The organism is Paraburkholderia eburnea (assembly GCF_002917095.1).
In the GTDB taxonomy this organism is placed as follows: domain Bacteria; phylum Pseudomonadota; class Gammaproteobacteria; order Burkholderiales; family Burkholderiaceae; genus Paraburkholderia; species Paraburkholderia eburnea.
Window position 1 is genome coordinate 113,831 of sequence record NZ_PQGA01000009.1, and the last position, 56,942, is coordinate 170,772.

The following is a 56,942-nucleotide window of genomic DNA, read 5'->3' on the forward strand; positions in this document are numbered from 1 at the left end:
ACGCGCGACGTGATCGACCCGCGCGCGCCCGGTCAATTCGAACATTACTTCTTCTGCAATACGAACGAAATTCTCTGGTCGGGCGAGCCGTCCGAAATGGACGACCGGCTGGTGGCGCAATCGGGCACCTTCGTCGTGCCGGGCGTGATCGACAAGCCCTTGCAGGCGATCCTGGACGGCTACGATACCAACGAGGAACTACTGCACCAGATCGTGCTGCCCGCGAGTATCCGCATGGACGCGATGAAATGGCTGTACCGGATGAACATCACCAATGCGTCGCTGTTTCCGGGGCTGGACGGCCTCGCGCGCTCGATTGCCGTGGAACTGGAAATCGTCTGGTCAGGGATGATGCAGTCGCAGTGACGGGGCGCAATTGTGTGTCGCCGGACCTTGATCCGGCACGGCGTGCGCTCAGGCCTCGCAGGTCCGGTCTGTCAGCAGACACGGCACCGGCGCGATCAGCGTGCGTAAGGTCTGCAGCGAAACCGGCCTCGAAAACCAGAACCCTCGTGCCTCGTCGCAGCCCAGTTCGCGCAGGCGCTGGGCCTGCGCGGCAGTCTCGATGCCCTCGGCCGTCACCTTCAGTTCCAGCGCATGCGCCATCGAAATGATCGCGCCCACCAGCGCTTCGCTGCGCGGGTCCGTCGCCATCTTCGCCACGAAGGAACGGTCGATCTTGAGTCGGCTCAGCGGCAGGCTCGCGAGCCACGCCAGATTCGAATAACCCGTGCCGAAATCGTCCACCGCCACCTCGATACCGAGCGCGCGTAGCGCGTGCAGCGTATGCACGGTGCGGCCCGCATCGGCGAACAGCATGCTTTCGGTGATTTCGATTTCAAGCTGATCGGGCGCGAGCGCGGCGCGCTCCAGAGCCACCTCGACCTGCGCGGCGAACTGCGGGTTGACGAACTGCTGCGGCGAGACGTTCACGGCCACCTTCGGCAGCGTGCGCGCGAGGCGCTGCAATTGCCCGGTCTCCCGGCACGCGGTCGCCATGACCCATGCGCCGATGGTATCGATCAGCGCGGCTTCTTCCGCAATCGGGATGAATTCGCCGGGACTCACCAGCCCATGCACGGGATGACGCCAGCGCAGCAGGGCTTCGGACTGGTTGATCGCGCCGGTCTGCAAAGACACGCGCGGCTGATAAACCAGAAACAGCTCGCGCGCGTCGATCGCATGACGCAGCGCGTTTTCCAGCATCAGATGCCGGGTGGCGCGTTGCTCCTGCGCGCGCACGAAACGGCACACCTGGCCGCGTCCGGCGCGGCGCGCCTCGGATACGGCCACGCCCGCGCGGCGCACGAGTATGGCGGCGTCGTCGCCATCGTCGGGATAGCGCGCGGTGCCGATGTTCAGACCGACCTTCGCGCCGCGATTTCCATGCGCGCTCGCGTCGCGCGGTGCCGGAGTCTGCGCCAGCGCGCGTTCGTCGCCTTGGGCGAAGGTTTCGATTAGCGCCTCGGCCACTTCCGTGGCGTCGTCGCCGCGGCCCGGCAACGCCAGCACGAACTGGTCGCCGCCGATGAAACCCATCGGCACGTCGCCGCATTGCGCATGCGCCAGCCGGCGCAGCCGCGCGCCGGCATATTCGAGCGCGAGATCCGCGCCTTCGGGGCCGAGCGCTTCGCGCGTTTTCTGCAGATCGTCGAGTTCGATCACGAGCACGGTGAGCGGCTCGCCGCTGCGGCGGCTGCGCGCGAGCGAGAGGTCGAGCCGTTCGAGGAACAACTCGCGATTGGGCAGACGCGTCGCGCTGTCGTGATGGGAGACGTACCAGAGCCGCGCCTCGGCGTGCGCGTGGCGCGTGGTGTCGACGGCAATGCCGACATAGTGCCCCGCGTAGTGCGCCTCCAGCATGCCCGTGAGCGGCGCCATGGCGAGCGAGACCGGCACGCGCGTGCCGTTGCGCCGCACATAGGCCCACTCGCCGCGAAACTGCGCGAGAGCGCAGGCGCTGGTGGGCGGCAGCGGCCCGACGCGCCGTACCAGTTCGGCGGGATCGTGCAGCGCGAGGAATGTGCGCTGGCCGATCAGGTCCTGCTCGCAGTAGCCCGTCAACTGTTCATAGGCCGCATTGACGCGCGCGAAGACGCCGTCGGGACGGCACAGGAAGGCGCCAAACGGCGCGGCGAGAAAGGCCGATTCATAGACGCTGGGCGTGTTCATCGAAGTCCTGTGCGCGTGGCATGGCGAAGCCGCGCGCCGCCGGGCGTAACGGCGCGTCCCGCCTTGTCGTTATACGCAGCGACGAAGCAGGAGCCATGCCATATCCGATGCGCACGCAACGGACCTGCAAGCCGACGTAAGCCGGCGTGGGTTACGTAACGTGCGCCATGCTCGACGCACGCGCGTTACGTTACGCGCCGGAGCGCCTTTCCTGCTGGGCTTACCGTGCCTCGGGACGCGGCAGATTGAGATCTGGCGCGAGACGCGTGGCCTTGAATTCCGTGATGGTGTAGGCGGCGAGTCCCTGGCGTGCGAACGGGTCGCTCGCGAGGATCGCATCGAGGCGCGCGCGCTCCATGTTCGACGCGACGATGACGCCGCCATTGCGCGGGACCATCGGCCCCGCCGCGACGAAATGGCCGCAGGCGAACTGCGCATCGAGAAAGTCGCGATGCGCGGGCAAGGCGTCGTCGATATGTTCGAGCGAGGCGGTATAGGTCAGCGAAACGATATACATGCGAATTCCATCAGCAAAAGGTGGCGTCGAGGTGGCGTCGATTGTAGCGTCACGCGCTCAACGCGCGACGCCTGCGGCCATCGCCTGCAACGCCGCGTGCTGCAACAACATGATGGTCTTGCCATCGACGATCTCGCCGCGTTCGATCGCCGCCAGTGCTTCGCTCAGGGGCATTTCGATCACTTCGAGGTCCTCACCTTCCTCCGCGATGCCGCCGCCATGGCCGATGCGCGTGGAGGCGTCGTACTCGCCCAGATAAAAGTAGAGCTTTTCTGTCACCGAGCCGGGACTCATGAATGCCTCGAACACCTTGCGCAGATTGCGCACGCGGTAGCCGGTCTCTTCCTCGACTTCAGCGCGGATGCGCTTTTCGGGCGAGGCGTGGTCGAGCAGACCGGCTGCCGCTTCGATCAGCATGCCGTCGTGGCCATTAACGAAGGCGGGCATGCGGAACTGGCGCGTGAGCACGACGTTGCCAGTGGCCGGATTGTGCAAAAGGATGGTCGCGCCGTTGCCGCGATCGTAGGTTTCGCGGCTCTGCCGCTGCCAACTGCCGTCGCGGCGGAGGTAATCGAAGGTGACTTTGCGCAGGATGTACCAGTTGTCCGAAAGAACGGTGGTATCGACAATGCGGACGCGGTCCTGGGTGGCAATCACGGGCGGCTCCAGAGTGGAACGGTGAGGGTGACGAAGCGTTTTGTCGACACGCGTGGTCGACATCGCGACCGGCTCATGATAGCGTGCAGACTCGTGCAGTTTCAAGAAAATTCGTGTAATCGATTAGACCATGCTCACCAGCCAACGAAAAAGAGCGATTCTCGACGCCCTCGAACGCGACGGTCAGGTGCTGGCCGCCGATTTGAGCGCGGCCTTCGGTGTGTCCGAGGACACGGTCCGGCGCGATCTGCGCGAACTGGCGGCGCAAGGTCACCTGCAGCGCGTGCATGGCGGCGCGTTGCCCGCGTCGGCCGCCGTCGCGCCGCTCGCCGCGCGTGAGGACATGGATGTGGCCGCCAAGCAGCGCGTCGCGCGCAAGGCGGCGGCCATGATCGAGCCGGGGCAGGTCGTGATCGTCGATGGCGGGACGACCAGCGCGTTACTGGTGCAAAGCCTGCCGCCCGATCTGGCGGCCACGATCGTGACGCACAGCGCGAGCATTGCTGTGGCGCTGGCTGCGCATCCTCGGGTCGAAGTCGTGTTGATCGGCGGGCGTCTTTACAAGCACTCGGTCGTGAGTGTCGGCGCTGCCGCCGTTGAGGCGATGTCGCACATTCACGCTGATCTGTACTTCATGGGCGTGACCGGCGTGCACGCGAAGGCGGGCTTGAGCACGGGCGATTATGAGGAAGCCTATGTAAAGCGCGCACTCGCGGCGCGCGCGGCGGAAACCGTGGTGCTCGCGTGCGCGTCGAAGCTCAATACGGCTTCGCCGTTCTGCATCGGCGGCGTGGATCTCGCGCAGACGCTGATCGTCGATGCCGGTGCATCCGCGAAACTGACTCGGCCGCTCGAAGAAGCCGGGTTGACGGTCGTTAAAGCCTGATCGGTTGCGCGAATACGCGTTTTCTCTCCAGCCGCTTCATTCCTTGCTCAAAACTCCCTGGCGCTTGTGCGGCGCGGGCAGTCCTCACCCCACCAGGGTTTTTGACAGGATTGCAACACTTGATGCGAAGAAGTAGATTATCGCAACAATTGGTTTGCTATCGGAATGTAGGGCCGCATGAGTCCGCCCAGGAGAAAAGACGCTATGAAACGTTTGAAGCTGACGACCTGGATCGTCATTGGCATGGTGCTGGGCATCGCCACGGGCTACGCCTGCCATCGCGCGATCGGCGATGCGCAGACGCTGACTTCCGTGGCTGACGCCTTCGGTCTGGTCACCGATCTGTTCCTGCGGCTCATCAAGATGATCGTCGCGCCGCTCGTGTTCACGACGCTCGTGGTGGGCGTGGGCAAGATGGGCGACGCAAAGGCGGTGGGGCGCATCGGCGTGCGCACGATCGCGTGGTTCCTGGGCGCGACCTTCGTGTCGCTGCTGCTCGGCGCGCTGGTGGCGAACTGGCTCCAGCCGGGCGCGAGCCTGCATCTGCCCTTACCCGATGCACACGCGGCCACCGGCATTCAGGCTGGTTCGATCTCGCTCAAAGAGTTCATCACGCATCTTGTGCCTAAGAGCGTCGTGCAGGCGATGGCCGAAAACGAGATCCTGCAGATCGTTGTGTTCGCAGCGTTCTTCAGCCTCGGCATCATTGCGATCGGCGAGCCCGCCAAGGGCATCGTTACGCTGCTCGAACAGATTTCGGCGGTGATGTTCAAGGTCACGGGCTACGTGATGGCGTTCGCGCCGGTGGCCGTCTTCGCGGCGCTCTCGCACGTGGTCGCCGTTCAGGGGCTGGGCGTGCTGCTGAGCTACGGCACCTTCATGGGCGTGTTTATCGGCGCGCTGGTGCTGTTGTGGTGCGCAATCGTCGGCGCGGGCGGGCTGGTGCTGGGTTCACGCGTGTTTGGCCTCGTGCGCGCCGTGCGTTTGCCGATGCTGCTGGCGTTCAGCACGGCGAGCAGCGAATCGGCCTATCCGAAGCTGCTTGAACAACTCGAACGCAGCGGTGTGCCGCGCCGTATTTCGAGCTTCGTGCTGCCGCTGGGTTATTCGTTCAACCTCGATGGCTCGATGATCTACTGCACGTTTGCTACGTTGTTCATCGCGCAGGCCTACGGCATTCACCTGTCCTTCATGCAGCAGGCGACCATGCTGGCGATCCTGATGCTCACGAGCAAAGGCATGGCGGCGGTGCCGAAGGCTTCGCTCGTGGTGATCGCGGCGACGCTCGGCCAGTTCAACATTCCCGAAGCGGGCCTGCTGCTGATCATGGGCGTGGATACGTTTTTGGACATGGGGCGCACGGCGACCAATGTGCTCGGCAACAGCGTGGCCGCTGCGGTTGTGACGAAGTGGGAGGGCCAGCTTGGCGCGGTGATGAGCGACGATGAATACGAGGCGCTCGTCAGCGAACGCGAGCGGACCCGCGAGGCGAGCGGGCAGGGCGCGCTGGCTTGAGCGCAAGAAAACGTCGTGCACTCAGGGTTTGCGCCCGAAGGCCGCGCGCCGGCTGGCTTTGGCCTTCTCCAGCGTTTTCAGGCGCGCCTTCGGCAGGTTGTGGCCGGCGCGATTGAGGTAGAAGTCGAGCATCGACGTCGCGGATTGACAGGGCGTGCCCTTGCGCCGTCGGCTGCGCAGCGCGGAAGCCTTGAGCAGGCGATCTCGTCCGGGTCGCCACGGTTTCGTTCTCCCGATCAACACCAGACGACACGGTCGTACGCCACGGTACGCCGGTACACGTTCTTGCCGCGCCAGCTCGAAAACTCCATGTAGGCACATTCGAGCACCAGAATCCAGTTCGTTACGCGCATTGCCATCCCCATCATTGGTTTGAATGCAGAACCAGTCTAGGGCCGTGTCATTCGAGGCGAATCCTCGAGCAGGCGCGGATTGACCGCTCAGTTCAGGCATTCGTACCGGTGGCTCTACCGCCCCGGTGAAGTTCTTACCATGTTGCACCGCAAATCCGGTGCCTGGCTGCGCCTCTGCATTGAGCCCCTTTGTCACAATGGCGCGTCGTGGCGGTGAAACGCGGGCGCTTCGGATCGCTGCGCCCATCATCCGTCCGCGCGCGCGATGGCTTCGTGCGCTTGCGGACGTTGCTGCGCAACAAACCCGTTTTCTCGCTCCGTGCGCACCCGCTGTGACGTCCATGGCCGGCGCGCATGGCGTCCAGACGCGAATTCCGCAGCGTAAAAATGTGGGTCATCGTGCCCTTATCCGTCAAGATCGCCGCGTTTTCGGCCAGGCGCGTCGTGCGGAGAAAACCAGCCGCTATGCTTCCCTACGTTGCCTCACACGCTCCCCGCGCCGACGCTCTTTTGTGTCGCGTCACGTGATGTTTTTCGGCGCATTTTCCTTTCGTCTCCTTATCGGCAAACGCACAAGCAACGCTGTTTATTCCGCATTCAGCCGATGCGCGCGCCGCCCGCGCGCTCGCGCGTGGTCCCGAGATGGCCTCCCCCGCCGTCTCGCTCTTCGCCTGCCGTGTCCGAAAGGGACGGCAGGTTTTTTTCTGGTGCGCGACATTGGCGGACCGTGCGCCATGCTCGAACTTGCGCCCGGCAATAGAAGGTGATTGCCTGTCCGGCGCGCCGCGAGGTGGGGCCCTGGGCGCGGGATGCATGTCGATTCCCTGCTTCGCCATGGAAAGTTTTACCTGGGCGAAGGAAAAGAAAATCGTGATACACGATGGGGGCGCTTTTTGCCTGGCCAGGGGGCCGCAGGACTTGGCGAAAAGCGCTTGTGGTTTTACTCATCAATCACGCTTTTCACGGGATATACATGCTTATCAAGAACATCGCCGTTAGTCTGCCTTCGAAGCTTGTCACGAACGAAGAGGTCATTGAAATGATCCGCTCGCATTCGGTGGGATTCGATGGCGAGATCGATCGCAGTCTGCGGACCATAAAAACCTTGCTGGACCGCAGCGGCCTCGTCACCCGCCGCTGGTGCGGCAGCCATGAGTCGCCTATCGACCATGTGGCCATGGCAACGCGAAAGGCGCTTTCGGAAAGCTATCTCCGGCCCGAACATATCGAGCTGCTTATTTTCGTTGGCATCGGGCGCGGCTTTCTGGAACCGGGCAACAGCCACATGATGGCAAGCGCGCTGGGCTTCGTGAACGCCGAATGTTTCGACGTCGTGGACGCATGCATGAGCTGGACCCGCGCGATGTCGCTGGCCGACAGCCTCTTCAAGTCCGGCCAGTATCGCAATGCGCTGATCGTGAACGCCGAATTCAACATGCTCGCGGGCGGCCCGCTGTATCCGGCGAATTTCGCGTTGAAGAACCACGCGCAGATCGAATACACGCTACCATCCTTCACGATTGGGGAAGCGGCGACCGCCACGCTGGTTGTCCCGAACGAGCCCGACAATTTCGAGTTCGTGTTTCGCGGCAAGCCCGCAGCCGCCGATTTTTGCACCATTCCCATCCACGGCTACGAGGGCTATTGCCATCCGACCGAACGGGTCGGCCGCAATGGCGACATGCGCTTTACATCGTACGGCCACGAACTGCACAAGAACTCGGAAGAGATTACGGAAATATTCGGCAAGCTCTCGGTGCCGAAGTCGGAGATCGACGTGGTTTTCACGCACGCGTCATCGAAGGCCGCATGGCATGGCTATGGTGTGAAAGCCGGGGTCGAGGACAAGATGTTTCACATCTACCCGGAGACCGGTAATCTTGTATCCGCATCGATTCCCGCTGCGCTGGCGATGGCCAGGGACAGCGGCAGGCTCAAGCGCGGCGACCGGGCCGCGTGCTGGGTCGGTAGCGCCGGCATGTCGTTCAACGTGAGCAGCTTCCGGTTTTGAGGCCGTAAGCAAAAAGAGAGTGAGATGAAAGCCATCGCAGGGGGCGTCCGATTGGCCCGATTGATCAGGCAGCGCGTGCGCGATGCCTATCACGTCTCGGACTACAGCGTGCTTGCAGTCGGCGTGATTGGGACTTTCGGCCATCCGCTTTACTGGGTCTGGTGGACGTTCATCGATTCGCAGCCGAACGAGAGCGCCCTGATGCGCCTTATCGGCTCGCTTGCGTGCCTGCTGTTGCTGTTGCGGCGCTTCTGGCCCGCTTCCCTCAAGCGCTTTCTGCCGTGGTATTACTTTGGAACGGTGGCTTACACGCTGCCGTTCTTTTTCACCTATTACCTGCTTTCCGGTCATTATTCGATGCTCTGGTCGATGGCCGAACTGGGCATGGTTTTTTTCCTGATTGCGATATTCCCGTCGTATATCGCGTTGTCGGTCAATCTGGCCGTTGGGATCGGGCTTGCAATCGTTTGTGTTGCGCTGGTCGATCCTTCTGCATTGCAGGTCGATTCGCATCTGCTGCTATATGTGTATCTGCCGGTGTTTGCCTTTGGCATCTGCGCGGGCACCACGTTCAGCCATAGCAACATGAAGGGCATTACGGCCCAGGCGAAAAGCGAGGCATTGCGCGCGCTCGCGGGTACGATCGCGCACGAGATGCGCAACCCGCTGAGCCAGTTGCGCTACGTGCTCGATCGCATCGACGACGGGCTGGGCGGGATGGACGCGGCGCGCGACACGCCGGCGCAGATTTCCGGCCATATGGCGTCGCTTTCGCAACATCTTGCGCATGGGCAGATCGCCATCGACCGCGGGCTGCGCATCATCGCCATGACGCTCGATGAAGTCAGTGCCAAGCCGCTGCGCGCCGACAAGGTGAGCTATCTGAGCGCCGCCGCTACCACGCGCAAGGCGCTCGACGAGTACGGTTTCAACGACGCGAAGGAGCGCAACCGCGTCTCGCTGGTCGTGATCGAAGACTTTATTTTTGGCGTGGATGAAACGGTTTATCTGTTCACGCTGTTCAACCTGATTCGCAACGCGCTGCATCACATGGGCGCGCGCCCGTCGGCCAGGCTGACGATCACGGTCGATCTGCACGCCGTCACCGTGCACGACACGGGGCCGGGCATCGCGCCCGAGACCATGGCGCATCTTTTCGCGCCGTTTCGCAGCCACGGCAACGCGGCGGGCACGGGGCTGGGACTCGCGTATTGCCAGCGCGCGATGCGCTCGTTCGGCGGCGCCATTACGTGCCAGTCGGAAGTCGATAAATTCACGCAGTTCACGCTGTCGTTTCCGCCGGTCTCCGAAAGCAAGGTCGCGGATCAGCGTCGGCAGGTGCTCGCCCGCGCGGCGGAGTTCTTCGCGGGCAAACGCGTTCTGATCGTCGATGACGACGCGAGCCAGCGCGCCCGAGCCGCACTGGCGTTCACGGGCGTGCATGCGCTCGTGAGCGAAGCCGACAGCGGCGAGGCCGCGATCGCCATGTTGCAGGAAAGCCCGGCGATCGACCTCGTGCTCATGGATATCAATATGCCTGGCATCGATGGTTACACGGCCACGGAAGCGATCCGCGCGGGCGGCCACGAGACGAACGCGAACGTGCCCATCGTCGCCTGGTCCGTCGAGCCGCCCGGTGTCGCGGCCATGCTGGCGCGCAACGCGGGCATGGACGAGATGATCAGCAAGTCCAGCAGCGCGATTGAATTCCTCACGTCGCTGCAGACGATCATGGAGAGCGGCGCGCGCAATAGCAAACGCGCGCGTTTCGACGGTTTCGCGGGGCGCCTGATCGTGCTCGCCGACGACGACACCTATAGCCGCCTGATCGCCAAGAGCTATCTGGAGCGCTGCGGCGCGGAAGTCCTCGAAGCCGAAAACGGTCAACAGGTGCTCGATCTGTTGAAGGACGGCAGACGAGTGGATGCGGTCGTGGTCGACCTGAACATGCCGGGCATGGGCGGCCTTGAGACAGCGCGTCTGATCCGCGCGATGGACGGCCCCCATGCGAAGCTGCCCATTGTCGCCTTGACGGGGCAGTCCGACGTCGATGCGCTGCGCGCCAGTCTCGCCGCGGGCATGAACGAAGTGATGGTCAAGCCGGTGCGAGTCGGTGCGCTTTATGCAAGCCTGTCGCGTCAATTCGCGCACGTTCGCGGGCCCGGCGAGCGCACGAGCGCCAATCCGGCGCCGCAGGCCCGGATGCAGCCTCAGGCGTCGAATGTGGCGGACACGCCGGTTGTGCCAGCCGCCAAAGTCGCCGACGAAGATCTGCTCGACGCGATGCAACTCGACGAACTGGCCTCGCTTGGTTTGCTCGATCCGAGCTTCCTGAAGGGCATTGCGCAGATCCGCGCGCTGATCGACGAAATTGGCGTGCACGCGCGGGCGCAGGATGGCCGGGCGCTGCATCATGCGATGCATATCCTGCTGGGCGTGAGCGGGAATATCGGCGCGAAGGCCTTGCATGCCTTCGCGCGCCGCCTCTATCCCGAGTTGCAGGGTGGCGGCTTGCCCACCGGGACAGGCTGGCTGGAGGCGCTAACCGAGCTGGGAATCCGCTCGGCGGATGCGCTGCAAAGCTACTTTGTCGTGGTGACGGGATTCGGCGACTCGCGGCGCACGTTCGTGGACGATTGAAGCGGTTCGGGCTGGGCCGCATCGACAGCAGGCACAGCAGACACAGCAGGATTGGCGACGCGTACTTCGTGCTCGCCAAAACACATCGACACCGTGGTGCCCTGGCCCCATGTGGACTCGATCTTCAGACTGCCTCGCAAAGAGCGCATGACCCGGTTGCAGAAAATCATCCCCATGCCATGCCCGCCGTCCTGTGCATGGGTGGTCACGGGGTCGCGCAGCAGGCGCGCCTGAATCTCGGGCGGGATGCCCGTGCCGTTGTCGTGCACACGGATCTGGGGCGCGGCGCCGCCGGCGATCTCAATGCGCAATACCGGTTCGTCGGTCTTCGCGAGCGCGCGTAATGCATTGGCCAGCAGCGAGGACAGCACCAGCACCACGCAGTTGGGCATCGAGCGCACGACGAAGTCCGACTGAAGATCCACGCTGACCCAATCGCGTTGCGGTCCCGAAAACGGCCAGCTGTCGAGCACGGCGGCGACCAGTTTCGCGGCGCTCGTGTCGCGCCCGGCGTCCGGTGCGAGCGCCGACGTGGCCGCGCTCTTGTTCAGTGTGTCCCAGAACGAGGAGATGAGCGCCATGCAATATTGGGCGTTGTTCAGCATCAACGTGGCTGCTTGCGCGATATCGCTCTGGCTGGACGGCGCGCTCAAATCGGCGGCGTTGTTCTGGACGTTGCCCGCGAACAGCGCAATGGTGGCGAGCGGCGTATTCAGTTCGTGGGCAAGAAACGCCAGTGTCTCGTTCATCGCGAGCAAGCGCTGCTGATGCGCCTCGCGTTCGCCGTGTCGCGACAGCGCTTCGCGCACGACGCCGCGAATCGCGCTCACGCGCAGCGGCTTTTCCAGCACACGGAACACATTCCCGGAATTCACGGTTTGCAGCAGCATGTCCTTGTCCGCATAGGCGGTGACAAGAATGCCGACAATATGCGGATAACGCCGCGCCGCTTCACCGAGCAGGCTCGCACCATCGTCGGTGGGCATACGGAAGTCGGTGACCAGCACGGCGATTTCAGCGTGATGGCGCGCGAGGATCGACAACGCCTCGTCTGCGTTGCGCGCGAGGTGGACGGGCCACGTGCCATCGATGGCACGTTCGAAATGCACGCGCGACAGCTCGTCGTCGTCGACGAAAAGAATGGAAAGCGGCGCCGCGGAAGGCTGGGTCATCGTGGTCCCGTCGATGAGCGTGTGTCAGTGGCGGCTCGCCGAATGCCTGCATAGGGCAGTCTCGACGGTATTTCTATGCGTGCCGAATCGCAAGGGCGGACGAGCCAGAGAGCGTCTGGAATGATAGCCTGGCGAGCGCCAGACACCGCGAGTCACGATCGTGCCGCCCTATTTGGGGGCGGCACGACAGACCACGAACACGTCGGGGCTCATCGGGACTTAATGGCGGCCCGGATCGTCATGCGGCGGAACCACGGGATCGACGCTTTCCCAATACGGCTCTCTGCCGTAATACGCGTGGACCGTGCTGCCCCAACCGGTGTCGGCCATCGACGGCCATTGATCCTTGTCGAAACCCGGGGCGCTGCGCACGCGTTCCGACGATACATTGAGCAGGAAGCACTTGCGGCTCGTGTCGAGCGTGAGCGCGTTCCAGGGAATCGCCAGCAACTTGTCGCCGATACCGAGAAAGCCGCCGCTCGACATCACCGCATAGGCGATACGGCCGCTTTGCACGTCCAGCATGATGTCCTTGATCTTGCCGACTTCTTCGCCATCCGAACTAAGGATCTTGTCGCCGTCGAGCGTGCTGGCGGCCATGACATCGGGGCCGGGACCGGCGGCGGTGGATGCGCCCTTGCCGACGATGCGCGCGCCATTGCTGGTGGGCATGGGGTTGGGGGTAAAGGTAGGCATGTCCGTCTCCTTGCGTAAGGCACTGCGTTGAGTTCGGCCGAACCGTCGTGGTCTGGCCGCGGTGACTTCTCTAGCGCAATGTGCGTGCCGCAAGGAATCGGTCATGGGTACCGGTCAGCCCACCGGCGTTTCGCCTTCGCCGGACTGCTTGCCCGGACGGTCGGCGGGCGACTGCTTGCGTCCCTCGTCGTGGCGCTCCGGCATTTTGCTGCGCTCGTCGTCGTTGTGTTGCGCAGGTTTGGGATGACGCAGCGCTTCTTCGTGCGCTTCGTTCTGTTCGCCTTCCGGCTTTTTCTGCTCCGCGTTTGCGTTCATGGCATCGCTCCTTTGAAGTCCACCGGATCTGTCCGGTCGATGCCATCACGCCCGCAAGGACTGCGCCCGGTCTGTGACGCTGCTTTGCTCTTCGCGTTGGGCCTTGTGCGCCCGCTGAAGCCGTTCATATAGCAGGGTGATTTTTTTGCGGGGATCGATCAGGAATTTTTTGCCTATTAATTCGATATGCGAATTAATAACCGTGGGTGCTGCCAGCGTGAAAGAGCCTGCTATCAAGGTTCCAGACGCTTACGTTTCGAGCGGATGAATTCGCGCATCTCAGCTAGCAAGCGCACGCTCGTGCGCTTATTAAAACGTTTGCGCGTGCTCCGGTAGTTTTCCGCTAAGTGCGATGCCTGGGGTAAAAAATGCCGGATTGCTGCCGTAAACAAGAGCAAGGCGAGGAGCACGACACACAGCGCCTCATGACTAAAGAGCGCATTGCATCGTGCGCCGAATACACCGACGCTGGACCACTGCATGATTACCGCACCGCTTCCGCTCGACGAAGACCTGCGCCTGCAGGCGCTCAGACGTCTGGATATTCTCGACTCCGAACCGGAAGAAGCGTTCGACCGCATCTCGCGGCTGGCCGCACGGGCGTTCGGCGTGCCGATCGTGCTGGTGTCGCTGGTCGACGAGGACCGGCAGTGGTTCAAGTCGCATCACGGTCTCGCGGCCTGCGAGACGCCGCGCAGCATGTCGTTCTGCGCGCACGCCGTCCTCAGCAAACGCATGCTCGTGGTGGAGGACACCTTCGACGACGAGCGCTTTCTCGACAATCCGCTCGTGCTGGGCGCGCCGTATATCCGCTTCTACGCGGGCGCGCCACTGCGCCTCGCGGACGGCCAGGTGATCGGCACGCTTTGTTTGATCGACACGCGCGCGCGCAGTTTCGAGTCGGACGACGCCCAGGCGCTCGCCGAATACGCACAACTGATCGAGCGCGAAATCGAGGTGCGCCACCAGTTGATCCGCTCGCGCACGGCGCACGAGCGCGACCGCCGCTCGCTGGCGATCAGCGAGGCGCGCTTCACGACCGTATTCAAGGAATCGCCGATCGGCAACGCGCTGGTCGCGCTCGACGGGCGTTTTCTGGAAGTCAACCCCACGTTCACCGAAATCACCGGCTACGACGAGGCGACGCTGCGCAAGCTGACCTTCGCCGAAGTCACGCATCCCGCCGATGTCGCTTCCGATGTCGCGCTCGCGGCGGAACTGGTGGCCGGCAAACAGACCACCTACGCGACCGAAAAGCGCTACGTGCGCCCTGACGGCACGGCGATCTGGGTCAATCTTGCCGTGACGTTGCTGCGTGACGCCGCGGGCATGCCGCTGCATTTCATCGCCGCCGTGCAGGACATCGACGGCCGCAAGAAAAGCGAAGACGCGCTGCGCAACTATCACGCGGAACTGGAGGACCGTGTGCGCGAGCGTACCGCCGAGCTGCGCCGCAGCCGCGACGCCCGGCAGACCATTACGGACAATTTGCCCGTGCTGATCGCCGCCGTGGATCGCGATCTGCGCTACCAGTTCAACAACGAGACCTTCAAGCGCGTGCTGGCCAAACCTTCGGCCGCGCTGCGCGGGGTGAGCATTCGCGACATGCTGCGCCCCGAACTGTTCGAGCAGTTGCAGCCGTTCTTCACGCGCGCGCTGGCGGGCGAGCGCGTGACCTGCGACGAAGTGCGCTATCGCGCGGACGAGGAGCGCGTCTGGTGCACGACCTATATTCCCGCCGAGCGCGAGGGCAAGGTGACGGGGTTCTACGTCGTATCGCACGACGTCACTCAGCAGCGCCGCACCGAGCGCGAATTGCGCGAGCGCGCGCTGATCGACCCGCTCACGGGGCTGGCGAACCGGCGCGCGCTCGAAGAAGAACTGCGCACGACCCTGGGCGAGGCGAGCGCTTTTGCGTTGTCCTTTATCGATCTCGACGGCTTCAAGGGCATCAACGATCGCCACGGCCACGATACCGGCGATGCGCTGCTGCGCGAAGTGGCGCAGCGGCTCACGGCGACGGTGCGCACGGGCGACTTCGTGAGCCGGCTGGGCGGCGACGAATTCGTGGTAGTGAGCCGTGGCGTCACCGAGGCGGCGAGCGCCGGGCGCATCGCCCAGGCGGTCTGCCAGTCGCTTGCGAGGCCCCTGCTGGCGGGCGGCCAGGCAATCGAATGCAGCGCGAGCGTGGGCGTGGCGCTGCACCGCGCTCAGGACGGCGGAGCGCCGCCCGACGAGCCGCTCTGTCTCGCCGACGCCGCGATGTACGAGGCCAAGCGGGCGGGCCGCAATACGTGGCGGCTGGCGCGGCCAGCGTCGCGCGCGGCCCGCGCGCCGTCGGCGGCGCAATAGGGAACTGCAAGGGACACGCAAGGTTTTGAGAATCACGCCCGGATGCAAGGTCCGGGAACGGAATCTGCTGATACTCGCCAGCAATGGGCTGGTAGCCGCTTTGCAGCGTTTCGTAGCGGATCGATCTGACGTGCCGGCGCGGACTTCTCGCTCCGCCGTGCGCAAATCCGACCGAGACACGATCAAGCCCTGATTCCGCGAGCGGACGCTCCGTCAGGGCGCGCGCCGTGCGGATCGATCTGCATCGACGACTACCGGGACCAGACAAGCGCGTTGCACGGTTTGACGCGCGCCGCCCGTTTTTTCGTACGTTTGCACAATTGCTTACCCGCACCCATCCCGTGACCGCCCTTCGATCCACAGCCGAATCGTCGTTCGTCGACGTCCTCGGCGCTCTGCGCCTTGCTACCGCGTCGCGCCAGGAAAGCGCCGAGCGCGCCATGCCGCTCGCCGTCCCCACGCCCACGCTGGCCGATTACCAGCAACATCTGCGGATCTTGCACGCCTGGCTCGCGCCGCTCGAAGCCTGGTTGCGGCGCTTCGCCGATGGCCCGCAAGATCCCGGCTTGCTGCCGCCGCGTGCGCGCCTCGCGCTGATCGAGCGCGATCTCGCGCATCCGGTCTTGCGGGGCATGGAAGACGCGCCGCCGCCGCCGGATGCCTCCTCATCGCTCGCGCCGCTCGAAGCGAACGCGGCCTGGCGCTGGGGCGCCTGTTATGTCATCGAGGGCTTGCAACTGGGCAGCGCCGTGCTGGTGCGTCGTCATGCGGGCACGTTCGCGCCTCATGCACTCGACTATCCGGGCGGCGACGGCAACGCTTCCGGCCCGCGCTGGCATGCCTTCGTCGCGGCCATGCGCCGCGCCGTGCATACGCCGCGCGATGTCGATCTCGCTTGTGCCGGGGCGCGCGCCGCGTTCGACCGCCTCATCGCGCTGCTTCCTGTGACGGCTTGAGCGTTCGCCATGGCGACATCACTGTCGGCTTCCGACGCTGCTGCTTTTGGTGCGACGTTTCGCGTGAGTTTGCCGCGCTATCGCTGTCGCCAGTGCCGGTGCCGGTGAGAGGCATGCCCAGGCGGGCGGTACAATCCGGGCTTTGCGTCCCAACGTCCGTTGCCATGACCGATTCCCCGCAAACCACGCCGCTCGACGCGCTGATGCAGCAGGTGCTCGCGTTTCGCGAAGCGCGCGACTGGCAGCAGTTTCACACGCTGCGCAACCTGATCGTCTCGACCAGCATCGAGGCGGGCGAGCTGCTCGAAACGATTCAATGGAAGGACGATGCGCAGATAGCCGCGATGCTCGCCGATCAGCAGGGCCGCGCGCACCTCGAACAGGAATGCGCCGACGTGTTCATCTATCTGCTGCTGGTGGCGCATACGGCGGGTTTCGATCTCGTGAAGGCGGCGGCCGACAAGGTACGCGTAAACGAGACGCGCTATCCGGTCGACAAGGCCCGCGGCAACGCGAAGAAACATAGCGAGCTTTGACGCGCATGGGCGCGGGCCGGTGCTATGGCGCCTGCAATTCGCGGCCGGAGAATCCTTCACGACGAGGGCGCCCGATCGCCTCGCGCTGCGCGCACTGCTTGCGCGACCCCATGTCGAGTCGAACGTGCGCGTGGATGGCGCGGGGCTTTATTTGACGAAGTGAGCCGCGAAGTTTGCGGTTTTATCGGCTCGCGGTTATCGACGGCGGCTCGTGCCGGTAGCGCACCGATGGTGCGTGGGAGGGCAAATTGCGTGCCGCCATTTCAGAATGGCGCGCACGGCCTCAACCCGTGAGGTTCCCCTCCAGACGCTCGAACACACGCTGCGTCGCGCCGCGCGCATGCAGCGCGAACAGCAGCAGCGAGCGTCCCGTTGCCTGATAAACGTCGCCCGCTTCGAACTCCGGCAGTTCGTCGCGCACCGGCCTGTTCGTGTCGATCAGACAGCTCCATTGATCGTTGCCCGGCACGGAGGGCAGCGTGAAATCCACCACGTCGTGATATGCGTTGAGCACGATCAGCAGCGTCGCGTCGGAGGCCAGGCGCATGATGCCGCTGGTCTGCGACCGACCATCGATCAGCATACCGAAACATCGCATCTGTGCATCGCCCCATTGATCGCCGTGCAGCGGCACGCCCGCAGGCGAGAACCATTCGACATCCGTGACGTCGAGCGTCGCGTTGTGTTCGCCAGTGAGAAAACGGTTGCGGCGCAGCACCGGCAGCGCATGGCGCAGCGCCGTGAGCTTGCGCACGAAATCGGCGAGCGCACGGCCATCGTCGTTGATACCGTCCCAATCCACCCAACTGATGTCGTTGTCCTGGCAATAGGCGTTGTTGTTGCCGCGCTGCGTGCGCCCGAATTCGTCGCCCGCGAGCAGCATCGGCGTGCCCTGCGAAAGCAGCAGCGTGGCAAGAAAGTTGCGCTTCTGGCGCTCGCGCAATGCGCGGATATCGGCGTCGTCGGTCGGGCCTTCGGCGCCGCAGTTCCACGAGAGATTGTCCGCGTGGCCGTCGCGGTTCTCCTCGCCATTGGCTTCGTTGTGGCGCTCGTTGTACGAGACGAGGTCGTGCAGCGTGAAGCCGTCGTGCGCGGTGACGAAGTTCACGCTCGACCACGGACGGCGCCCGCGCCGGTTGAACTGCTCGCCCGAAGCGGCCAGCCGCGTGGCGAGATCGGCCGCCTTGCCTTCGTCGCCTTTCCACCAGCTACGCACGGTGTCGCGAAAGCGGTCGTTCCATTCGGCCCAGCCCGGTGGAAAGCCGCCGACCTGATAGCCGCCGGGGCCGCAGTCCCACGGCTCGGCGATCAGCTTCACGCTGGAGAGAATCGGGTCCTGGCGGCAACTGTCGAGAAAGCCGCCGCCTTCGTCGAAGCCATAAGGCTCGCGCCCGAGAATCGTCGCCAGATCGAAGCGGAACCCGTCGACGCCCATTTCGAGCACCCAGTAGCGCAGGCTGTCCGTCACCATCTGCAGCACGCGCGGATGCGAGAGATTGAGCGTATTGCCCGTGCCCGTGTCGTTGATGTGATAGCGCGGATTATCGGCGACGAGCCGGTAATACGAAGCGTTGTCGATGCCGCGAAACGACAGCGTCGGCCCCAGTTCGCTGCCTTCTGCGGTGTGGTTGTAGACCACGTCGAGGATCACTTCGAGACTCGCCTGATGCAGGCGGTCCACCATGTTCTTGAATTCGTCGATCGAGCCGTGCTCGCCGACCGAATAGCGCGGATCGGGCGCAAAGAAGCCGATGGTGTTGTAGCCCCAGTAGTTCGTGAGGCCACGCTCCAGCAGATACGAATCGTTCACGAAGGTATGGATCGGCATCAACTCGAGCGAGGTCACGCCAAGGCCGCGTATGTAGTCGAGCACCTTCGAATTCGCCATGCCCGCGAAGGTGCCACGCTCTTCTTCGGGCACGTCGGGGTGGCGGATCGTGTAGCCGCGCACATGCGTCTCGTAGACGATCGCGCGTTCGCGCGGCACGCGCTCACGCAATGGGTGGTGCCAGCTAAAGGTCTGGTCGACCACGCGACAGCGCGGCACGTAGCGCGCGCTGTCGCGGGTGTCGAAGGAGAGATCGGCGTCGGGGCTGTCGAGCGTGTAGCCGAACACCGCGGGGTGCCACTTGAGCGTGCCGACGTGCGCTTTCGCATAAGGGTCGAGCAGCAGCTTGTTGGGATTGAAGCGATGGCCGGCGTCCGGCTCGTAAGGGCCGTGCACGCGGTAGCCGTAGATCGCGCCCGGTTCGAGATCGGGCAGGAAGACATGAAAAATCTCGTCGGTGTATTCGGGCAGCTCGATGCGCTCGAGTTCGCGCTGGCCGGTCTTGTCGAACAGGCACAGCTCGACTTTTTGCGCATTCGCCGAGAACAGCGCGAAATTCACGCCGCGCCCGGTCCAGGTGGCGCCATGCGGGAACGGCTGGCCTTCGGCGATGCGGGTAGCGGTCTTTTTGCTCATGGGGTCTCGCAGTGGCTGGATCGGGGGACGCGTCGCGCGATCGAGGCGCTGCGTCAGGCACTACGCCGCACTTCGGCGAGTGCGCGACGGCGACCATCAAAACGTTGGGAGCGTTGACGACAAGGTGACTCCCCCGATGAGTGCAAGTGAACAGTGCTCGATGCGGGTGCGAGACGGCGCGCACAAGGCGAAGCGGCCGGTTGCGGCACGCTTCGACCTCTTTAGCTGGTTAGCAAGGTCCGGGCCAATGCGAGGGAATTCCCGCGCGGCAATGTTGCGGCACGGCGAGATGCCGGTGGCGCAAGGCGTTAGCGCAGAATCCGAGGGCGGGGGGAAGGACGCGCGCGGCAGTGGAACAGGGCCGCGCGGTGTGTAGTTTTGGCGTGACGCGCGTGCAGTTTTCACTATTGCGGTGAGGGCGGCGCGCGCCTGAATGCTTACTTGACGGTCTGCACGACCTCGAAGCCTTCGAATTCCGGATGGCTCAGATAGAGCGGGCGGCTTTGCCCGGCGTTGCCGGCGTTTCGATGAGCGCCGCGGAAGGCGTCGGAGCGCGTCCAGGCCTCGAAGGCGGCGTGGTTCGCCCAGATCGTGTGGCTCGCGTAGAGCACGTGATCCTCGCGTTGCGGACCTTTGAGCAGATGAAATTCGATGAAGCCGGGCACTTCCTTGAGGTGCGTGTCGCGGCTCGCCCAGACTTCCTCGAATGCGGCTTCCGAACCGAGGGCGACCTTGAAGCGATTCATGGCGATGTACATGCGTGATCCTGTGCGGTGATCCTGTTGAGGGCTATCCGATGGCGGGAGGCCGCGCGTCTGGACGTTACCGCTGAAAGCGGCCGGCGCGCGACGCTTCCCGATTATAGGATCGCGACGGCTCACTCCACCGGCAACGCGGCAGGCATGCGCATGCGATAGAACGAGAGCGCCTGGATCAAGAGCGTACAGAAAATCGCGCTGCTATAAGCGACCACCCCATGCGTGCGCGTGAGCAGGAGACTCAGCACGAAGAAGAACGCCGCGAAGCCTAGCAGGCCCGTTGCCATACCACGCATTATCTGCTGCGCGGCGGCCGCGCCGCTCGAACGATGCGCGAACACCGCCAGGATGATGGCCATGAACGGAAACGACGCGATCACACCGGCCGCGCTTGCGCCCACATACGGCGCGATCAGCGTCACGCTTACGATCAGGCCGGCGATCAACACCATGCGCAACGGCAGATCCCACCAGGGCGCGTCGATCTTCGCGCTCGCCGCCGCTGTGATCGGCATGAAGTTCAATGCGAGGGTGATGACGATTATCGCAAGCAGGAACAGCAGGATTTCGGGCAGCGCGTTCCATTGCAGCAGCGCGGCCACGACCACGAACGCACCCGCCGCGCCCGTCAACGCGAGACGCCATCCCGACGCGGCCAGCCGGCAATAGACGAAGCAGAAGGCGGCTTGCGCAACGGTCGCGACGAGCGAACCGGCGGTAGCCTGCGTAGCGAATACGGGGCCGTGCTCCAGCGCGAGAAACACGGAAACAGGCCCCGAAGTGAGCGGCATCCCAACGAGCAATCCGCCGAGCGCTTCACCCCAGCGGCGAACGGCAAGCGAAGCGAGCAGCAGCAACACGGGCGTGACGAAGAGCTTGAAAAGCAGGAGATCCATGATGGGCAAATGGTGTTCGATTGAGACCGTACGGCTCATATTGAGCGCCGCCACCCAGGCTGACAAATCATTTATCGTCATATAATGCGTGAGCTAAACTCACACATGATCCGACCGTGTTCGACCGGCTTCCCCCTCTGCAAACGCTGCGCGCCTTCGAGGCCACCGGACGGCATCTGAGCATGACGCTGGCGGCACAGGAACTGCACGTCACCCACGGCGCGGTGAGCCGGCACATCAAGACGCTCGAAGAACATCTGGGCGTCGCGCTGTTTCAACGGTTCACGCGCCGCATCGTGCTAACCGAAGCGGGCGCGGAATTTCTGCTGGCGGTCACGCGTCTGCTCGGCGAACTCACGAAAGAAGCCGATCGCGTGCGCGGCCATGACGGCGTCGAGCGCTTCAAGATCAACGCGAGCGTGTCGTTCGCGAACAAATGGCTCGCGCCGCGTCTGCATCGCTTCAAGACGCGTTATCCGGATCTCGACGTTCACCTGGACGTCACCGATAAATTCATCGACCTGAACGAAGGCGAAGCCGATGTCGCGATCCGTTACGGCAGCGGCCGCTACTCGCGCCTGCTGGCCGAGCGCATCCTGGAGGAGACGGTGACGCCGGTGTGCAGCCCGGCTTATCGGGAGAAGATGCGTGGGTTGTGCGCGGTGGCGAATCTCGCAGGCTGCACGCTGTTGCACGAAGGCGGCATGCTGGCCAACTGGGAGCAGTGGTTCGCGCTGGCGGGTGTGGAGCGCGTGCGCAGCGATCGCGGACCGGCCTATAGCCATGGGAGCCTGGCGATCGAAGCGGCGATTCGCGGTGAAGGCGTGGCGCTCGGGCGTAGCGTGATTGTCGCGGACGATATTGCGGCGGGCAGGCTGGTGGCGCCGTTTCCGCAGATCCGGCTGGAGTCCGAGCGCGGACACGATCTGGTGTATCGCATCGGCAGTCGGGACGACCCCAAGGTGCGTGCGCTGCGGACGTGGCTGGGGGATGAGATCAAGTCGTTTCTTGCTGGGGAAGGGTGATTTGGGATGCGAAATAAAATATCGGATCGCGTAAAAAATACGGTTAATTGCATACGTGCCTGATACATTATTTTAAATAAAGGTTGCCCGACTGGATCATATTTATTGCAACTCTTATCTCGATCGTCCGTGCCTCCGTGGTAGTAAGGAGAAACTTTACGATCAGGAGCGTAGCCGTATGAGCGCACAAGAGTTGTCAATCTATACGCCGAACAACGGGGAATGGCGCAAGCAGTCGGGAAATGTCGCGCCCGTCAGCAGTGAGGCTGGAAACCATCCCGGGGTCGAGCGCGACGCGCGATATCTTGCGACCGCTGAGAAATTCGAGATCACTGAGATTCCCGCAGCAATGTCGAAAATGGGCTGGCACAAGTCGGCGGCGCTGCTCAGGAAGTGGTTTGCCTACGCGCTTTCGTCGCTGGCAGGACACGCACAACGCGGGTGGAGATTTGATTTTGTTCTCTGATTGCCGGGTCGTAAATATCAACCCGATCAGACTTAGGGTGAAGCGGTGACGGTGCGCGTTCGGCTACGTCTCGTGGTTTTTGCCGTTGTCGCAGTCGCCGCATTCAGCATTTTTCAGCATATTCTGGATGCACGAGCGCGAGCTAACGCAAAAGAGTGTTTAACCGTGGCTTCACAGAGCGGTCTGTATCGCGCCGAATCTTGCGTGACAGGCATGAACGGCAACGTTGTCTACTATGTCGGGCGGCTCTACGATGCTCATCGCGGCGTGCTACTCGCGCGAACGGACTTTGATTCCATGGACGGTGGCTTGCCTGAGTTTATGCCCGACGAAAGCGCCGTTATTTTCAGACGAGGGGAGGGCAACGGGTCGGGCACTGGATTTATCGACATCCCACCCAATTGGCTCGAACGTCTGCACGCGAAAATTCCCTGATGAGTTTGCACGACGAAGTAGGAATGGCTGATGCCACCACCTCGACACTCAATGCTTACCGCTTCACCTTTGAGATTGTCGCGTTGTGAAGCATTCACCCTCCGTCAAATTTCGGATAAAGAAATGAAGGCTCGTTCTCCAAGACGCGCCGTATTCGTCGTCGCTGTTATCGTTGCCGGATTCAGCGTCTTTCAATACATTCAGGGCGCGCGGGCGCGCGCCAAGGCACATGAGTGCGTCGCCGTGACGTCGCAAAGCGGCCGCTACCGTGCGCAATCGTGCGTGACCGGCATGGACGGCAATGTTTTCTTCTACGTTGGAAGACTTTACGACGCTTATAGCGGCGAAATGCTCGCGCGCACCGACTTCGATTCGATGGACGGTGGCGACCCGGAATTCATGCCCGACGAAAGCGCGATACTGTTTCGAGGTTCAGGCGATTCTGGCGAAATCCACATCCCACCCAATTGGCTCGAACGTCTGCACGCGAAAATTCCCTGACGAGTTTGCACGACGAGGAGGGAACGGCTGACGCCAACCGTTCCCTCCATCCAACGCCTACCGCTTCGCCTCAATCCCCAACTGTGCGCGCACGCGCTTCACATCGGCGGCGGACACAGCGCCCGCATCATTGCCCCACGCCGAACGCACGAAGGTCGCCAGTTGCGCGATCTCGTCATCGTCGTAGCGCCACGCGAACGGCGGCATCGCCAGCGGCGCGGGCGCCGAAGCCGTCGAAGGCAAGCGCGAGCCCGCCAGAATCACCGCAATCAGCGAATCCGGATGCGCCGCGAGCACCGACGGGTTGTTCGCCAGCGACGGAAACACGCGCGCAGCCCCTTCGCCGTTCTGTCGATGGCAGGCCGCGCAGCTATCGATATAGATGCGCGCGCCGATATCGTTGGCGTGGCCCGTCATGATCGACGTGAGCGTGCCGTCGTCGGCCTTGTAGGCGGGCGCGGCGGCGTCGTCCGAGAGCGGTGTCAGGCTCTTGAGGTAGACGGCGATCGCGTGCAGGTCGGCATCGCCCAGATACTGCGTGCTGTGCTCGACCACTTCGCCCATCGGCCCGGTGACCGCCGAATGCGCCGTGCGGCCCGTCTTGAGCAGCGCGATGATATCGGCCTCGTTCCATTCGCCCAGCCCCGTGCCCTTGTCGCCGCGCAGATTAACCGGCGAGCTGCCGTCGATGCGAGCGCCCGAAAGATAACGCGCGCTCGTGCCGTCCAGATCGACTTCCTGGAAGCCCACGCCGCGCGGCGTGTGGCATGTGCCGCAGTGCGCGAGACCTTGCACCAGATACGCGCCGCGATTCCATTCCACGCTATGTGCGTCGTCGGGCTTAAAGCGCGAGTCGTCGTGGAACAGGCGGTTCCAGTACGCAAGCGGCCAGCGCGCGTTGAGCGGCCACGGGATGTCCGCCGGCTCGTTCGCCACGGGCGCGGCGTTCACGCGCGTCGTGAAGTACGCGTAGAGATCGCGCAGGTCGCCGTCGCTGACCTTGGCATAGGCCGTGTAGGGCATCGCCGGATAGAGGCGGCGCCCGTCGGGCGTGACGCCTTCGCGCATGGCCAGCGCGAAGTCCTCGAAGCTCCAGTTGCCGATGCCGTGCGATTTGTCCGGCGTGATATTGGTCGAATAGACTGCGCCCAATGGCGTGGCAAGCGGCACGCCGCCCGCGAACGGCGCGCCGCCCTTCGCGGTGTGGCAGGCCATGCAGTCACCCGCGCGCGCGAGATATTCGCCGTGCGCGGCGTTACCCGGCGCAGTCATCGCCTGGGCGTCGATCGTCAGGGCGGGCTTCGTCATGCTGCCGGCCCACAGGCCGCCCACGACTACGACAGCTGCGGCGATTGCTACGGAAAGTTTGCGCATGTCGTGTGGCTCCTCAAACCTGGACCATCGGGCCGGGGTTCTTCAAGTAATGCTCGCGGATATTCGCGGCGGCCCAATAGGCGAGACCGCCGACAAGACCGGTCGGGTTGTAGCCGATGCCGTGCGCGAACACGCTTGCGCCCAGCACGAACACGTTCGGCACATCCCAGCTTTGCAGGTACTTGTTGACCACGGAGGTCTTCGGATCGGCGCCCATCGACGTGCCGCCGTTCACGTGCGTGCTCTGGTACGCGCGCGTGTCCCAGTGCGTGCCACGCTTGAGAATGCGGCCGGAAATACTCTTGGGGTTCATCTGCTTGCCGATCTCCATCATCTTCCCGGCGATGTATTCCGACGCGCGCAGATCGTTGTCCTGCCAGTCGAGCGTGATGCGCAAGAGCGGCTCGCCGTAGGCATCCTTGTAGGTCGGATCAAGATCGGCGAAGCAGCCCCGATACGCCATGTTGCTGATCTGCGATTCGATACGGCCCGTGTGCAGGAAGTTATCGGCCACGGCCTGCTTCCATTCGCTGCCCCACTTGGGCGTGCCTTTCGGTAGCGGAATGCCGCGCACCGGACCGTTGCCGGTCTGACGGCCCCAGATGATGCCGCCGCCGATGAAGCCGAGCGGGCCGTGATCGAAGTTGTCCGCGTTGAACTCTTCGATCGCCTGGCCGCCGCCGCCCGCGCCCATGAACTGGTTGATATAGACGTCCTTGTCCCAGAACATGTTGACGCTGTTGAGCACCTGGTAGCAGAAGTTGCGGCCCACGGTGCCTTCGCCGGTATCGGCGTTGTACGGCTTGCCGATCTTCGACGACAGCATCAGGCGAATGTTGTGCAACTGGAATGCGCCGAGCACGACCATGTTCGCGGGCTGGAATACTTCGTTACCCTGAGCATCGATATAGGTCACGCCGGTGGCCTGCTTGCCGTCCTTGTCCAGTTCGACGCGCAGCACGTGCGAATTCACGCGCAGTTCGAAATTGGGCTTGCGCAGCAGCGCCGGAATGATGGCCGTTTGCGGGGACGCCTTCGAGTAGTTCAGGCAGCCATAGTCGCTGCAGAAGCCGCAGAAGTTGCACGGGCCCAACTGGCAGCCGTACTCGTTCTGATACGGGCCGGACGCATTGCCCGCGGGCAGCGCGAACGGCTTGTAACCGAGTTCGCGCGCGGCCTTGGCGAAAAGGCGTCCGGTCGGGTGATCGGGCAGTGCCGGCAGCGGGAATTCGCGCGAGCGATAGGCTTCGAACGGATTGCCGCCTTCCTGCGGCTTGCCCTTGATGTTGCCCGCACGACCCGAGGTGCCGCACACATATTCCCAGCGGTCGAAGTGCGGTTCGAGTTCGTCATAGCTCACGCCCCAGTCCTGCAGTTGCATTCCCGCAGGGATGAACTTCTCGCCATAGCGCTCTTTCACGCGGCTAAAGAGGCGCAGTTCGTCGGGCATCACGCGCGACTGCACGCCCGACCAATGCGTGCCCGCGCCGCCCACGCCTTCGCCCGGTTTGAACGAGCCGATCTGGCGATAAGGCAGGGCTGTATCGTCCTTCGTGTGACGCGTGGTGACGGTGGTTTTCGATAGATTCTGCAGTAGCGCGTTGCGCGCCGAATATTTCACTTCGTCAACGATCTGCGGATAGGCGAAATCCGGAATCGTGTCGCGGCCGTCGCCGCGTTCAAGCGCAACCACGTCGAGGCCTGCGCTGCACAGTTCCATTGCCATGATCGAACCGGTCCAGCCGAAGCCGACGATCACCGCATCGACAGGTTTCTTCTTGATTGTTGCCATGCTGCTTAACCCCGCTTGCCGTACTGGCTGACCGGACCGTACGGATACGGCTTCGATTCGCTCACCCACTCGACGTAGTCCGCGCGTGCGCCCGGATAGCCGATCATCTTCCACGAACCCATGTCCTTGTTGCCGCCGTACATCGGATCGGCGAAATAGCCTTCCATGGTGTTTTTCAGCAGGAAGCCGCTGAAGAACGATTTCATGTTGAAGTCGTCCTGGATCTTGCCGCCTTCGACATCCTTAAGGAATGCGATCTGTTTCGCCTTCTCCAGTTGCGCGAAGGTCTTGCCGCCGAGATGCGCCTTGCAGTAAGCGTCGATGGCGCGAATGCCCAGGCGGTATTGTTCCTTCGGCGTGAGTTTCGATTGATAGCCGAACTCGGGCGCGCCCTTCTGGAATGGGCCGTGCATGTACCAGCGCGAAGCGTCACCGTAGCCGGTCTGCAATTGACGGTCGATGTACTGCGGCACGCCCAGTTCGACGGCACCGGGGCCGACGTGGTCTTTCGGGATCAGGCAGTCGCACGCGGCGTTCACGAAAGCCCATTCGTCGGGTGTGAAATAGCCCGGCTGATAGTGCTCCTGGGCGGGCGTGTCGGGCGGCGGCGCGGAACGGCGGATTTCGTCCACGGTGGGGCGCAGCACGGCGGACGCCGTGCCGACGGCTGCAACAGGCACGATCGCGATCGTTCCTTTGAGGAACGAGCGACGGCCCGCCTTGTCTGGCGATGTCATGAGAAAGGGGACTCCAGCGAGTGGCGCTGATGCGCTCGTGATACGTTGGGCGCGCCGCCACCTTCGCCATGAGACGAGGGCGTGCGCGCCTGGCAAATGGGGACGCTGAAACGCTTTGGAGGCGTCAGGCCACCCGGAAAACCTGCACGGTGCTGCTGAGCTTGCTCGACTGCGTGTCGAGCGCTTGCGCGGCGGCCGTGACCTGCTCGACGAGCGCGGCGTTCTGCTGCGTGACCTCGTCCATCTGCGTGACGGCGGTGTCGACCTGCTCGATGCCGCTTTGCTGTTGTTCGGATGCCGAAGCAATTTCATTCATGATCGCCGTGACCCGCTCGACTGCGGTGTGCAGTTCGGCCATTGTCGCGCCCGCCGACGACACGAGTTCCGTGCCGTGCGAAACGGTCTCGACCGAGTTCGCGATCAGATCCTTGATTTCCTTGGCCGCCGATGCCGAGCGCTGCGCAAGCGAGCGCACTTCGCTCGCCACCACGGCAAACCCGCGCCCCTGTTCGCCCGCCCGTGCGGCTTCCACCGCCGCGTTGAGCGCGAGGATATTGGTCTGGAAGGCAATGCCTTCTATTAGCGCGGTTATGTCGGAAATCTTGCGCGAGCTGCCTTCGATCTCGCTCATCGTATCGACGACGCGCTGGACCATTTCGGTGCCGCGCGTGGCAACGTTTGCGGCGGTGTACGCAAGATCGCTGCCGGTGCGTGCATTGTCCGTGTTCTGCTTCACGGCGGACGTCAGCTCGTTCATGCTGGCGGCCGTTTCCTGCAACGACGCGGCCTGTTCCTCGGTGCGTGCCGACAGGTCGATCATGCCCGCCGCGATCTCGCGCGTGGCGACCGACACCGATTCGCTGCCCGAGCGCACGGAACCCGTGACGTTGCCGAGTTCCTTGCGGGTCTTTTCGATGCTTTCCAGCAGCAGACCCATTTCATCGTTTCGTTGCGCGCGCACCGCTTTGCTCAAGTTGCCCGAGGAGATTTCCTGGAGGCTTTCGAGTGCGTAGTTGAGCGGGCTCATGATCGCGCGGCGCAGCATGACCCAGCCGAGACCGGCGGCCACGAGACCGAGCACGACCATCACGCCGCTCACAGTCGAGAACAGATAGAAGTTCGATTCGGCTTCGTCGTAGCGCGTCCTGGCGTTTTCGTAGAGGTGCTTTTTGACCTCGTTGTTGGCGTCGCTCATCTTGCTGTAGAGATCGGAGAGCTGCGTCATCGCGATGTTGTCGGCGGTCTCCTTGTCGCCGGCCTGCAGTGCCTTGGTAAAGGCCGACACGGCGTCGCGCATGGCGGTGCGGCGCTCGGTGGTCCTGGCGATCAGCGGTAATTCGTCCGGCTCGTGCGGCATTTGCTGGAACTTCGTCCACCACTCGTCGGAGTTCTTGAAGAAGCCGGAGGCGCGGTCGAGCTGATCGGGCACGGTGGAGGCTTCCGGATGCAGCGCCACGCGGTCGAGCACGAGGCGCGTGCGCGCGATGTAGATCTCCGCATTGTCGATCGCCGTCGATTCGGCGAGCTTGTTGCGATAGGTGTCGCGGTTGGCGCTATTGGCCTTTTCCGTGCTAATGAAGCCCAGCACGCCGGACACGGTGAGCAGGGCGGCGAGAAGAGCGAAGGTGAGTGCGATACGCGCTCGAATAGTGAGTGTCATGCGTCTGTACCGATTTGACCAAGGGTGACGCAGCGCAGTTAGCGGCCGCTTGCGGCGCTGGTTGGCTGCCACGTGGCTGCGGGCGTTCCCCCTTCATAACGTCATTCGTCTGACTATATTTAGGGTGCATGGCAAAATTTTTAAGAAACTACTGAAAATGTTCTTTACAATCAATCCCATAGGGATGCAGAAAAATTTTGAGGTGGGAAAACGTTTGCGTATGCAGAAGGCGATCTTCCTGTGTGAATTGAAGATCCTTCAATCTTGAGACCGATGCTCAAGCGCGACGGCAGGTCGCGGAATGCGCCCACCTGTCCGCAATCCAACCCATAGCCCTGAAGGAATCTCCGTCAACGGACTGATCGTGGACAAGAACTTGCCTGCGCAACAGGTTCAACAGCAGATTCGCGCAGCGTGTCTTCACGACACGGCATCTGGAAGAAAATCTGTTTTTTTATGGTAACTCGGTGTGGTTTCTAAATGATCTTTAAATCGTTGCGAAGCGTTATTTAAATCGTATTTAAAGTAGCGAATTGCCTTGGTGGGCGTTATTCAGCCGCTTGTAACGGGCAAATATCTCTTTCAGGTGCCTGCAGGCAAATTATGCGATCTCCGCAAATCCACTGGCCTTCGGGACCAACGGCCTGCCGGGCGCCACCATCAATCAGCGGACCACCTTCAGCGTTACCTGCACGAACCACGCCCGCTGGCTTCCAGCTCGATTCCTGAATGGGGGCGTTAGCCGTTTGGCGTTAAAAATGGAAACTCACCATTGCGAAGAATGCGCTTAATTATTGGCGACTGATTTTCTAAACTTGATATGAAATGGCGTGGATTCGATCGTCATCGAGAAATATGAAAGGATCATTGAGGTCCAGATTCCATTCGAACCAAGGAGGAGCACATGATGATGAAGAAGACAACCAGCACGCTCATCGCGGCGGTTGCTGCACTAACGTTGTCGGGCGTGGCTTATGCGCAGAACAACACGCTGGCAACGCCGTCCGTCAAGTCGCCGGTTAGTGATACGAGCACGAATAGCGGTTATGGCACGACAGGCGCCGCGAATTCGGAAAGTGGCATGAGCGCGGGAGCGATGAACTCGAGCATGTCCAATGGCGCGAACACGGGGGCAACGGCCGATACAACCGCATACGGCGCGAACAACACCTTGGCCAGGCCATCCGTGAAGTCGCCGGCTGGGCAGTAAGCAACGCGATCAAGCGTTTGAATCGGGTGCGACAGAGTTCAAATCCCGACGTGTTCCCTGTATAAAGACCGCTGTTACTCACGTACAGCGGTCTTTTTTGTCGTGCTCTTTCTTCGCGATGCCAGGCCGGAAGTCTGGACGTTGACCGCACAATTTCACCTCAACGCCCGAGTGCGAATGAAAACCCATCGTCTACTTTGTTTCGGCCGCAACGACGAAAGCGGCAACGCAGCGATCGTTGTTGAGGGATCGGCTTCAAATGAAGCGCAACGGCTGGCGTTCGCCCAAACGCAGGACGCCAATGCGACGGTATTCGTGGACGAGGATGCCGCGGGTGACAAGCAACTCGACTTCTACTACCCGCATAGGCGCAGCCCGCTTTGTCTGCACGCGACGCTCGCCGCAAGCGCGGTGTTTTTCAACCGCAACCCGGATAGCGAACGAATTCGCTTCGTTACCAGCATGCATCGCCAGGTGCTGGAAATCGAGCGGATCGACGAGGCGATCTTCATCAGTCTGCAGGCGCAGCGTTGTCCGGATTGGGTCAGCAACGTCGAGGAAGTGGCGCGTTTGCTTCGAGTGAACTCCGCCGAACTGGTCGGCACACCACGACTGGCTTCGGTTGGCAGCCCGAAGCTGCTGGTGGAAGTGGCGGATCAATCCGCGCTGGCTGCACTGCAACCCGATCTTGAAGGCATCGCCAACTGGAGCCGCCAACACGGTGTTTCAGGCCTGTACGTGTATTGCCAACCTGGCGACGGTGTCTACGCAGGTCGGAATTTCAACCATCTCGATGCGCGTTTCGAAGATCCCGCGACGGGAGTGGCGGCGGGTGCGCTGGCCTTGTCGCTGGAGCGAAACATTACGCTGTTGCAGGGCGACGCGCTCGATCGGCCTTGCACGCTTCGGGCTCGATATAGGGACGGCGTGGTGCAAGTTGGCGGACGGGCGTTTGACTCGGAACGTCACCGTCCATAGCGCATTGCCGGCACGTTGCGCGCCAAACTGCGTGGCAGGGCGAATCCGCATCGGTGAAGCATCGGCGTGCGAGACGAGATAGGGCTCGCCGTGCAGGCAACTGACGGCGGGTGCAATTCGGTCGTCGACTGCGTTCACGAAACAACTTTGCTGGACGACAAGACCCGCGGCCATGGAGGTCGGGGTGGACGACGAAAGTCGCGATTGCGCCAATGTCTGGGTGGCGTCAACATGCGCGCCCGCGCCCCTTGTTGCAAGACTCCCGAAAGTACCCCGCCTCCGCCTGCAACCCTTGCCAGGCGCGTCATCCAGCGTTTTTCACCCATGCCTGCGCGGCAAGCCAACTGAAATTTATCTTCACAATTGGTAATGTTATAACGTAACATTTGTGTCGGCTGTTGCGGCAGCAACGTAAAGCTCATCCCGCGCAGCGCGCATGGGCCAGGGGAATCGCCCGTGCGCCGCGCCTTATTCCAACGACGCAAATCAAGACTCAAATAACGACCATCGTGGCGACTTCAACCCAGCCTGAACTTTCATCGATGCGGCGCGCCGGACGTCCGCGACGCGCCTTTTCATCCCGCTCGACGCTGCTGCGTCTCACGCCGGTTTCGCTTGCGCTCGTGAGCGTGCTCGTCCATGCGCAATCCGTGAATGGTGGCACCAGCAGCGGCGCAAGCCGCACCGGCAGCACCACGCCCGAAGCCACGCTCGCGCCCGTCTTTGTCACCGCGAATCCGCTCGGCGACGCCGATCTCATTGCGCCCGCAACGGCGCTCGACGGCAATGCGCTGACGCTGCGCGCGGCCAATTCGATCGGCGAAACCCTCAACGGCCTGCCCGGCGTGTCGACGACGACCTACGGCCCGATGGTCGGCCGCCCGATCATCCGCGGCATGGACGGCGACCGCATCCGCATGTTGCAGAACGGCGTCGCGGCCTGGGACGCTTCGTCGCTTTCGTACGACCATGCCGTGCCGCAGGACCCGCTCACGGTCGAGCGCGTCGAAATCGTGCGCGGTCCGGCGGCGCTGCTTTACGGCGGCAATGCGATTGGCGGTGTCGTCAACACGATCGACAACCGTATCCCGCGCGAGCCGATCCAGGGCGTGACGGGCGCCGTCGACGCCAGCTACGGCGGCGCCAACGACGCGCGCGCGGGCGCCGCGCAGGTGGAGGGCGGCAACGGCCAGTTCGCCTTCCACGTAGATGCCTTCGACCGCGACACCAGCAACGAGCGCATCCCCGGTTTCGCGCACTCGGCGGCCCAGCGCGCCCTCGACGGCGCCGATGCGAGCGAGCCCTACGGCAGCATTCCGAACAGCGATGGCCGCTGGCACGGCGGCGCGGTCGGCACGTCGTACACCTGGGCTGACGGCTACGCGGGCGTCTCGTACAACGGTTTCCAGAGCGACTATGGATCGGTGGCAGAGGACGACGTGCGTTTGCGCATGCATCAGGATCACGTGGCCGTGGCCTCGGAAGTGCGTAATCTGAGCGGCCCGTTCAGCCAGCTCAAGTTCGACTTCGGCTACACCGACTATGAGCACCGCGAGATCGACGACGGCACCGTGGGCACGACGTTCCGCAATCACGGCTACGAAGCGCGGCTGGAAGCGCGTCACCAGAAAATCGGCCCCTTCGAGGGCGCGATTGGCGTACAGGTGAGCCAGAATACGTTCTCCGCGCTCGGCGACGAAGCGCTCGTGCCCACCACGCAGACCACCAACGTGGCGCTGTTCGGGCTCGAAGAATGGAACGTCACGCCCGCGCTCAAGCTGAGCGTTGGCGCACGCTACGAGCACGTGAAGCTCGATCCGACGCCGAACGGCAACGACAAATTCGCCTCGGCGCAAGGTCGCGATTTCAATGCGGGCAGCGTCTCTGCGGGTGCGCTCTACAAGTTGGCGCCGGCCTGGTCGGTGGTGGGCAATGTGGCGTATACGGAACGCGCGCCCACGTTTTACGAGCTATACGCAAACGGCCCGCACGACGCGACGGGGCAGTATTTGATCGGCAATCCGGATGCGCAGAAAGAGAAGGCGGTTTCGACCGATCTTTCGCTGCGCTTCGAGCGCGGCCCGAACAAGGCGAGCGCGGGCGTGTTCTACAGCCGTTTCAGCAACTATCTGACCGAGTACAACACGGGCCGCCTCGTGAACGACGATGACGAGGTCGTGCCCCCCGGCACCGACGACGCGCTCAACGAAGCGGTCTATCGCGGCGTACGCGCGGAATTCTACGGCGTGGAAATCGACGGCAAATGGCGCGTGTTCGAGAAGGGCGCGCATCGTGTCGATGTGTCGCTGACCGCCGACTACACGCACGCGCGCGACGTCGATACGGGCGCACCGCTGCCGCGCATCGCGCCGCTGCGCGCGACGCTGGCGGGCGATTACGGTTATGGGCCGTTCGGCGCGCGCGCGGAACTCGTGCACGCGTGGGCGCAGCATCGCGTGCCCGAGGACGATCTGCCGACCGATGGCTATACCACGGTCGCGCTGATCTTGACCTACAAGTTCCATGTGGGATCGACGAACTGGCTCGCCTATGTGCGCGGCGACAATCTCACGAATCAGGACGTGCGTTACGCGAGTTCCGTGGTGCGCGACATCGCGCCCGAGGGAGGACGCAGTGTGATGGTCGGCTTGAGGACGACGTTCTAAAGACGAGGCGCATTTCAGCTCAGTCGATGACGACAGCTTGAATAGCATTCCTTAGTGAATGAACGAGGGCAGCAGAACAGCGCCGCCCTCGTTCACACCTGCGCCTTCGCCTCCGTTTCTTCCTGCGCCACCAGCCCGCTTACCGAAGCGGTCAGCCCCTTGCCGCCAGGATTATTGCGCAGGACCAGCTTCAGACCGTGCCGCTGCGCGATACGCATCGCGATCGACAGCCCCAGGCCGCTGCCGGTGCCCGGCACATGATTGGCCCTGTAAAAGCGATCCAGCACGCGTTCCAGATGCTCTTCGGGAATGCCCGGTCCATTGTCCACCACGTCGAAGCCCACGCGATTGTTCGCGCGCGTGAGCACGAGATCGATCTTGCCGCCGGGCGGCGTATAGCGGATCGCGTTGTCGAGCAGATTGCTGAGGAGCGTGGCGAGACCGTGTGGGTCGGCGGCCACGTTGCAGGCGTCGTCGCCGCGCACGGGCGGGCGCAGTTCCAGCCCGAGATCGATGGATTTGTCCTCGGCGAGCAGCGAGAGATCACCGATTGCCTGTTCGCCGAGACGGCGCAGGCTCACGTCGGCCACGGGCAGTTCCGCCTGGGCGTCTTCGCGCGCGAGCGTGAGCAATTGCTGCACCAGCCGGATCAAGCGGTTCAGACGCGTTTCGATGCGCTCGGTCGTTTGCGGTTCGCCGCTGAGCGTCCCGTCGCGGAAGGCGGCCTGCAATTGCAGCTTGAGCGCGGCAAGCGGCGAGCGAAGTTCGTGCGCGGCATCGGCGATGAAGGTGCGCTGCGCCTGCGAAGCCGTGTTCAGGCGCGCGAGCAGATCGTTGAGCGCGACGACGAGCGGGCGCAGTTCGATCGGCACGGAACCGTCGAGCCTGAGCGGCCCGAGCGTGTTGTGCGAGCGCGCGGACAGCAGCGCCGAGAGCGCCCCCACGGGCGCCAGCCCGCGCGCCACTACCAGCAGCACGAGCACGATGGCCACCGGCACGAACAGCGCGAGCGGCCAGACCGTGTGCAGCGCGAGCCGCAGCGCCAGCGCCTCGCGCACGGAGATTGGCTGCGCGACCTGCACGAAGCGATTGGCCTGCTGCACGCCAAAAGTGCGCCAATTCGATTCCTCATACTCGAAGGTATGGAAGCCCGAGGGATTGCGCGGCAGCGGCGCGTCCTGCGTCGAGTGATAGATCGCCGTGCCGTCGCGGTCCCAGATTTCGATGAGGATGCGATCGTCGGCGATGCCCTGCATGTCGGGCTCGTGCTGCTCGCCGCCGTGGCCCGCATGCAGATTCAAGGGCAGCGAGAGCGCTACCGCGCGCAGTTCGTAGTCGAACAGTTCGCTCGCCTCGTTGCGCGCCGTGTGGAAGATGCCGAAGCCCGCCATCGCCGATCCGATCGCGAAGCCGCAGATCAGCCAGCCCAGCAGGCGCCGCTTGATCGATCTCATTGCGCCCTCTTGAGCCGATAGCCCACGCCGCGCACCGTCACGATCTGTTCCGCGCCGATCTTGCGGCGCAGACTGTGCACATGCACTTCGATGGTGTTGCTGCCCACTTCCTCGCCCCAGCCGTAGAGCCGCTCTTCGAGCTCCGCCTTGGTGAGGACGCGCGCCGGTTCCTCGATCAGCACGTGCAGCAGCGCGAATTCGCGCGGCACGAGCGCGACGGGCGCGCCGTCCATCGTGACTTCGTGCGCGGCCGGGTCGAGCGTGAGATTGCCATGCGCGTAGACCGGCTGTTTGCGGCCCGTGCGCCGGCGCAGCAGCGCGCGGGCGCGCGCGGCCAGTTCGTCGAGATCGAAAGGTTTGACGAGATAGTCGTCGGCGCCCGCGTCGAGTCCGCTCACGCGGTCGGTCACGCTGTCACGCGCGGTGAGGATGAGGATCGGCGCTTCGCCGCCGCGCCGCCGGTAGGCGGACAGCACTGTCACGCCGTCCTTCTTCGGCAGGCCCAGATCGAGCAGGACGAGGTCATACACGTCGTTGGCGAGCGAGAGTTCGGCCTCGCGTCCGTCCTTCGCCCAGTCGACGGCGTAGCCTTCGCGGCGCATGCCGTCGAGCACCGGCTCGGCGATCATCTCGTCGTCTTCCACCAGCAGGAGGCGCATTGTGGTGCTCCAGTTCGCTTCGTTGGGGGATTGTCGCTCATTCGCGGCCATGGCCAGGCCTTTGCATCCCGGCATTCGTTCCCCAAGGCAGGCGCAGCAAGGCAGGCAGGACAACGGATGTTCCTCGATGAATGCGGGCGCTGCGAGGGTTGGACGGCAGCATGGCGAAGCATTCTGCGGGGTATACGCTTAGGTGCCCCTTAAGAGATCGAACGGCAAGCGCCCAGAAATTGTATGGATAGTGTAAGAATCGTGGATTGCCGATTTTCGATAACACGTCGATTAATGACTCTCTAGCATGGTTCCATTCATCGAGGAGAAAACACCATGCACGCAGAGTCGAAAGGCCATAAGGGGGGCAGCGGCCCCAGCGCCGCGCCCGCGCTTCAGCAGACGCTCGGCACGTGGCAACTGTGGGGCATTGCCGTCGGGCTCGTGATTTCCGGCGAATATTTCGGCTGGAGCTACGGCTGGGCGAGCGCGGGCACGCTGGGCTTCGTCGTCACGGCGCTGTTCGTGGCGGCCATGTACACCACCTTCATTTTCAGCTTCACCGAACTCACCACGTCGATTCCCCATGCGGGCGGCCCGTTCGCCTACGCGCGCCGCGCGTTTGGTCCCGCAGGCGGCTATCTCGCGGGCGCGGCCACGCTGGTCGAATTCGTGTTCGCGCCGCCGGCGATTGCACTCGCCATCGGCGCGTATCTGCACGTGCAGTTCCCGGGCCTCGAACCGAAACATGCCGCGATGGGCGCTTACCTCGTATTCATGGCGCTCAACATCGTGGGCGTGCAGATTGCCGCCACGTTCGAGCTGGTGGTCACGGTGCTGGCGATCTTCGAACTTCTCGTATTCATGGGCGTGGTGTCGCCGGGCTTCACGTGGGACCACTTCATGAAGGGAGGCTGGTCGGGTAGCGATCACTTCTCGCTGGGCGCGTTCCACGGCATGTTCGCGGCCATCCCGTTCGCGATCTGGTTCTTCCTCGCCATCGAAGGCGTGGCCATGGCCGCCGAAGAAGCGAAGAACCCCAGGCGCTCCATTCCGATTGCCTACGTCGCCGGCATCCTGACGCTGGTGGCGCTTGCCGTGGGCGTGATGGTGTTTGCGGGCGGCGCGGGCGACTGGACCCAACTCGCCAACATCAACGACCCGCTGCCGCAAGCGATGAAATACATCGTCGGCGAGCACAGCGGCTGGATGCATATGCTCGTGTGGCTCGGCCTGTTCGGTCTGGTCGCGTCGTTCCACGGCATCATTCTTGGTTATTCGCGGCAGATTTTCGCGCTCGCTCGCGAAGGCTATCTGCCCGCGTGGCTCGCCAAGGTGCACCCGCGCTTCAAGACGCCTTATCGCGCGATCATCGCGGGTGGCGTGATCGGCATCGCGGCCATCTATAGCGACGAGCTGATCCAGTTCGGCGGCCAGACGCTTACCGCGAATATCGTCACGATGTCGGTGTTCGGCGCGATCGTCATGTATATCGTCAGCATGGCCGCGCTCTTCAAGCTGCGCCGCGCGCAACCGCGCCTGGCCCGGCCGTTCCGCGCGCCGCTCTATCCGTTCTTTCCGGCCTTCGCGCTGCTCGCCGCACTGGTTTGCCTCGGCACGATGGTGTATTTCAATGCGCTCGTCGCCGTGATATTCGTGGGCTTCCTGGCGCTGGGCTATGCTTATTTTCTGGCGACCCGCGCGCAACGCGAGGCCGCCACGCAAGCGGCGCAATCGGCACAATCGGCACAATCGGCACAATCGGCACAATCGGCACAATCGGCACAATCGGCACAATCGGCACAATCGGCACAATCGGCACAATCGGCGCAAGCGCTGGAAACGTCCGGCGCGCTGCTGGAGGAATGAGCGCACAATGAATGTCTGCACGATGCCAGAGCGCAGGAGTTGAACCGAATGGCCTATACGGAGACGATCGGTCCGCGTACCTACCGTTTCGCGGACCTCAAGACCCTGCTGGCGAAGGCGAGTCCGCTGCGCAGCGGCGACCAGCTCGCGGGCGTGGCGGCGGCGAGTGAGGAAGAGCGCGTCGCCGCGAAGATGGCTCTGGCCGACGTGCCGCTCAAGACCTTCCTGAACGAGGCGCTGATTCCCTACGAGAGCGACGAAGTCACGCGCCTGATCGTCGATAGTCACGACGCACAGGCGTTCGCGATGGTTTCGCATCTCACCGTAGGCGACTTCCGCAACTGGCTGCTGTCGCCCGAAGCGGATAGCGCGGCGCTCGAACGCGTCGGGCCGGGCCTCACGCCCGAGATGGTGGCGGCGGTCTCGAAGATCATGCGCAACCAGGACCTGATCGCGGTGGCGCGCAAGCGCCCCGTGATTACGCGCTTTCGCAATACGGTGGGGCTGCCGGGGCGCATGTCGGTGCGCCTGCAGCCCAACCATCCCACCGACGACGTGAAGGGCATTGCCGCGTCCATGCTCGACGGCCTCATGTACGGCTGTGGCGACGCGATGATCGGCATCAATCCGGCGACGGACAGCCTTGCGGCCATCGTCAAGCTGCTCACGATGATCGATGGCTTTCGCGAGCGCTATCGCGTGCCCACGCAATCGTGCGTGCTCACGCACGTCACCAATACGATCGCGGCCATCGAAAAAGGCGCGCCCGTCGATCTGGTGTTCCAGTCGATCGCTGGCACCGAAAAAGCCAACGCCAGTTTTGGCATCTCGCTCGCGCTGCTGGGCGAGGCGCGCGAAGCGGCGCTCTCGCTCAAGCGCGGCACGGTCGGCGATAACCTCATGTACTTCGAGACGGGACAGGGCAGCGCGCTGTCCGCGAACGCGCATTTCGGCGTCGATCAGCAGACCTGCGAAGTGCGCGCCTATGCGGTCGCGCGCCACTACGATCCGTTCCTCGTCAATACGGTGGTGGGATTCATCGGTCCGGAATATCTCTACGACGGCAAGCAGATCATCCGCGCCGGACTGGAAGACCATTTCTGCGGCAAGTTGTTAGGGGTGCCGATGGGTTGCGATATCTGCTACACCAATCATGCCGAAGCCGATTCGGACGATATGGATACGCTGCTCACGCTGCTGGGCACGGCGGGCATCAACTTCATCATGGGCATTCCCGGCGCCGACGACGTGATGCTCAATTACCAGAGCACCTCGTTTCATGACGCGCTGTATGTGCGCGAGGTGCTCGGCCTGCGCCGCGCGCCCGAGTTCGAGGAATGGCTGGAGACGATGGAGATCGCCGATGCGAAGGGCGAGCTGCTGCCGGCTTCGGCGCGCGTGCCGCTGCTGGCGGGCGCGACCGAATGGATGGGCCTATGAGCGATGCCGTCGAAAAGAACCCCTGGGCGGGGCTCAAGGCGTTCACGAACGCGCGCATCGCGCTGGGCCGCGCGGGCAACGGCCTGCCGACCGCGCCGCTGCTCGCGTTCAATCTCTCGCACGCGCAGGCGCGCGACGCGGTGCATCAGCCGCTCGACGCGGACACGTTGCGCGCGCAACTGGAAGCGCAGGGCTTTTCGACACTTGGCGCGCAGAGCGCGGCTGCTGACCGGCAGCACTATCTGCGTCGGCCCGATCTGGGCAGACGGCTGGGCGACGAGAGCCGCGAGGCGCTCGCGAACGCTTCGCAGGAAGCCCCCGACGTGGTGTTTGTGGTCGGCGACGGGCTGTCGGCCTTCGCGGCCGCGAAGCAGGCCGTGCCGCTGTTGCAGGCGGTGCGCAGGCGTCTCGAAGACGATGCCGACACGGCGCCATGGCGTATCGGCCCGGTGGTGGTGGCGCGTCAGGCGCGCGTCGCGCTGGGCGACGAGATCGGCGAATTGCTCGGTGCGAAACTGGTCGCCGTGCTGATCGGCGAGCGGCCGGGTTTGAGTTCGCCCGATAGCCTGGGCGTGTATCTCACGTGGGCGCCGAAGGTGGGTTGCCACGACGCGTTGCGCAACTGCATTTCGAACGTGCGGCCCGAGGGGCTGCCTTACGAGGCGGCGGCGCACAAGCTGCACTATCTGCTTACGCACGCGCGGCGGCTCCAGTTGACCGGCGTGGGCCTGAAGGACGATAGCGATGCGACGTTGCCGCAGCAGCAGGCTGCGGGACGGGTCGAGGCCGCCTGGTTGAATCCCGCCTGACATGCACGCTTTTAGGGCGAGGGGCGCGGCGTATCTCGCGCGGATGCGCCGATATTGAACATCGATAAATCGCGCCACGCGCGCCTGGGTGTGCCGCAACGGCACATGACCGACACAAAAGTGACATGCGCACGCACTTCGTTCCCGCCGCACAAGCCCCGCACAGCCCTGGCGCGGATTTTGCGTCGAAAGCAGATCGTTTTCGACCCAACCCATGCGCAAGGAGTCACCCATGAATCAAGCGGCCACGCGCATCGAACAGACTGCGGCGGACACCCGCCTGAATGCCCAGGGCGCGCAGGTGCCTGCCGGCCGCGCGGTCGTGAGCGTCGCGCATGACGCCGACGAACAGGCGCGCAATCTGGTCGGCTGGCGGCAGACCTACGATCAGCTCGCGGCGGGCCGCTTCGTCGGCACGCTCACGGAAATCCCGCTCGACACCATGAAGATTTTCTGCGAAACCACGAGCCAAACGCTGCGTCAGGCGTGCGAGGTGCGGGGCGACGCGTACTGGTTCGGCATTCCCGCGGCGCTCGACGGCCAGGCGCGCATCGATTCGCAGCCGTTCGGCGAACACGCGATTGCCGTGCGGCCCGGCAACGTCGAATTCGAGTTGCTCACGCCCGCGCAGTTTTCGATCTACGGCGTGGTCGTGCGCGGCGACGTGCTGCGCCATTACGCCGAAACCGTCGAACGCGTGCCGCTCGACGCGCGCCTGCCGTCCGCGCCGACGGTGCGAGCGGGCGCGGCGCGTCTCGCGCAGCTTTGCGCCCTGCTCGCGCAACGGCTGGGAGACACGGATGCGGACGACGACATGCTCTCCGACGTGGAGCGCGACGACGCGCAGGCGGAATTGCTGGCGGCGCTCTTCGACGCCTGCACGGCGCGCGATGACGAGGCAGGCAATACGGATGGGCTGGCCGATCCGCCTTCGCGTCGCCGCTGGATCGTCGCGCAGGCGCGCGATTACGTGCTCGCGCATCGCTCGCGTCCGGTCGGCGTGCCCGAACTCTGCGAGCAACTGCATGTGAGCCGGCGCACCTTGCAATACTGCTTCCAGGACGTGCTGGGCATGGCCCCAGCGACTTATCTGCGCGCGCTGCGCCTGAACGGCGCGCGGCGCGATCTATGCGGCCGCGCGGCCGGTTCCGTGCAGGACGTGGCGGCGGCGTGGGGCTTCTGGCATCTGAGCCAGTTCGCAACCGACTATCGCCGTATGTTCGGCATGCGTCCTTCCGAAGCGTTGCGCGCGGCCTGACACGCTGGCCGCTTCAAAGATTATCCGGACACCTGATGATTGGCGGGCCGCGCGATGAACTTGCCGGGACTCGTGCCCGTGAGACGCCGAAACATCGCGATGAACGCCGACGAAGTCGCATAGCCCAGATCGAGCGCCACCGATTCGACGCTGCGCCCCGCCTGCAGCAGCGGCAGCGCGCGCACCAGGCGCAGGCGTGCGCGCCATTCGGTCAGTGACATCCCCAGTTCGCGCTGCGCGTGGCGCATGAGCGTGCGCTCGCTCATATGGAACGCGGCGGCGAGATCGGCGAGCGGCCGGTTATCGGCGGGATTGTCGTGAAAGACCTTGAGCACGGCGTCCAGTTCCGGGTCGTCCGGATGTGGCAGATAACTGCCGGTCGTCGCGCAAGTGCCGAGTTGATCGACGAGCACGCGCAGCAAGCGCGCACGCGTGGGCGATTCGACACCGTCGTGGCCCTGCGGCGGCAGCGCGCGCAGATGTTCGAGCATCGCGCGCACGAGCGGCGACACCATCACCGCGCAGGTCTGCGCGGGCAGCGCGGCGCACAACTCGCGCTTGATATAGACCGAGCAATGGACCGTCTCGGCGTGATTGAAGCCGACGTGCTCGGTGCCGGGGGCGATCCACAAGGCCATATGAGGCGGGGCGAGAAAGTAGTCCTCGCGCGTCGTGACTTCGGTGATGCCGCTGAACGAATAGACGAACTCGCCCCACGGATGGCACATCGACGGATAGGTGGCGTGCGACGGCATGTGCTCGGTGCGGAAGTACACGGGGACCGGCAGCGTATCGATGAAGGGCGGCTGGCGCAGGTGCTGCGAGTGGGGCTTCGAATGGGATTTCGGCATGGCGCGGCTTTACGTGGATGGCGCTCGTTGGGCAATTTCATGCGCGAATTCGACGAAGCGCAGCGCACAACGCGATGCGTCGTTCGCACGCCAGAGCAGCGTCTGTGCGAGCGGCGCTTCGCCCGCAAGCGGCACGTAGCGCACGCCCGGCATCTGCAACGCCGCCACGGAAGCGGGCACGATCGCCACGCCGCGTTCGGCGGCGACGAGAGCCACGAGCGTCGCGACCTGCGTGGCGGTCGGCCCCAGGCGCGGCGCGAGACCGGCTTTCGCGCATAGGCGGTTGAGTGCCGCATTGAGCGCGGAACCTTGTCCCGGCGGATAGGTGATGAAGGCCTCGGCAGCGAGCGCGGCGAAGTCGATCACGTCGCACGCGGCATGCGCGCTGCCGGACGGCACCGCGGCAACCAGCGGCTCGCTTGCCACGATTCGCTGCGCGATCTCCGGCGGCGCGGGTTCCGTCGCGGCCCAGCCGAACACGATGTCGAGCACGCCCGCCGCGATCTGCCGATGGTGATCGACGCTCGCCACTTCGCGAAAGCTCAATTCCACTTCAGGTGCCGCGCGGCCGAAGGCGCGCACGATCTCGCTGAACACGCGCGACATCGGAATGGAACTGGTGTAGCCGATTGCGAGGCGTCCGGTCGCGCCGCTTGCGAGCCGCTGTGCCGAGGTCTGGGCGCTGGCGGCCGCATCGAGTACCCGGCGCGCATGGTCGAGAAATTGCGCGCCTTCGGGCGTGAGCATGACGGCGCGCGTCGAGCGCTCGAAGAGGCGAATCCCCAGTTCTGTTTCGAGCGCGGCGATCTGGCGCGTGAGTGGCGGCTGGGCGATGTGCAGGCGTTCGGCGGCGCGGCCGAAGTGCAGTTCGTCGGCGACGGTCACAAAGTAGCGCAGGCGGCGCAGGTCGAGCATGTGAGGCTTCCGGTATGAATCAGCACAAAATCGGTATTGGCCGAGGGCGCGCGCGCCCGGCAGACTGAATGGACAGCTATCGTCACGGAAACCATTCATGTCAGGCAAGCCCTTGCGCGCGGCGTTCTTTCTTTGCGGCTGCGCGGCCTTTCTCAATCTCTACGCCACGCAGGGCATTCTGCGCGAACTCGCGGCGGCCTTTGGCGTCAGCGCCGAACATGCGGGGCAGGGTGTGAGCGCGACCACGCTGGCCGTCGCCATTATCGCGCCATTCGTCGGCACAATCGCCGCGCCGTACGCGCGCCGCACGGTGATCGCGGGCGCGGCGATGGTGTCGGCGCTGCCCGCGCTGTGGGCCGCGCATGCGGGCGGCTTTGCCTCATTTCTCGCTGCACGTTTCGCTGTCGGCATGTTGATGCCGTTTGTTTTCGCGATTTCGGTGTCGTTTATCGGCGAGTGCTTTTCGCGCGAAGAAGCCGCGGAAGTGAGCGCGCTGTTCGTCGCGGGGACCACGCTCGGCGGCTTCGCGGGGCGCTTCGTGACCAATGCGTGCGTGGCCGGGCTGGGCTGGCGGCACGCGCTAGATGTGGTGGCGGCGTTGAGCCTGGCGGCGGGCGCGGCGATATACGCGTGGCTGCCGCGTCAGGCGCCGATGCAAGCCGAAGCTCGCGCGAGGGATCACGTAATGCCGTCGCGTCTGCAGCTATTCACACGGCCATCGCTGCTGGCGGCTTTTGGCTTCGGCGCCTGCGTGCTCGCCTCGCAGGTGGCGACCTTTACTTTTGCAGGGCTGCGGCTCGCGCAGCCGCCTTATCGCTTTGGCACCGCGCAGATCGGCGCGATCTACGCCGTGTTCCTGCTCGCGATGGTGGTGACGCCGCTCGCGGGGCGCATCGCGCGCCATCGCTCGCCGCGCGATCTGGCCGTGTGGGCGGCGTGGCTCGCGCTGGCGGGCGCGCTGCTCACGCTCGCGCACGGTCTCGTGCCGATCCTGCTGGGGCTCGCGCTCGGCTCGACCGCTGTTTTCGTCGAGCAGGCGGCGGCTAATGCGTTCATCTCGCAGACCACGGACGCGGCGCGGCCCACGGCCATCGGCCTCTATCTCTCCTTTTATTACCTGGGCGGCAGTCTCGGGTCGGTGCTGCCCGTGGCCGCGTGGCGGCTATGGGGCTGGAGCGGTTGCGTGGCGTTCGTGATCGGCGCACAGGCGCTGGCGGGTCTGCTGGCGTGGCGGTTCTGGCGCGAGGACGCGCGACAACCCGCGTCGTTGCTTCGGGCGCGGGCGTTGATGCGCTAGCTTGTTCAGGCGTAGCGCGCGAGAAACATATCGGCGGCGGACTCGGCGATGCGCGCCTGGCCCGCGGCATCCAGCGGCGGTTGGCCCATCGTCACCTGCGGCCAGAACGCGAACGCCTTCACCATTCCCTGCAGTTCCTGCGCCGCAAAGAGCGGGTCGTCGATCCGCAGACGCCCATCGGCGGTGGCGGCGCGAATCCATACGGTCACGTCCTCCTCGCGCTCGCCGATGCGCGCGACCATGTCGCGTGCGCGCTCGGGCGAGTGGATGCCCGCCGCGATCGCCACGCGCGCGAGCGCCAGAAATGACTCGTCGGCCATCAGGCGCAGCTTGCGCGCGAGCAGCGCAAGCAGTTGCGGGCGCAACGGTTCGGCCGCGCGATAGGCAGGCGGCGCGCCGCTCTCGCTCGCATCCCAAAGCCGCATCAGGATCGCCGCGAACAGCGCTTCCTTGCTCGGAAAGTGGTTGTAGACCGTGCGCTTGGAGACGCTCGCGCGTGCGGCGATGCGGTCCATGCTGGTCGCGTCGTAACCGGCGCCGAGAAATTCCTCGATGGCCGCTTCCAGAATGGCGGCGCGTTTGCGGTCGGTCAGGCGTTGCGGGGTGGCGGTCGGATCCATGGCGCGATTTTACTGGTTCGCTCCGTCGCCGGGCGGGCTCCGCGGCGCGTGTTTGCACTCGCGACCGGACATTTCTGCCGATTTACGCCGATTCGCTCCCATTTTTTGCAGATAACCATGACGCATATAAGGGCTTCCCGCTGTATGCGTGGGGGAAACATACATACGCGGCTGTTTCTATGTGGCCAGGAGGATCAGCACTAACTGGCTGATAAACCAACGCTTTTTACTCGCGCTATGTGAGCGCGAATCGATTCTTCATCCTATCCCATCCACTCGAACTTCCCCGTATTTTTAAAAAGTAAATGAGAATTGTTTGCATCCAGGATAAGATCGAGTTCGCTTTCGGTTCGTAAGAAACCGGGGCGCCTGGATTCTGACTACGGGGTAGATTCGATGCATTTCAATCAAAGACTGGTGCGGCGCGTGCTGCCGGCGCTGATTGCCGAAGCCTGCGCGCTTTATGCCAGCCAGACGCTGGCTGCTGAACCGGCTCAAGCGGCTCAAGCGGCCGCCAACGCGACACTCGCACAAAGCGCCACGACCGGCGACGCCGCCAAGCCCATACGCGCCGACGCCATGCGCCGCGAGCAGGCGCTCAAGGCCGTCACGGTCACGGCGACGCGCGGCGGCAACACGGACCCGAACCGCACGGCGGCCACGGTCTCGGTCATCACGAGCGACGATATCGACGAGAACAACGCCAAGGACGTCAAGGACGCGCTCAAGTACGAGCCGGGCGTCGAAGTGCGCCACTCGGCCTATCGTCCGGCGGGTATCACGGGCGCGTCGGGTCGCGCGGGGAATGAAGGCATCAATATCCGCGGCCTCGAAGGCAACCAGGTGTTGCTGCTCGAAGACGGCGTGCCGCTGCCGCAGTCTTATGCGTTCGGTTCGGGGTCGGCTGGCCGCGCCGATTATCTGAACACGGATCTCTATCAGCGCATCGAAGTGCTGCGCGGGCCGACCTCGGCACTGTACGGCAGCGATGGCCTGACGGGCGCGGTCAACTTCGTGACCAAGGACCCGGGCGATCTGCTGTCGATCTACAACAAGCCGACCTATTTCTCGCTGAAGGCGGGCTACGACTCGACCGACCGTAGCTGGGGATCGACGGCGACGGCCGCCTTCGGCGGCGACGTGGTGCAGGGCATGATCGCGCTGTCCGGCCGCCACGGTCATGAGACCGACAACAAGGGCGATAGCAACACGCTGGGCGCGACGCGCTCGGAAGCGGACCCGCTGACATACAACAATCGTAGCGCGCTCGGCAAGCTGGTTTTTAAATTGACGCCGCGCGACACGCTGAAAATCACTGCCGAAACGCTTAGTAATGCGAATTCAAGCGACGGACTTTCGCAGCTCGGCGGCGCGTATACATGGAGTGGCTACACGGCCAATCGCTACGTGACCGGCAACGAGGTGAACAGCAATCGCGTTCAGCTCGACTACGATCATCGCGACGCCACGAACCCGTATTTCCAGCAATTGCATGCGGCGCTCTATTACCGCAACGCCTCCACGCGGCAGACGCTGGATATCGGCGGCGCCAATTCCAGGGGCGCGACGACGTCGCGCTCGCGCACCAACGACTATGGCGACAACATTCTCGGCGGCAGCGTGGTGGCCGATAGCGCGTTCGAGACCGGCCCGTTCCAGCACAAGCTGACCTACGGCTTCGACGCGAGCGTTTCGCACTACAGCACCGCAAGCTCGGCGGGATCGGAGTGGGTGATCAGCGCGGACGGCTATCCGGAAGCATTCCCGAAGACCACGCAAACGAATTTCGGCGCCTTCGTGCAGGACGAAATCCGCTGGAACAGGCTGAGCGTGGTGCCGGGCGTGCGCTTCGACTGGTACGACATGACGCCGCATCCGGATGCGACCTACGAGTCCATGTCGGCCGCGTCGACCAAACCGACCACGACGTCCACGGGCAACGCGATCTCGCCGCGCCTCGCGGTGCTTTACGAAGTCTCGCCCGCGTTCGTGCCTTATGTGCAGTACGCGCATGGCTTTCGCGCGCCGTCGGCCTACCAGGTCAATAGTTTCTATAACCCGGCGGGTTCGTACGGACTTTACTATCAACAGGTTGGCAATCCTGACCTGAAGCCAGAAACCAGCAACTCGATCGAACTGGGCCTGCGCGGCAAGCTTGGCGTCGGGCACGGTCAGGTGAACTACAGCGCCGCTGCGTTCGCAGGCCGATATAGCAACTTCATCGATACGAAGGTGATCGGCGGCAGCGTTACCTCCGCGACCAATCCGTACACGGTGCAGTACGTGAATTATTCGAAGGCCTCGATTCAAGGTCTTGAAGGCAAGGCCGACTGGTACGTGAACGACAGCCTCGAAGTGAAGGGCGGTTTCGCGTGGATTCACGGTACCGAAACCAAAGACGGTGTGACTTCGGGCCTGGACACGGTGCCGCCGCTCGCGGTCGTGCTCGGCGTGAAATACGCGCCCACCGAGCGCTGGTTCGCCAGCGCCGACCTGACCTACAACTCGCGCAAGAGCAAATCGACGATGTCCACCTCGTCGTATTTCTCGACGCCGTCGTACACGATTCTCGACCTGCACGCGGGCTACAACATCACGCGCCACGTGAGCGTGACGGCGGGTATCGACAACGTATTCGACCGCAAATACTGGATCTGGAACGACGTGCGAGGCCTCTCGGACAGCGACAGCGCAGCGAAGATCAACGCGTACACCGCGCCGGGCCGCAACTTCAACGTGGCGATGAAGATCGACTTCTGACGCGACGTATTCAACCGTTCAATGCAATCAGGCAGGACCATCATGACGCAAACCTCTCTTCAAGTCCCCGCGAATGCGGCCACGCTCGCGCTGCTGCGCGAAGCCTTTACCGAACTGCGCACGACGCGCAAACTGCGCCATCGCGAAGCGGCGGCGGAACTGGGCGTGAGCGAAGGCGAGGCGCTGGCGGCCTTTGTGGGCGAGCATGTCGTGCGGCTCGATACTCACAGCGTCGATCAATTCGCCGCGCTTTTCGAGGCGATGCCGTTGCTCGGCGAGGTCATGGTGCTCACGCGCAACGATGCCGTCGTGCACGAGAAAATCGGCACATTCGGCAAGATGAGCCGCAACGGTCCGGTGGGCCTGACGGTGGGCCGTGCGATCGATCTACGCATCTTCTATGCGAAGTGGGCGTCGGCGTTTGCGGTGCGTGAAACCTGCGACGATGGCGTGCGCGAAAGCCTGCAGTTCTTCGACGCGCAGGGCGTGGCCATCACCAAGATCTATCTGCGCGATGCAAGCGATCACGTGGCGTTTGACGCGCTGGTCGAACTTCACGCAATGCCGGTGCAGAAGGCGGGCCTGGCGGTAGCGCCAGCGCAGCCGCGCGCGACGCAGCGCGACGATGCCCAGATCGACGTGGCGGGTTTTCGCGCGGCGTGGGCCGCGATGACGGACACGCATGAATTCTTCGATATCCTGCGTAAATTCGATGTAACCCGTCTGCAGGCACTACACCTGGCCGATGCCGCGTATGCGGAGCCGATCACGCCCGACGCCATCGAAGCGCTGCTGAACCACGCCGCCGGCACGCAGTTGCCGATCATGGTGTTCGTCGGCAATCCGGGCATGATCCAGATTCATACCGGCCCGGTGCAGACGATTCGCACGATGGGTCCGTGGCTCAACGTGCTCGACGCGGATTTCAATCTGCATCTGCGCACGAATCTCGTTGCGCACGCATGGATCGTGCGCAAGCCGACGAGCGATGGGATCGTCACCTCGGTCGAACTCTTCGATGCGGCAGGCGAGAACATCGCCATGCTGTTCGGCGCGCGCAAGCCCGGCCAGGCGGAACGCGAAGACTGGCGCGCAGCCGTGCAGCGGCTTGCGCGCATTGAACGTGTCGTTGAGGGAGTGACCGCATGAGCGACGATCGTTTCGATTTCAGACGGCGACGCCTGCTGATCGGCACGGGCGGGCTACTACTGGCGGCGAGGGGAACGGGCTTTGCCAGGCTGGCGAGCGCGGCCCCGACGCCGGCAAAGGCCGACGCGCCGCGCGTCGTGGTGATCGGCGGCGCGCTTGCCGAGATCGTCTATGCGCTCGGTCGTGCCGACACGCTCGTGGGCGCCGATACGACCTGCACCTATCCGCCGCAGGCTCAAGCGCTGCCCAAGGTCGGGTATCAGCGCGCGCTGTCCGCTGAAGGCCTGCTGTCGTTGCAGCCGACGCTGATCCTCGCCTCCGCCGAGGCGGGACCGCCATCGGTGCTGCAACGCGTTGCCGATGCGGGCGTGAAGCTCGCAACCTTCGGCGAAGGTCACGATGTGGCCTCGGTGCGCGAGAAGATCGTCGGCGTGGCGCGCGCGCTGGACGCTGAAAACGCGGGTCAAACGCTGCTGGCGCGCTTCGATCGCGCGTGGACCGAGGCGTCGGCGCAGGTGGCCCAGTCACCCAGGCCCGCGACCCAGCCGCGCGTGCTGTTTCTCATGAGCCCGGCAGGTAACCAGCCGATGGTGGCGGGCCAGCATACCGCCGCCGACGCCATGCTTGCCTATGCAGGCGCACGCAATGCGATGCAGGGTTTCCCGGGCTATCGCGCACTTACGCCCGAGGCGCTCGTGGCGGCGCAGCCCGACATCGTGCTGACGACAGACGACGCGCTCAAGGCCGCAGGCAGCAAGCGGCATCTGCTCGATTCGGCGGGCTTCGTGCTGACGCCTGCGGGGCGCTCGACGCGGGTGGTCGCGCTCGATGCGCTGTTCCTGCTTGGCTTCGGCCCGCGCTTGCCCGAGGCTGTGAGCGCACTCAATCGCAGTCTGGCGAAAGCGTGATGACCAGGCAGACTCTTCGACTCGCGCAGCCTTCGCTAGCTGAGCCTGCTTCCGTGTGCACGTCGCGTTCGCGCGTGCCGCTGGTGTTTGCCGCGCTGGGCGTATTGCTCGCGCTGGCCGTGCTCGCGGCCGTGTGCATGGGCGCTTATCCGGTGTCGCCCACCGCACTTTGGCAGACGCTTGTGGCGGGTGATCTGCATTCAGGCGCGCAAGCCGATCGCTCCGCGCTCGTGCTGCTTGAACTGCGCGTGCCGCGCGTCGCGCTTGCACTGCTCGTGGGCGCGGGATTCGGTGCGGCGGGTAGCGCCTTGCAGGCGCTGTTGCGCAACCCGCTCGCGGACCCCGGTTTGATCGGCGTATCGAGTGGCGCGGCGCTGGGCGCTTCGCTGCTGATCGTGTTCGGTGCGGTGCTGTTGCCGCATCTGGCCGGCTGGTGGCCCGCTGCATTCGAGGGCGGCTTCGCGCCGGGTTCGGGCCAACTCACGGCGATTGCGGCATTCGTGGGGGCGCTAGGCGTGACGCTGGGTGTCTACCGGATTTCGTCGTCGAATGGCCGTGTGGTGCTGCCGATCCTGCTGCTTGCCGGCGTGGCCGCCAACGCGCTTGCGGGCGCGGTGATCGGCACGCTCTCTTACGTGGCCACCGATGCGCAATTGCGCTCGCTGACGTTCTGGAGCCTGGGCAGTCTCGCCGATGCGAAGTGGTCCACGCTCGGCGCCATCGCGCCGTTCGTGATCGCCGGCATCGTGACGATTGCCGCGCACACGCGCGCGCTCAATGCGATGCAACTCGGTGAACTGGAGGCGCATTATCTTGGCGTTCCCGTGCGACGTGTCAAGCACTCCATACTATTGGCGGTTGCGCTGGCGATTGGCGCACTGGTGTCGAGCACAGGGCAGATCGGCTTTATCGGGCTGGTTGCGCCGCACTGCATCCGGCTGTCATGCGGGCCCGATCAGCGCGTGGTGCTGCCGGGATCGATGCTGCTGGGCGCGTTGCTGACCGTGGGCGCCGATCTTGCCGCGCGCACGCTTGTTGCTCCCGCCGAGATTCCGCTCGGTGTACTCACCGCCTTGCTGGGTGCACCGTTCTTTATCGTGCTGATTTTGCGCAGCCGACGGCAGTTCGGCGGATAAACGCGTCGGCAAAAAACTGAAAAGAATACCCATGCTTTCGATTGAAAAACTGCGTATCGGCTACCGGGGAAGTTTGCTGTTCGATGATTTCTCGCTGAGCGTTGCACCTGGCGAATTCGTCGTCGTGCTTGGCCAGAATGGTGTCGGCAAGAGCACGCTGCTCAAGGCGCTGGCGGGCGATTTCACGCTGCACGGCTTTCCCGATCGCGCGAGTAGTGGCACGCTCACGCTCAATGGCGAAGATGTGCGCCGTATCGCGCCGCAGCGCCTGGCGCAACTGCGGGCAGTGCTCGCGCAAAGCGTGCCCAATACGTTCGCGGTGACCGTGAACGAAGTGGTGCAACTGGGCCGCTACGCGCATCTGGACGGCGCGGCATTGCCGTTTTCCGTCGATGTGCTGGTGCAGGACATGCTCGCACTGGCGGGCGTGGCACCGCTCGCGCATCGCGATATCACTACGCTTTCGGGCGGCGAATTCGCGCGCGTGCAGTTCGCGCGTGCGCTCGCGCAATTGTGGACGCTCGACGCCCATCAGATGCCGCCGCGCTATCTGCTGATGGACGAGCCCACGGCGGCGCTCGATCTCGTTCAGCAACACCGGCTCTTCGCCACGGCACGCAGGCTCACGCGCGCGTGGAATATCGGCGCGCTCGCGATTGCACACGACTGCAATCTCGCTGCGCGGCACGCGGATCGACTCGTGTTGATCGCCAATGGCCGCGCTATCGCCGACGGCCCGCCGCGCGATATCATGCGTACCGATCTGCTCGAACGCTGCTACGGTGCGCCGATGCAGATTGCCGGTCAAGATCAGGACGCTGTCGCCAGCATTTTTCCGGCCTGAATTCGAAATAAAAGCATTTGCGCGATGCCGCGCCTGCATCGGCGATGTGTGGCTGGAAGCGACAATCGTTGCTGGCGCTCAACTGGGCTTGAACACCATCAGGAAGTAGACCAGCAACATTGCCACGAACGCCGGGTAGCCCAGCCATTCCCACCACTTCGCGTATTGCCAGTAGCGTGCGGGCAGCGTCGTCGCGTGCGATGCGTGCGCGGTCCGGGCCAGATGGGCGAGCTGCAACTGCAGCCATACCACCGGCAACCAGCAGGCACCCGCGAGTCCATAGAGCGCGAGCGTCGCGACGATCCACGGGCTCCGCCAGGGCCAACCCGCCGCGTGGGCGAGCCAAAGACCGCTGGCGGGCTGGAACAGCACGGCGGGCGTGGTGAACCACCAGTCGGCGCGCACGACCAGACGCGCCACGGCGGCGATCACGGGCACCGATCGCGTGCGATTGGCGAAGTAGAGATAGAACGCAGTCCCGAACCCCGTGCCCACGAGCAGCACGGACGAGAGGATATGCAGGGTCTTGACGACGAGATAGACGTTCATGGGCGGACTTCCTCGCTCAGGAGTACCAGGAGCAGAGTAAGAATCGGCAGGTTCTTGAGGATCGAGCCGAATGGGTCGGTGAGGAGGTCGGGCAGCGCGATCGCGATAATCGCGGTGTATGCGACGATGAGGGCGATCTGCGCGCACCACAGACGCCTTCCGGGCCAGAAGATTGTGGCAAGACCAAACGTGAAATCGAGCGCGGAGGCCGCGTAAAGCGCAGTCAGCGCCGCGCTTGCGTGCAGGCCGACGCGCGCCAGCAGCGCGAGGCTTTGCGCTTGCGGATGAAGCCATGCGCTGACGATTGCGCTCCAGATCCACATGACGGCCAGCGCGAAACGCAATGCGTAGGACCGCCAGGCTTCGAGCGCTTCGCGCCGCAACGATGCGGCTTCGTCCTGCGCGATGAAGTCGCGAATACCCATCGGCGCGCGTTCGAGCAGCGCCGTCGTCGCGGCGACATCGGCGGTGCTGCCGGACTGGAGCATGCGCCAGGTATCGCGCGTGAGCATCGTGCCAGGCACGTGCTCGAACAGCGCGGCCGTGCCGCCAACCAGCACGGCAGGCATACCCATGCTCGGCGCAGGCGCGAATCCGAGTGCCCGGCGAAAGACGGCCAGCATCTCGCGATACTCGACCTCTTCACCGCCGACGATATCGAGCGTCTGTCTCGCAGGCGTACGAGCATCGATCAGGCGCGCGACGGCCTCGGCCAGATCGTCCGCGTGGACGTGCCGCAGTCGTTGGTGTCCGCCTGCCGGAAGCACATGAAGCGGTATGCTGGCGAGCGCGCGAAAGAAACGCGCCGACGTGCCGTGTGTGCCATAGACCAGCGCGGGTCGCACGATCTGCCAGTCGATCGGCAAGCTCTGCAAATGGCGGTCCGCCGCCAGTTTGCTCGTGAAATAAGGCGCCGCTCCCGTCTCCACACCGAGCGCCGATATTTGCACGACGCGCTTCACGCCCGCCTGCTGGCACGCATCGAAAAGCGCAATCGGGCCACGTACATGAACGGCGTCGAAGGTTTGCTCGCCATGCTCCAGAAGAATGCCCACCGCGTTGACGACAGCATCGAAGCCATCAAGTTGCGCGCGCAACGTTAAAGAATCGGGAGGCGCTGCAAAGTCGATCTGGATTTCATCGGCGTGCGTGGCATGGCGCACGCCTTTCACGACGCGATGGCCGCGACGTTCGAGCGATGCGCACAAGGCGCTGCCGATAAATCCGTGTGCACCGCAAACAAGGATATTCATGCGTGAGCCTCCCTGGCGACTGATATTGCTAAAATTACTGTTATTTCTGTATTAAAAGAAATAACGAGCCAAAAAAAACAGGCTCCCGATTTCCAGAGCCTGCCTTTGCGACCTCAAGATTTGCGTCTGACCACCTTGCTGATCTTCGCGCCCATGCCTAGCGTCTTCATGAGCGTTTCCGGCTTCAACCGCAGCATCTCGTCGGACCAGGTCGTCAGGGTTTCGAGAAACTGCAGCGTGTCGCGAATGCGCTGCTCGGTTTCGCGGCTTTCCCTGGCGATCTCCGGGCCGTCGAGCGTGTCGCGCAGCATCGTGAGCGTGGGGTCGATTTCGCGCTGGCGGCGGCCTTCGACAATCAGTTTGAACAGCTCCCAGACATCGGTGGAGGTTTCGAAGTGATCGCGCCGGTCGCCCATCACATGCACGACTTTGGCAAGCCGCCACGATTGCAGCTCCTTCAGGCTCGTGCTGACGTTCGAGCGCGCGACGCCCAGCGCCTCGGCGATTTCGTCGGCGGCGACGGGGCGGCCCAGCAGATAGAGCAGGGCGTGAATCTGCGCCACGGTGCGGTTGACGCCCCAGCGCGAGCCCATCTCGCCCCAATGCAGGATGAACTTTTCGGCGGTCGGTGTGAGTTCCATGGGCTCGACTGTATGGACTTCAGTTATTTCTGTCAAGACAGAAATAACTGAAGTGAGCGCGTAAGGCTATCAGGCCGTTTCGTCAACGCCCAGCGAGCGGGTTTGCGTTGGCGGGAAGAAGTTCGGGATGGCGCGGCTGTCCGTGCCGAAGATGTCCATCCGCAGCACGCCGTACGACGTATGCCCCGACGACGAGGTGAAAGTGGCCGTGCCGTTTTTCGCGGCCTGGACGCTCTTCATGAAGTTCAGAAAGCCCGTCGCGCTGCCGGGATCCTGTGCCAGGTTCAACGTGTTGCTGCTGCTCGTGTCGCTGCCGATGTGATACGTACCGCCTTTCATGAGCGTCGATTGCGCTTCCGTACCGAGCTTCGAGAACAGCGACATGAAGCTGGTGAGTTTGTCGGCCTGTTGGCTCACCGCCTGGGTTTGCGATGCCGTTAGCGGATTGCCGTCCGCATCGGCCCATGTCGAATAGCCTGCGACAGCGTCGTCGTGGAACGACCGCACGGCTTGCACGAGCGATGCGCTGTTGTTGAGCTTGTCCTGGAGCCAACTCTTATCGGCGGCGCTCATCGTCTTCGACGTGACGGCGATGCTGCCGTTGTCCGAGGAAAAATCGAAGTCGGCGTTGGCCAGATCCGGGCGCTCCTTGATCAGCGACTGCATGACCGGAATGAGCGCGTTGGCGATGTTGGCGGCGTCGGCGCCCATCTTCAGCGGTGCACCGAGTGCGCTCAGATATTTGTTCAGGCGTGTCTGATCGAGCGGATCGACGGCGGTGAGGGTGACCGGCGTGGACGAGTCCGGCGTAACCGAAGCGGCTCCGGTCTGCGCAGCAAGCCGGATACTGGCGCTGGCGCCGGAATCCGCGCCGATCAGGCCGATGGTATTCGCAGTGTCGATCGTTAGACTCATCCGCTACTCCCGTCTGGTTTTCAATCTGTTTACGGCAAGCGGCACGGATATCTTTAGAGTCGCCTGAACGGTGACGCGATGTCGCCGTTGCTCGACGGCTGGTCGGTGCTCAAGCGGCGGTTCGCGGGCCTCAGGCTTTTTGTATCGCCGTGTATCTGGCGCAGTCACAGACACGCGGGCTTGCACGAAGGCCGGTGAGTGGACACAAGCGGGATACGTGGGGGCGTTCAAATACACCCATGCCAGTCAGCCACGTCGCAAAGGCGATAAACCGGCTGACCGGATCGGATTCTTCCTTAACCCGCTGGAGAAAAGCCATGAAACTCGTTCAATCGCTGCTCGTCGCTGTCGTCGTCGCTGTTCCCGCTGTGTCGTTCGCTCAGTCGAATGAGCCGGTGACCCGCGCCCAGGTTCGCGCCGAACTGGTGCAACTGGAGAAGGCGGGCTACAACCCGGCCGCAGACTACACGCAATACCCGCAGAATCTGCAGGCCGCGCAAGCACGTATCGATGCGCAGAATCAGGGTGCGGCATCGGCTTATGGCTCGGGGGCGAGTGGAAGCTCGGCGGCGGGTGTTCGCACGGTTCATGGCGCGGCTGATAGCGCGCAGAACGATGTAGTGGGCCTTGGACCGATCTACGCGCACTCCTAAGCATTGGATTGTCCCGGCTCAATCACCCTGCCAGGCGGCCCCACCGTCCGGCGGGGCGCCGCCGATTTCACCGGTGGCGAGCGCAAGCGACGCGGCGGCGGACAGCGCGGCGCTATAGCTGTCCGCGTAGGCGTTCTGCGCGGCGAGCAACTGATTCTGCGCGAGGAGCGCATCGGTAATCGAGCCGACGCCGTGCCGATAAGCCGCGAACGCTGCGTCATAAGTCGTCTGCGTGGCGTCGAGCAGCGCCTTCGCCGCGTTGTTTGAAGCGAGGCTCGTGGCCAGCGCGTTCTGCGCGGCGACGATCTGGCGAACGGCTTCGTCGCGCGTATGCGTCGATTTCGCGCTGGCGCTGTCCGCGTCGTTGCGCGCCTGCATCAGCACGGCGGAGCGCAGGCCGCCGTCGTAGAGCGGAATCGTCACGCCCAGAAAAATGCTGCCGCTGCGGCGGCTCCCATTCAGGTTTACCGTGGCCGCCTGATCGCCGACCGGCGGAATCGCCGTGATCGCCGTGGTGCCCGTGCCATAGGCCGCCGACGCGGAGAGAAACACCTTCGGCATGAACGCTGCTTCGGCCGAGCGGATCTTCGCCTGGTTGGCCTGTTCGAGCGCGTAGGCGCTCTGCACATCGGGGCGGCGCGCGATCGCGTCCGTGACGATCTCATCGACCGGGCGATGCAGCGATGGCGAGAGCGCGCGCGGCGGCAAGGCGGCGATCGCCGGTTTCGACAACGGCGAAATGCCGAGCGCCGCCACGAGGCTCAGATAGCTGTCGCTGACCATGCCATCGGCCTGCACCTGGGCGAGATTGGCCTGGGCGCGGTTTTGCGTGGCCTGGGCGAGTTCGACCACGGTGCCCACGCCCTGCTTGAGCCGGGCGCGCGCGGCGGCGAGGATGCCGTCGGCGTTGTCGAGCGCCTGCTGCGTGGTGCGCGCGCGTGCAAACGCGGCCTCGTAGGTGTAGTACGCGACGCTGACGTCGTGGATCACCTGCTGATGGACGGCGGTGAACGCGATATTCGCGGCCAGCGAGAGCTGGTTGGCGGCATCCACGCGCGCGCGGCGACCGCCGAAGTCGAACAGCAGCCATTGCAGCGCGAGCACCGAAACCGTGCCGTGAATCTCGGCACTCGTCGATGAGGTGCCGAGCAGTGTGGTCGTCCCTCCACTTGCTGCCTGGTAGCCGCCGATCGCGGTCGCGGTGAGCTGCGGCAGGTACGCGGTCTTCGCG

Annotated in this window: 48 protein-coding genes and 3 pseudogenes (2 of these 51 running past the window's edge); 26 read left to right on the plus strand and 25 right to left on the minus strand. The window is 63.9% G+C overall.

What is annotated here, in order from left to right:
• A protein-coding gene (locus B0G62_RS17780; RefSeq protein WP_103705533.1) for an FRG domain-containing protein crosses the window boundary here: on the plus strand, positions 1-366 show its end. The gene continues 423 nt to the left of window position 1, outside the view; 366 of the gene's 789 nt are visible here — the last part of the coding sequence; its start codon lies off the left edge, out of view; its stop codon occupies positions 364-366.
• 48 nt (positions 367-414) lie between these two features.
• On the opposite strand, the gene B0G62_RS17785 is transcribed toward B0G62_RS17780, so the two are convergent.
• The 3 genes from B0G62_RS17785 to B0G62_RS17795 form a co-directional block, all read right to left on the minus strand.
• A complete protein-coding gene (locus B0G62_RS17785; protein WP_103705534.1) occupies positions 415-2,172 on the minus strand; it encodes a putative bifunctional diguanylate cyclase/phosphodiesterase in 1,758 nt (585 codons plus the stop codon).
• Between the two features lie 220 nt (positions 2,173-2,392).
• A complete protein-coding gene (locus B0G62_RS17790) occupies positions 2,393-2,689 on the minus strand; it encodes a YciI family protein (protein WP_103705535.1) in 297 nt (98 codons plus the stop codon).
• 57 nt (positions 2,690-2,746) lie between these two features.
• Positions 2,747-3,346, minus strand: coding sequence for an NUDIX hydrolase (locus B0G62_RS17795; RefSeq protein WP_103705636.1), 600 nt, complete (start codon positions 3,344-3,346; stop codon positions 2,747-2,749).
• Between the two features lie 130 nt (positions 3,347-3,476).
• Here B0G62_RS17795 and B0G62_RS17800 point away from each other — a divergent pair, with 130 nt between their 5' ends.
• Complete coding sequence (locus tag B0G62_RS17800) at positions 3,477-4,232, plus strand: DeoR/GlpR family DNA-binding transcription regulator (RefSeq protein WP_103705536.1); 756 nt, start codon at positions 3,477-3,479, stop codon at positions 4,230-4,232.
• Between the two features lie 204 nt (positions 4,233-4,436).
• The gene (locus B0G62_RS17805) at positions 4,437-5,747 is read left to right on the plus strand and encodes a dicarboxylate/amino acid:cation symporter (RefSeq protein WP_103705537.1); all 1,311 of its coding nucleotides are present in this window, start codon (positions 4,437-4,439) and stop codon (positions 5,745-5,747) included.
• A gap of 21 nt (positions 5,748-5,768) precedes the next feature.
• Here the strand turns inward: B0G62_RS17805 and B0G62_RS32260 are convergent.
• Positions 5,769-5,942 (minus strand): annotated as a pseudogene (locus B0G62_RS32260) (DUF3175 domain-containing protein); the annotation flags it as partial.
• Positions 5,943-6,980: 1,038 nt separating this feature from the next.
• Here B0G62_RS32260 and B0G62_RS17815 point away from each other — a divergent pair.
• Complete coding sequence (locus B0G62_RS17815; protein ID WP_244193294.1) at positions 6,981-8,111, plus strand: 3-oxoacyl-[acyl-carrier-protein] synthase III C-terminal domain-containing protein; 1,131 nt, start codon at positions 6,981-6,983, stop codon at positions 8,109-8,111.
• 51 nt (positions 8,112-8,162) lie between these two features.
• Positions 8,163-10,751: an ATP-binding response regulator gene (locus B0G62_RS17820; protein WP_244193295.1), complete on the plus strand. Its 2,589-nt coding sequence runs from the start codon at positions 8,163-8,165 to the stop codon at positions 10,749-10,751.
• Here B0G62_RS17820 and B0G62_RS17825 read toward each other — a convergent pair.
• From B0G62_RS17825 to B0G62_RS31725, 4 genes are all read right to left on the minus strand, one after another.
• Positions 10,694-11,923, minus strand: coding sequence for a hybrid sensor histidine kinase/response regulator (locus B0G62_RS17825; RefSeq protein ID WP_144270414.1), 1,230 nt, complete (start codon positions 11,921-11,923; stop codon positions 10,694-10,696). The two genes, B0G62_RS17820 and B0G62_RS17825, sit on opposite strands and share 58 nt — an antisense overlap.
• Before the next feature lie 219 nt (positions 11,924-12,142).
• On the minus strand, positions 12,143-12,619 hold the full coding sequence (locus B0G62_RS17830) for a PRC-barrel domain-containing protein (RefSeq protein WP_244193296.1): 477 nt from the start codon (positions 12,617-12,619) through the stop codon (positions 12,143-12,145).
• Between the two features lie 114 nt (positions 12,620-12,733).
• A complete protein-coding gene (locus B0G62_RS17835; protein WP_103705542.1) occupies positions 12,734-12,934 on the minus strand; it encodes a hypothetical protein in 201 nt (66 codons plus the stop codon).
• A 233-nt stretch (positions 12,935-13,167) separates the two neighbouring features.
• Positions 13,168-13,416, minus strand: a complete 249-nt coding sequence (locus B0G62_RS31725) for a hypothetical protein (protein WP_167401301.1) — start codon at positions 13,414-13,416, stop codon at positions 13,168-13,170.
• On the opposite strand from B0G62_RS31725, the gene B0G62_RS17840 reads away from it, so the two are divergent.
• From B0G62_RS17840 to B0G62_RS17850, 3 genes are all read left to right on the plus strand, one after another.
• Positions 13,415-15,286, plus strand: coding sequence for a sensor domain-containing diguanylate cyclase (locus B0G62_RS17840; RefSeq protein WP_103705543.1), 1,872 nt, complete (start codon positions 13,415-13,417; stop codon positions 15,284-15,286). The genes B0G62_RS31725 and B0G62_RS17840 overlap by 2 nt on opposite strands.
• A gap of 341 nt (positions 15,287-15,627) precedes the next feature.
• On the plus strand, positions 15,628-16,242 hold the full coding sequence (locus B0G62_RS17845) for a biliverdin-producing heme oxygenase (protein WP_103705544.1): 615 nt from the start codon (positions 15,628-15,630) through the stop codon (positions 16,240-16,242).
• Positions 16,243-16,406: 164 nt separating this feature from the next.
• Entirely contained in the window at positions 16,407-16,778 is a 372-nt protein-coding gene (locus tag B0G62_RS17850; protein ID WP_103705545.1) for a nucleotide pyrophosphohydrolase, read from the plus strand.
• 283 nt (positions 16,779-17,061) lie between these two features.
• Here B0G62_RS17850 and glgX read toward each other — a convergent pair whose 3' ends face one another.
• The 3 genes from glgX to B0G62_RS17865 form a co-directional block, all read right to left on the minus strand.
• Positions 17,062-19,242, minus strand: a complete 2,181-nt coding sequence (gene glgX / locus B0G62_RS17855; RefSeq protein ID WP_103705546.1) for a glycogen debranching protein GlgX — start codon at positions 19,240-19,242, stop codon at positions 17,062-17,064.
• 437 nt (positions 19,243-19,679) lie between these two features.
• On the minus strand, positions 19,680-20,000 hold the full coding sequence (hmuQ, locus tag B0G62_RS17860) for a heme-degrading protein HmuQ (RefSeq protein ID WP_103705547.1): 321 nt from the start codon (positions 19,998-20,000) through the stop codon (positions 19,680-19,682).
• A gap of 119 nt (positions 20,001-20,119) precedes the next feature.
• Entirely contained in the window at positions 20,120-20,896 is a 777-nt protein-coding gene (locus B0G62_RS17865) for a hypothetical protein (protein ID WP_103705548.1), read from the minus strand.
• 116 nt (positions 20,897-21,012) lie between these two features.
• Here B0G62_RS17865 and gcvA point away from each other — a divergent pair, with 116 nt between their 5' ends.
• From gcvA to B0G62_RS31340, 4 genes and pseudogenes are all read left to right on the plus strand, one after another.
• On the plus strand, positions 21,013-21,921 hold the full coding sequence (gene gcvA / locus B0G62_RS17870) for a transcriptional regulator GcvA (protein ID WP_103705549.1): 909 nt from the start codon (positions 21,013-21,015) through the stop codon (positions 21,919-21,921).
• Between the two features lie 178 nt (positions 21,922-22,099).
• Positions 22,100-22,330 (plus strand): annotated as a pseudogene (locus B0G62_RS17875) (DUF6402 family protein); the annotation flags it as partial.
• Between the two features lie 129 nt (positions 22,331-22,459).
• Positions 22,460-22,822 carry a hypothetical protein gene (locus tag B0G62_RS31335; RefSeq protein ID WP_167401302.1) on the plus strand — a complete coding sequence of 121 codons (363 nt, stop codon included), beginning with the start codon at positions 22,460-22,462 and terminating at the stop codon, positions 22,820-22,822.
• 51 nt (positions 22,823-22,873) lie between these two features.
• The gene (locus B0G62_RS31340) at positions 22,874-23,323 is read left to right on the plus strand and encodes a hypothetical protein (protein WP_146055321.1); all 450 of its coding nucleotides are present in this window, start codon (positions 22,874-22,876) and stop codon (positions 23,321-23,323) included.
• Positions 23,324-23,380: 57 nt separating this feature from the next.
• On the opposite strand, the gene B0G62_RS17890 is transcribed toward B0G62_RS31340, so the two are convergent.
• From B0G62_RS17890 to B0G62_RS32505, 4 genes are all read right to left on the minus strand, one after another.
• Positions 23,381-24,697, minus strand: coding sequence for a cytochrome c (locus tag B0G62_RS17890; RefSeq protein ID WP_103705553.1), 1,317 nt, complete (start codon positions 24,695-24,697; stop codon positions 23,381-23,383).
• A 13-nt stretch (positions 24,698-24,710) separates the two neighbouring features.
• On the minus strand, positions 24,711-26,489 hold the full coding sequence (locus B0G62_RS17895) for a GMC family oxidoreductase (RefSeq protein ID WP_103705554.1): 1,779 nt from the start codon (positions 26,487-26,489) through the stop codon (positions 24,711-24,713).
• Between the two features lie 5 nt (positions 26,490-26,494).
• Complete coding sequence (locus B0G62_RS17900; RefSeq protein WP_103705555.1) at positions 26,495-27,226, minus strand: gluconate 2-dehydrogenase subunit 3 family protein; 732 nt, start codon at positions 27,224-27,226, stop codon at positions 26,495-26,497.
• A gap of 124 nt (positions 27,227-27,350) precedes the next feature.
• Complete coding sequence (locus B0G62_RS32505) at positions 27,351-28,886, minus strand: methyl-accepting chemotaxis protein (protein WP_103705556.1); 1,536 nt, start codon at positions 28,884-28,886, stop codon at positions 27,351-27,353.
• A gap of 910 nt (positions 28,887-29,796) precedes the next feature.
• Here B0G62_RS32505 and B0G62_RS17915 point away from each other — a divergent pair.
• The 3 genes from B0G62_RS17915 (at position 29,797) to B0G62_RS17925 (ending at position 33,740) form a co-directional block, all read left to right on the plus strand.
• Positions 29,797-30,096 carry a hypothetical protein gene (locus B0G62_RS17915; RefSeq protein ID WP_103705637.1) on the plus strand — a complete coding sequence of 100 codons (300 nt, stop codon included), beginning with the start codon at positions 29,797-29,799 and terminating at the stop codon, positions 30,094-30,096.
• Between the two features lie 177 nt (positions 30,097-30,273).
• Positions 30,274-31,074 (plus strand): PhzF family phenazine biosynthesis protein, encoded by an 801-nt coding sequence (locus B0G62_RS17920; RefSeq protein WP_103705558.1) that lies wholly within the window; start codon positions 30,274-30,276, stop codon positions 31,072-31,074.
• Between the two features lie 542 nt (positions 31,075-31,616).
• A complete protein-coding gene (locus B0G62_RS17925) occupies positions 31,617-33,740 on the plus strand; it encodes a TonB-dependent receptor (RefSeq protein ID WP_103705559.1) in 2,124 nt (707 codons plus the stop codon).
• A gap of 92 nt (positions 33,741-33,832) precedes the next feature.
• Here B0G62_RS17925 and B0G62_RS17930 read toward each other — a convergent pair whose 3' ends face one another.
• Together B0G62_RS17930 and B0G62_RS17935 are read right to left on the minus strand one after the other, a co-directional pair.
• The gene (locus B0G62_RS17930) at positions 33,833-35,194 is read right to left on the minus strand and encodes an ATP-binding protein (RefSeq protein ID WP_103705560.1); all 1,362 of its coding nucleotides are present in this window, start codon (positions 35,192-35,194) and stop codon (positions 33,833-33,835) included.
• Positions 35,191-35,853, minus strand: coding sequence for a response regulator (locus tag B0G62_RS17935; protein WP_103705561.1), 663 nt, complete (start codon positions 35,851-35,853; stop codon positions 35,191-35,193). The genes B0G62_RS17930 and B0G62_RS17935 overlap by 4 nt, the downstream gene beginning before the upstream one ends.
• Positions 35,854-36,180: 327 nt before the next feature.
• On the opposite strand from B0G62_RS17935, the pseudogene eat reads away from it, so the two are divergent.
• From eat to B0G62_RS17955, 4 genes and pseudogenes are all read left to right on the plus strand, one after another.
• Positions 36,181-37,563 (plus strand): annotated as a pseudogene (gene eat / locus B0G62_RS17940) (ethanolamine permease); the annotation flags it as partial.
• 198 nt (positions 37,564-37,761) lie between these two features.
• The gene (locus B0G62_RS17945) at positions 37,762-39,153 is read left to right on the plus strand and encodes an ethanolamine ammonia-lyase subunit EutB (protein ID WP_103705562.1); all 1,392 of its coding nucleotides are present in this window, start codon (positions 37,762-37,764) and stop codon (positions 39,151-39,153) included.
• The gene (eutC, locus tag B0G62_RS17950; protein ID WP_103705563.1) at positions 39,150-39,962 is read left to right on the plus strand and encodes an ethanolamine ammonia-lyase subunit EutC; all 813 of its coding nucleotides are present in this window, start codon (positions 39,150-39,152) and stop codon (positions 39,960-39,962) included. Before B0G62_RS17945 ends, eutC begins: the two co-directional genes overlap by 4 nt.
• Positions 39,963-40,194: 232 nt before the next feature.
• Positions 40,195-41,220 carry a helix-turn-helix domain-containing protein gene (locus tag B0G62_RS17955; protein ID WP_103705564.1) on the plus strand — a complete coding sequence of 342 codons (1,026 nt, stop codon included), beginning with the start codon at positions 40,195-40,197 and terminating at the stop codon, positions 41,218-41,220.
• Between the two features lie 20 nt (positions 41,221-41,240).
• Here B0G62_RS17955 and B0G62_RS17960 read toward each other — a convergent pair whose 3' ends face one another.
• Positions 41,241-42,071, minus strand: coding sequence for an AraC family transcriptional regulator (locus B0G62_RS17960; protein ID WP_103705565.1), 831 nt, complete (start codon positions 42,069-42,071; stop codon positions 41,241-41,243).
• Positions 42,072-42,080: 9 nt separating this feature from the next.
• On the minus strand, positions 42,081-42,986 hold the full coding sequence (locus B0G62_RS17965) for a LysR substrate-binding domain-containing protein (RefSeq protein WP_103705566.1): 906 nt from the start codon (positions 42,984-42,986) through the stop codon (positions 42,081-42,083).
• A 97-nt stretch (positions 42,987-43,083) separates the two neighbouring features.
• On the opposite strand from B0G62_RS17965, the gene B0G62_RS17970 reads away from it, so the two are divergent.
• Complete coding sequence (locus B0G62_RS17970; protein WP_103705567.1) at positions 43,084-44,283, plus strand: MFS transporter; 1,200 nt, start codon at positions 43,084-43,086, stop codon at positions 44,281-44,283.
• A 5-nt stretch (positions 44,284-44,288) separates the two neighbouring features.
• Here B0G62_RS17970 and B0G62_RS17975 read toward each other — a convergent pair whose 3' ends face one another.
• Positions 44,289-44,903, minus strand: coding sequence for a TetR/AcrR family transcriptional regulator (locus tag B0G62_RS17975; protein ID WP_103705568.1), 615 nt, complete (start codon positions 44,901-44,903; stop codon positions 44,289-44,291).
• Between the two features lie 396 nt (positions 44,904-45,299).
• Here B0G62_RS17975 and B0G62_RS17980 point away from each other — a divergent pair, with 396 nt between their 5' ends.
• From B0G62_RS17980 to B0G62_RS18000, 5 genes are read left to right on the plus strand one after another with little or no spacing between them, the layout of a single operon-like run.
• Positions 45,300-47,663: a TonB-dependent hemoglobin/transferrin/lactoferrin family receptor gene (locus B0G62_RS17980; protein WP_103705569.1), complete on the plus strand. Its 2,364-nt coding sequence runs from the start codon at positions 45,300-45,302 to the stop codon at positions 47,661-47,663.
• A gap of 42 nt (positions 47,664-47,705) precedes the next feature.
• The gene (locus B0G62_RS17985; RefSeq protein ID WP_103705570.1) at positions 47,706-48,812 is read left to right on the plus strand and encodes a hemin-degrading factor; all 1,107 of its coding nucleotides are present in this window, start codon (positions 47,706-47,708) and stop codon (positions 48,810-48,812) included.
• Positions 48,809-49,720, plus strand: coding sequence for a heme/hemin ABC transporter substrate-binding protein (locus B0G62_RS17990; protein WP_103705571.1), 912 nt, complete (start codon positions 48,809-48,811; stop codon positions 49,718-49,720). The genes B0G62_RS17985 and B0G62_RS17990 overlap by 4 nt, the downstream gene beginning before the upstream one ends.
• Entirely contained in the window at positions 49,720-50,856 is a 1,137-nt protein-coding gene (locus B0G62_RS17995; RefSeq protein WP_103705572.1) for a FecCD family ABC transporter permease, read from the plus strand. Before B0G62_RS17990 ends, B0G62_RS17995 begins: the two co-directional genes overlap by 1 nt.
• A 31-nt stretch (positions 50,857-50,887) precedes the next feature.
• Complete coding sequence (locus B0G62_RS18000) at positions 50,888-51,700, plus strand: ATP-binding cassette domain-containing protein (RefSeq protein ID WP_103705573.1); 813 nt, start codon at positions 50,888-50,890, stop codon at positions 51,698-51,700.
• A gap of 78 nt (positions 51,701-51,778) precedes the next feature.
• On the opposite strand, the gene B0G62_RS18005 is transcribed toward B0G62_RS18000, so the two are convergent.
• The 4 genes from B0G62_RS18005 to B0G62_RS18020 form a co-directional block, all read right to left on the minus strand.
• Positions 51,779-52,249, minus strand: coding sequence for a DUF2269 family protein (locus B0G62_RS18005; protein WP_103705574.1), 471 nt, complete (start codon positions 52,247-52,249; stop codon positions 51,779-51,781).
• Positions 52,246-53,502 carry an SDR family oxidoreductase gene (locus tag B0G62_RS18010; protein ID WP_103705575.1) on the minus strand — a complete coding sequence of 419 codons (1,257 nt, stop codon included), beginning with the start codon at positions 53,500-53,502 and terminating at the stop codon, positions 52,246-52,248. Before B0G62_RS18010 ends, B0G62_RS18005 begins: the two co-directional genes overlap by 4 nt.
• A 113-nt stretch (positions 53,503-53,615) precedes the next feature.
• On the minus strand, positions 53,616-54,143 hold the full coding sequence (locus B0G62_RS18015; protein WP_103705576.1) for a GbsR/MarR family transcriptional regulator: 528 nt from the start codon (positions 54,141-54,143) through the stop codon (positions 53,616-53,618).
• 69 nt (positions 54,144-54,212) lie between these two features.
• Positions 54,213-55,058, minus strand: coding sequence for a hypothetical protein (locus B0G62_RS18020; protein WP_103705577.1), 846 nt, complete (start codon positions 55,056-55,058; stop codon positions 54,213-54,215).
• A gap of 317 nt (positions 55,059-55,375) precedes the next feature.
• Between B0G62_RS18020 and B0G62_RS18025 the strand changes: the two genes are divergently transcribed.
• Positions 55,376-55,711, plus strand: a complete 336-nt coding sequence (locus tag B0G62_RS18025; protein ID WP_103705578.1) for a DUF4148 domain-containing protein — start codon at positions 55,376-55,378, stop codon at positions 55,709-55,711.
• 18 nt (positions 55,712-55,729) lie between these two features.
• Here the strand turns inward: B0G62_RS18025 and B0G62_RS18030 are convergent, their stop codons facing one another.
• Positions 55,730-56,942, minus strand: the 3' portion of a protein-coding gene (locus B0G62_RS18030) for a TolC family protein (protein ID WP_103705579.1). Its footprint extends 383 nt past the window's final position; 1,213 of the gene's 1,596 nt are visible here — the last part of the coding sequence; its start codon lies beyond the right edge, outside the window; its stop codon occupies positions 55,730-55,732.

Coding starts and splice junctions, on each gene's coding strand:
- B0G62_RS17965 (WP_103705566.1), bottom strand. CDS start 42,986: ATGCTCGACCTGCGCCGCCTGCGCTACTTTGTGACCGTCGCCGACGAA.
- B0G62_RS18025 (WP_103705578.1), top strand. CDS start 55,376: ATGAAACTCGTTCAATCGCTGCTCGTCGCTGTCGTCGTCGCTGTTCCC.
- B0G62_RS18020 (WP_103705577.1), bottom strand. CDS start 55,058: ATGAGTCTAACGATCGACACTGCGAATACCATCGGCCTGATCGGCGCG.
- B0G62_RS17985 (WP_103705570.1), top strand. CDS start 47,706: ATGACGCAAACCTCTCTTCAAGTCCCCGCGAATGCGGCCACGCTCGCG.
- B0G62_RS31340 (WP_146055321.1), top strand. CDS start 22,874: ATGCTTACCGCTTCACCTTTGAGATTGTCGCGTTGTGAAGCATTCACC.
- B0G62_RS17925 (WP_103705559.1), top strand. CDS start 31,617: ATGCGGCGCGCCGGACGTCCGCGACGCGCCTTTTCATCCCGCTCGACG.
- B0G62_RS17980 (WP_103705569.1), top strand. CDS start 45,300: ATGCATTTCAATCAAAGACTGGTGCGGCGCGTGCTGCCGGCGCTGATT.
- B0G62_RS17790 (WP_103705535.1), bottom strand. CDS start 2,689: ATGTATATCGTTTCGCTGACCTATACCGCCTCGCTCGAACATATCGAC.
- B0G62_RS17960 (WP_103705565.1), bottom strand. CDS start 42,071: ATGCCGAAATCCCATTCGAAGCCCCACTCGCAGCACCTGCGCCAGCCG.
- B0G62_RS17935 (WP_103705561.1), bottom strand. CDS start 35,853: ATGCGCCTCCTGCTGGTGGAAGACGACGAGATGATCGCCGAGCCGGTG.
- B0G62_RS17840 (WP_103705543.1), top strand. CDS start 13,415: ATGATTACCGCACCGCTTCCGCTCGACGAAGACCTGCGCCTGCAGGCG.
- B0G62_RS17895 (WP_103705554.1), bottom strand. CDS start 26,489: ATGGCAACAATCAAGAAGAAACCTGTCGATGCGGTGATCGTCGGCTTC.
- B0G62_RS17800 (WP_103705536.1), top strand. CDS start 3,477: ATGCTCACCAGCCAACGAAAAAGAGCGATTCTCGACGCCCTCGAACGC.
- B0G62_RS17995 (WP_103705572.1), top strand. CDS start 49,720: ATGACCAGGCAGACTCTTCGACTCGCGCAGCCTTCGCTAGCTGAGCCT.
- B0G62_RS17825 (WP_144270414.1), bottom strand. CDS start 11,923: ATGACCCAGCCTTCCGCGGCGCCGCTTTCCATTCTTTTCGTCGACGAC.
- B0G62_RS17945 (WP_103705562.1), top strand. CDS start 37,762: ATGGCCTATACGGAGACGATCGGTCCGCGTACCTACCGTTTCGCGGAC.
- B0G62_RS17805 (WP_103705537.1), top strand. CDS start 4,437: ATGAAACGTTTGAAGCTGACGACCTGGATCGTCATTGGCATGGTGCTG.
- B0G62_RS17900 (WP_103705555.1), bottom strand. CDS start 27,226: ATGACATCGCCAGACAAGGCGGGCCGTCGCTCGTTCCTCAAAGGAACG.
- B0G62_RS31725 (WP_167401301.1), bottom strand. CDS start 13,416: ATGCAGTGGTCCAGCGTCGGTGTATTCGGCGCACGATGCAATGCGCTC.
- B0G62_RS17975 (WP_103705568.1), bottom strand. CDS start 44,903: ATGGATCCGACCGCCACCCCGCAACGCCTGACCGACCGCAAACGCGCC.
- B0G62_RS17970 (WP_103705567.1), top strand. CDS start 43,084: ATGTCAGGCAAGCCCTTGCGCGCGGCGTTCTTTCTTTGCGGCTGCGCG.
- B0G62_RS32505 (WP_103705556.1), bottom strand. CDS start 28,886: ATGACACTCACTATTCGAGCGCGTATCGCACTCACCTTCGCTCTTCTC.
- B0G62_RS17835 (WP_103705542.1), bottom strand. CDS start 12,934: ATGAACGCAAACGCGGAGCAGAAAAAGCCGGAAGGCGAACAGAACGAA.
- B0G62_RS17890 (WP_103705553.1), bottom strand. CDS start 24,697: ATGCGCAAACTTTCCGTAGCAATCGCCGCAGCTGTCGTAGTCGTGGGC.
- B0G62_RS17990 (WP_103705571.1), top strand. CDS start 48,809: ATGAGCGACGATCGTTTCGATTTCAGACGGCGACGCCTGCTGATCGGC.
- B0G62_RS17920 (WP_103705558.1), top strand. CDS start 30,274: ATGAAAACCCATCGTCTACTTTGTTTCGGCCGCAACGACGAAAGCGGC.
- B0G62_RS18010 (WP_103705575.1), bottom strand. CDS start 53,502: ATGAATATCCTTGTTTGCGGTGCACACGGATTTATCGGCAGCGCCTTG.
- B0G62_RS18000 (WP_103705573.1), top strand. CDS start 50,888: ATGCTTTCGATTGAAAAACTGCGTATCGGCTACCGGGGAAGTTTGCTG.
- eutC (WP_103705563.1), top strand. CDS start 39,150: ATGAGCGATGCCGTCGAAAAGAACCCCTGGGCGGGGCTCAAGGCGTTC.
- B0G62_RS17830 (WP_244193296.1), bottom strand. CDS start 12,619: ATGCCTACCTTTACCCCCAACCCCATGCCCACCAGCAATGGCGCGCGC.
- B0G62_RS17785 (WP_103705534.1), bottom strand. CDS start 2,172: ATGAACACGCCCAGCGTCTATGAATCGGCCTTTCTCGCCGCGCCGTTT.
- B0G62_RS17850 (WP_103705545.1), top strand. CDS start 16,407: ATGACCGATTCCCCGCAAACCACGCCGCTCGACGCGCTGATGCAGCAG.
- B0G62_RS17955 (WP_103705564.1), top strand. CDS start 40,195: ATGAATCAAGCGGCCACGCGCATCGAACAGACTGCGGCGGACACCCGC.
- B0G62_RS17915 (WP_103705637.1), top strand. CDS start 29,797: ATGAAGAAGACAACCAGCACGCTCATCGCGGCGGTTGCTGCACTAACG.
- B0G62_RS17815 (WP_244193294.1), top strand. CDS start 6,981: ATGGGGGCGCTTTTTGCCTGGCCAGGGGGCCGCAGGACTTGGCGAAAA.
- B0G62_RS18015 (WP_103705576.1), bottom strand. CDS start 54,143: ATGGAACTCACACCGACCGCCGAAAAGTTCATCCTGCATTGGGGCGAG.
- B0G62_RS18005 (WP_103705574.1), bottom strand. CDS start 52,249: ATGAACGTCTATCTCGTCGTCAAGACCCTGCATATCCTCTCGTCCGTG.
- B0G62_RS17865 (WP_103705548.1), bottom strand. CDS start 20,896: ATGGATCTCCTGCTTTTCAAGCTCTTCGTCACGCCCGTGTTGCTGCTG.
- glgX (WP_103705546.1), bottom strand. CDS start 19,242: ATGAGCAAAAAGACCGCTACCCGCATCGCCGAAGGCCAGCCGTTCCCG.
- B0G62_RS17930 (WP_103705560.1), bottom strand. CDS start 35,194: ATGAGATCGATCAAGCGGCGCCTGCTGGGCTGGCTGATCTGCGGCTTC.
- hmuQ (WP_103705547.1), bottom strand. CDS start 20,000: ATGTACATCGCCATGAATCGCTTCAAGGTCGCCCTCGGTTCGGAAGCC.